General features: G+C 63.5%; 36 protein-coding genes and 6 tRNA genes (1 of these 42 cut by a window edge). 9 read left to right on the forward strand and 33 right to left on the reverse strand.

The window, feature by feature from the left end; translation table 11 throughout:
- Window positions 1–1,579: the 3' portion of a TonB-dependent siderophore receptor gene (locus ACIPZ8_RS12245; protein WP_400723148.1), read on the forward strand. It extends 890 nt beyond the left edge of the window; only the last 1,579 of its 2,469 coding nucleotides appear in the window; its start codon lies off the left edge, out of view; it ends in the stop codon at window positions 1,577–1,579.
- Between the two features lie 377 nt (window positions 1,580–1,956).
- Here the strand turns inward: ACIPZ8_RS12245 and ACIPZ8_RS12250 are convergent, their stop codons facing one another.
- The 6 genes from ACIPZ8_RS12250 to ACIPZ8_RS12275 all read right to left on the reverse strand — a co-directional run bounded on the left by ACIPZ8_RS12250 (window position 1,957) and on the right by ACIPZ8_RS12275 (window position 21,386).
- The gene (locus tag ACIPZ8_RS12250) at window positions 1,957–6,078 is read right to left on the reverse strand and encodes an amino acid adenylation domain-containing protein (RefSeq protein ID WP_400723151.1); all 4,122 of its coding nucleotides are present in this window, start codon (window positions 6,076–6,078) and stop codon (window positions 1,957–1,959) included.
- Window positions 6,071–13,837, reverse strand: coding sequence for an amino acid adenylation domain-containing protein (locus tag ACIPZ8_RS12255; RefSeq protein WP_400723154.1), 7,767 nt, complete (start codon window positions 13,835–13,837; stop codon window positions 6,071–6,073). The genes ACIPZ8_RS12250 and ACIPZ8_RS12255 overlap by 8 nt, the downstream gene beginning before the upstream one ends.
- Before the next feature lie 2 nt (window positions 13,838–13,839).
- A complete protein-coding gene (locus ACIPZ8_RS12260) occupies window positions 13,840–17,235 on the reverse strand; it encodes an amino acid adenylation domain-containing protein (RefSeq protein WP_400723157.1) in 3,396 nt (1,131 codons plus the stop codon).
- 166 nt (window positions 17,236–17,401) lie between these two features.
- Window positions 17,402–18,379, reverse strand: a complete 978-nt coding sequence (locus ACIPZ8_RS12265; protein ID WP_400723160.1) for a TauD/TfdA family dioxygenase — start codon at window positions 18,377–18,379, stop codon at window positions 17,402–17,404.
- 257 nt (window positions 18,380–18,636) lie between these two features.
- The gene (locus tag ACIPZ8_RS12270) at window positions 18,637–19,758 is read right to left on the reverse strand and encodes a mandelate racemase/muconate lactonizing enzyme family protein (RefSeq protein ID WP_400723163.1); all 1,122 of its coding nucleotides are present in this window, start codon (window positions 19,756–19,758) and stop codon (window positions 18,637–18,639) included.
- Window positions 19,755–21,386 carry a BCCT family transporter gene (locus ACIPZ8_RS12275; RefSeq protein ID WP_400723166.1) on the reverse strand — a complete coding sequence of 544 codons (1,632 nt, stop codon included), beginning with the start codon at window positions 21,384–21,386 and terminating at the stop codon, window positions 19,755–19,757. Before ACIPZ8_RS12275 ends, ACIPZ8_RS12270 begins: the two co-directional genes overlap by 4 nt.
- A 169-nt stretch (window positions 21,387–21,555) precedes the next feature.
- Between ACIPZ8_RS12275 and ACIPZ8_RS12280 the strand changes: the two genes are divergently transcribed.
- Window positions 21,556–22,503: a LysR substrate-binding domain-containing protein gene (locus ACIPZ8_RS12280; protein ID WP_400723169.1), complete on the forward strand. Its 948-nt coding sequence runs from the start codon at window positions 21,556–21,558 to the stop codon at window positions 22,501–22,503.
- A 101-nt stretch (window positions 22,504–22,604) separates the two neighbouring features.
- Here the strand turns inward: ACIPZ8_RS12280 and ACIPZ8_RS12285 are convergent.
- A tRNA-Arg gene (locus ACIPZ8_RS12285) sits at window positions 22,605–22,676 on the reverse strand.
- A gap of 168 nt (window positions 22,677–22,844) precedes the next feature.
- Window positions 22,845–23,432 (reverse strand): phosphonate metabolism protein/1,5-bisphosphokinase (PRPP-forming) PhnN, encoded by a 588-nt coding sequence (phnN, locus tag ACIPZ8_RS12290; RefSeq protein WP_400723172.1) that lies wholly within the window; start codon window positions 23,430–23,432, stop codon window positions 22,845–22,847.
- Window positions 23,433–23,779: 347 nt separating this feature from the next.
- On the opposite strand from phnN, the gene ACIPZ8_RS12295 reads away from it, so the two are divergent.
- Entirely contained in the window at window positions 23,780–24,106 is a 327-nt protein-coding gene (locus tag ACIPZ8_RS12295) for an Arc family DNA-binding protein (protein WP_003254499.1), read from the forward strand.
- Window positions 24,107–24,215: 109 nt separating this feature from the next.
- Here the strand turns inward: ACIPZ8_RS12295 and mgtE are convergent, their stop codons facing one another.
- The 22 genes from mgtE to acs form a co-directional block, all read right to left on the reverse strand.
- Window positions 24,216–25,658, reverse strand: a complete 1,443-nt coding sequence (gene mgtE / locus ACIPZ8_RS12300; protein WP_085675859.1) for a magnesium transporter — start codon at window positions 25,656–25,658, stop codon at window positions 24,216–24,218.
- Window positions 25,659–26,035: 377 nt separating this feature from the next.
- Window positions 26,036–26,112, reverse strand: a tRNA-Arg gene (locus ACIPZ8_RS12305).
- 70 nt (window positions 26,113–26,182) lie between these two features.
- Window positions 26,183–26,259 (reverse strand) — tRNA-Arg (locus tag ACIPZ8_RS12310).
- Between the two features lie 71 nt (window positions 26,260–26,330).
- Window positions 26,331–26,407 (reverse strand) — tRNA-Arg (locus tag ACIPZ8_RS12315).
- Window positions 26,408–26,479: 72 nt separating this feature from the next.
- A tRNA-Arg gene (locus ACIPZ8_RS12320) sits at window positions 26,480–26,556 on the reverse strand.
- A 106-nt stretch (window positions 26,557–26,662) separates the two neighbouring features.
- A tRNA-Ser gene (locus ACIPZ8_RS12325) sits at window positions 26,663–26,753 on the reverse strand.
- 72 nt (window positions 26,754–26,825) lie between these two features.
- Window positions 26,826–27,014: a carbon storage regulator CsrA gene (csrA, locus tag ACIPZ8_RS12330; protein ID WP_003254503.1), complete on the reverse strand. Its 189-nt coding sequence runs from the start codon at window positions 27,012–27,014 to the stop codon at window positions 26,826–26,828.
- Between the two features lie 166 nt (window positions 27,015–27,180).
- On the reverse strand, window positions 27,181–28,416 hold the full coding sequence (locus ACIPZ8_RS12335; protein ID WP_322364513.1) for an aspartate kinase: 1,236 nt from the start codon (window positions 28,414–28,416) through the stop codon (window positions 27,181–27,183).
- 85 nt (window positions 28,417–28,501) lie between these two features.
- Window positions 28,502–31,126 (reverse strand): alanine--tRNA ligase, encoded by a 2,625-nt coding sequence (gene alaS / locus ACIPZ8_RS12340; RefSeq protein ID WP_400723177.1) that lies wholly within the window; start codon window positions 31,124–31,126, stop codon window positions 28,502–28,504.
- Between the two features lie 305 nt (window positions 31,127–31,431).
- Window positions 31,432–32,439, reverse strand: a complete 1,008-nt coding sequence (gene astE / locus ACIPZ8_RS12345; RefSeq protein ID WP_110636320.1) for a succinylglutamate desuccinylase — start codon at window positions 32,437–32,439, stop codon at window positions 31,432–31,434.
- A 10-nt stretch (window positions 32,440–32,449) separates the two neighbouring features.
- The gene (locus ACIPZ8_RS12350; RefSeq protein ID WP_085675855.1) at window positions 32,450–32,740 is read right to left on the reverse strand and encodes a topoisomerase II; all 291 of its coding nucleotides are present in this window, start codon (window positions 32,738–32,740) and stop codon (window positions 32,450–32,452) included.
- A 14-nt stretch (window positions 32,741–32,754) separates the two neighbouring features.
- A complete protein-coding gene (astB, locus tag ACIPZ8_RS12355; RefSeq protein ID WP_400723181.1) occupies window positions 32,755–34,104 on the reverse strand; it encodes an N-succinylarginine dihydrolase in 1,350 nt (449 codons plus the stop codon).
- 23 nt (window positions 34,105–34,127) lie between these two features.
- Window positions 34,128–35,591: a succinylglutamate-semialdehyde dehydrogenase gene (gene astD, locus ACIPZ8_RS12360; protein WP_400723184.1), complete on the reverse strand. Its 1,464-nt coding sequence runs from the start codon at window positions 35,589–35,591 to the stop codon at window positions 34,128–34,130.
- Complete coding sequence (astA, locus tag ACIPZ8_RS12365) at window positions 35,592–36,620, reverse strand: arginine N-succinyltransferase (protein WP_176509048.1); 1,029 nt, start codon at window positions 36,618–36,620, stop codon at window positions 35,592–35,594.
- A gap of 66 nt (window positions 36,621–36,686) precedes the next feature.
- A complete protein-coding gene (gene aruF / locus ACIPZ8_RS12370; protein WP_400723187.1) occupies window positions 36,687–37,706 on the reverse strand; it encodes an arginine/ornithine succinyltransferase subunit alpha in 1,020 nt (339 codons plus the stop codon).
- Window positions 37,707–37,844: 138 nt separating this feature from the next.
- Window positions 37,845–39,065 carry an aspartate aminotransferase family protein gene (locus ACIPZ8_RS12375; protein ID WP_103446427.1) on the reverse strand — a complete coding sequence of 407 codons (1,221 nt, stop codon included), beginning with the start codon at window positions 39,063–39,065 and terminating at the stop codon, window positions 37,845–37,847.
- A 522-nt stretch (window positions 39,066–39,587) separates the two neighbouring features.
- Window positions 39,588–40,568, reverse strand: coding sequence for a transcriptional regulator ArgR (argR, locus tag ACIPZ8_RS12380; protein ID WP_159411573.1), 981 nt, complete (start codon window positions 40,566–40,568; stop codon window positions 39,588–39,590).
- A gap of 100 nt (window positions 40,569–40,668) precedes the next feature.
- On the reverse strand, window positions 40,669–41,433 hold the full coding sequence (gene aotP / locus ACIPZ8_RS12385; protein WP_085675848.1) for an arginine/ornithine transport ATP-binding protein AotP: 765 nt from the start codon (window positions 41,431–41,433) through the stop codon (window positions 40,669–40,671).
- 22 nt (window positions 41,434–41,455) lie between these two features.
- Window positions 41,456–42,154, reverse strand: coding sequence for an ABC transporter permease (locus tag ACIPZ8_RS12390; protein WP_400723192.1), 699 nt, complete (start codon window positions 42,152–42,154; stop codon window positions 41,456–41,458).
- A complete protein-coding gene (locus ACIPZ8_RS12395) occupies window positions 42,151–42,840 on the reverse strand; it encodes an ABC transporter permease (RefSeq protein WP_027921088.1) in 690 nt (229 codons plus the stop codon). The genes ACIPZ8_RS12390 and ACIPZ8_RS12395 overlap by 4 nt, the downstream gene beginning before the upstream one ends.
- Window positions 42,841–42,931: 91 nt before the next feature.
- A complete protein-coding gene (locus ACIPZ8_RS12400; protein WP_400723195.1) occupies window positions 42,932–43,717 on the reverse strand; it encodes an ABC transporter substrate-binding protein in 786 nt (261 codons plus the stop codon).
- Window positions 43,718–44,209: 492 nt separating this feature from the next.
- Window positions 44,210–46,171, reverse strand: coding sequence for an acetate--CoA ligase (gene acs, locus ACIPZ8_RS12405; protein ID WP_400723198.1), 1,962 nt, complete (start codon window positions 46,169–46,171; stop codon window positions 44,210–44,212).
- 420 nt (window positions 46,172–46,591) lie between these two features.
- On the opposite strand from acs, the gene ACIPZ8_RS12410 reads away from it, so the two are divergent.
- Entirely contained in the window at window positions 46,592–46,846 is a 255-nt protein-coding gene (locus ACIPZ8_RS12410) for a DUF2790 domain-containing protein (RefSeq protein WP_085675843.1), read from the forward strand.
- Window positions 46,847–46,943: 97 nt separating this feature from the next.
- On the opposite strand, the gene ACIPZ8_RS12415 is transcribed toward ACIPZ8_RS12410, so the two are convergent.
- Entirely contained in the window at window positions 46,944–48,503 is a 1,560-nt protein-coding gene (locus ACIPZ8_RS12415) for a sigma-54-dependent transcriptional regulator (protein ID WP_400723201.1), read from the reverse strand.
- A gap of 256 nt (window positions 48,504–48,759) precedes the next feature.
- Here ACIPZ8_RS12415 and phhA point away from each other — a divergent pair, with 256 nt between their 5' ends.
- From phhA to ACIPZ8_RS12435, 4 genes are all read left to right on the forward strand, one after another.
- Window positions 48,760–49,548: a phenylalanine 4-monooxygenase gene (gene phhA / locus ACIPZ8_RS12420; RefSeq protein WP_343596246.1), complete on the forward strand. Its 789-nt coding sequence runs from the start codon at window positions 48,760–48,762 to the stop codon at window positions 49,546–49,548.
- A gap of 39 nt (window positions 49,549–49,587) precedes the next feature.
- Complete coding sequence (locus tag ACIPZ8_RS12425) at window positions 49,588–49,944, forward strand: 4a-hydroxytetrahydrobiopterin dehydratase (protein WP_159411576.1); 357 nt, start codon at window positions 49,588–49,590, stop codon at window positions 49,942–49,944.
- Window positions 49,945–50,144: 200 nt separating this feature from the next.
- Window positions 50,145–50,273 (forward strand): hypothetical protein, encoded by a 129-nt coding sequence (locus tag ACIPZ8_RS12430; RefSeq protein ID WP_256587427.1) that lies wholly within the window; start codon window positions 50,145–50,147, stop codon window positions 50,271–50,273.
- Window positions 50,274–50,371: 98 nt separating this feature from the next.
- Window positions 50,372–51,559: an MFS transporter gene (locus ACIPZ8_RS12435; protein WP_400723206.1), complete on the forward strand. Its 1,188-nt coding sequence runs from the start codon at window positions 50,372–50,374 to the stop codon at window positions 51,557–51,559.
- Window positions 51,560–51,681: 122 nt separating this feature from the next.
- On the opposite strand, the gene ACIPZ8_RS12440 is transcribed toward ACIPZ8_RS12435, so the two are convergent.
- Window positions 51,682–54,702: an FAD-binding and (Fe-S)-binding domain-containing protein gene (locus tag ACIPZ8_RS12440; protein ID WP_400723209.1), complete on the reverse strand. Its 3,021-nt coding sequence runs from the start codon at window positions 54,700–54,702 to the stop codon at window positions 51,682–51,684.
- Between the two features lie 152 nt (window positions 54,703–54,854).
- On the opposite strand from ACIPZ8_RS12440, the gene ACIPZ8_RS12445 reads away from it, so the two are divergent.
- A complete protein-coding gene (locus tag ACIPZ8_RS12445) occupies window positions 54,855–55,739 on the forward strand; it encodes a LysR substrate-binding domain-containing protein (protein WP_400723212.1) in 885 nt (294 codons plus the stop codon).
- A 69-nt stretch (window positions 55,740–55,808) separates the two neighbouring features.
- On the opposite strand, the gene ACIPZ8_RS12450 is transcribed toward ACIPZ8_RS12445, so the two are convergent.
- Window positions 55,809–57,227 carry an amino acid permease gene (locus ACIPZ8_RS12450; protein WP_400723215.1) on the reverse strand — a complete coding sequence of 473 codons (1,419 nt, stop codon included), beginning with the start codon at window positions 57,225–57,227 and terminating at the stop codon, window positions 55,809–55,811.
- Window positions 57,228–57,671: the final 444 nt, after the last annotated feature.

Genomic DNA, 57,671 nt, shown 5'->3' on the forward strand with positions numbered 1-57,671 from the left:
CCGGCTGCGCGGGCGCCTGGTCGCCGGCCATGAAGACCGCGACTACTTCTATGACACGGCGGAAAGCCGCAAGAACGTGCTGTACGGGATTCTCGAATACGACCTCAGCGACGCCACCACGGTCGCCGCCGGCGCCAGCGTCGAAGACCTGCACTCGACGCCCTACTTCGGTGGCCTGCCGCGCAACAAGGATGGCAGCGCGGTAAACGTCAGCCGCTCCACCTTCACCGGTGCCGACTGGAACAAGTGGAACAACAAGCAGACCACCTACTTCGCCGACATCACCCACGACTTCAACGAAGACTGGCGCCTGAAGGCCTCCGGCAGCTACATCCGCGAGACCAACGACATTTTCTACAGCTTCGGCCGTGGCGCCGTCGACCCGGCAACCGGTAGCGGCATGCAGTCGCGCGCCTACCTGTACGACTTCGAGAACATCAACCAGGGCGCCGACATCAACCTCACCGGCAAATGGCGCGCCTTTGGCCTGGAGCACGAGGTGGTGGTGGGTGCCAACGCCAGCGACCTGCGCACCGACGACCTGCAAGGCGGCCTGCTCAACCTAGGCCCGATGAACATCTACGACCCGGTCTCGCCGCGCGAACCGAGCCTGGATGAAATGCTCAACACCACCTATGCCGGCGTCTCCAAGGCCAAGATCCGCCAGAACGGCGTGTACAGCGTGGTGCGCTACAAGCTGGCCGAGCCGCTGACCCTGGTACTGGGCGCGCGCGTCAGCAACTACCAGTACGACTATGAACTGACGCGTTTCACCACCACTTCGCCAGACCCTTCGCACGCGAAGGAAACCGGCGAAGTCACCCCGTACGGTGGCTTCATCTACGCGCTGAACGATCAGTGGTCGGCCTATGTCAGCTACGCCGACATCTTCAAGCCGCAGACCGAACTGACTTCGGACCTCGCCCCACTCAAGCCGATCGAAGGCTCCAACTATGAGATCGGCCTGAAGGGCGAGCTGATGGATGGCCGCGTCAACACCAGCTTCGCGGTGTTCCGCGTCGACCAGGAAAACCGCGCCCAGTACGACTATGCCTCGCAGTGCGGGCAAGACGGTGAAACCAACTGCTACGTGGCCGGCGGCAAGGTGCGCGCCGAGGGCTTCGATGCGGAAATCAGCGGCGAAGTGCTGGCCGGCCTGCAACTGTTTGCCGGCTACACCTACACCTCGACCAAGTTTCTCAACGACCCGGGGGATGGCAGCACGGCTTCCGGCGCCACCTTCAACAGCTACACCCCACGCCACCTGCTGCGCTTCTGGGGTGACTACAACCTGCCTGGCGAGCTGAACCAGTGGACCGTCGGTGCCGGCGCCAACATCCAGAGCAAGAACCACAACACCAACCAGGGCGGTACCAACGGCATCGACAAGATCGAACAGGCTGGCTATGCCATCTGGAACGCCCGCGTGGCGTACCAGATCAACCAGAACTTCAGCGTCGCCCTCAACGGCAACAACCTGTTCGACAAGAAGTATTACTCTTCCATCGGTTGGTTGAACGCGAGCAACGTGTATGGTGAACCACGCAACTACACGGTGACGCTCAAAGCCGACTTCTGAAGCTGACGGTATGAAAAAGCCCCCTGGCGTGATGCGCCAAGGGGCTTTTTTATTGGGATTAGTAATCAGCGATGTGTTCTCCGAAAGATAAGGTCAAGGCTAACAGTTGCCTGCCTTGAGTTTTTGGTGGATGCATAAATCGAGCGCCGCCCGCGCGGCGCATCGCGGATAAATCCGCTCCTACATTTGTTGCAACGTGCCGAACCTGTAACGCCATGGTCGCCTGCCTTGGCGCATGGCTTGAGTCTTGCCAACCGGCTGACAACCATGGCCTGACAGGCATGGCCACGTTGCAACAAATGTAGGAGCGGATTTATCCGCGATGCGCCGCGCGGGCGGCGCTCGATCTCACAGGCCCCATACAACCAACGCCAGGCTCAAAATGCAGCCACCTCGGCTTCAACTCCCATGCCCTGAAGCAATCCGGCCACATCCTCGATCAACTGCACATCCTGCAGCAGGTCGAAATGGCCACGGTCGATGTTGAAGTGCCGCAATGCGCTGCCGTAGTGCCCATCGATGCCCGACTGCGCCGCTGCTTCACGCCCCGCCGCCCACCAGCAGGTGGGCTTCACCCGAGTACCTGGCAGCCCTTTCATGGCCATCGCTACCCGATCCAGTTGCAGCGTGGTACGCACCAAGGCAACCCGCTCGGCGATGGCCAGACCGGCCAGCACTGGCGCCGACAGACTGCCAAGAACACTCACCATTGGCTCACCGAACAGCAGCCGCTCATCCTGTTCAGGCCCCAGCCAACCCGCACACAGCGCTCGGCTTGCGCCCTCATCGGCGCCCAGCGCCAGCAGCAGGTTCAGCAAGCGCTCATCCCACGGCTGCTGCTGATCAGCCTGGGGCAAATAGCTGTCCAGCAGCCCGACGAAAGCCACCACCTGCCCCTGCGCCTCCAGATCACGCGCCACTTGCAGCGCCAGGGCACCACCCAGCGACCAGCCGAGCAGGAAGTACGGCCCCTGCGGCTGCACGGCGCGGATGTAATCGCAGTAGTCGACGGCCATGGACTCGACGTTCGAATCGACCCAGGCGGCATTGAACAGCATCCGGCACTGGATACCGTGCACCGCCCACTGCGGCTGCAGCCGCCTGGCCAGTGGCAGGTAATCGAACACCGAGCCATGCACGCCGTGCAGGCAGAACAGCGGTGTGGCGCCTGGGGCCGGGGTGTTAAGCAAGAGCATCGGGGTCTGACTGGCAGTGCTTTGCAGGCGCCCGACCAACTCACCGATACGCGGCGTGGTCATCAGGTCACGCAGGCTCATGCTGAAGCCGTCCAGCGCAGCCACACGCACCCGGCGCACCAGTTCCATGGCCAGCAATGAATTGCCGCCCAGCTCGAAGAAGCTGTCATCGAGCCCGACTTCTTCCACATCCAGCAACTCGCCCCAAAGCTTCGCCAGGCTCACCTCCAGCGGCGTGACCGGTGCCCGGTAATGTTCGGAACGGTCCAGCACGGGGGCTGGCAAGGCATGCCGGTCGAGCTTGCCGTTGGGGTTCAAGGGCATCGTCGGCAACACCAGCAGGTGCGCGGGCACCATGTACTCCGGCAAGGCCTGACGCAGCCGGGCCAGTACCTGGCCACGCAATGCGGCATCCCACTGCAACCCCGGCGCCAGCACCAGGTAAGCCACCAGGCGCGAACCACGCCCTTCGCCCGCCACGGCGACTACCGCTTCTCGCACTTCCTCCATGCCCATCAGGCACGATTCCACCTCGCCCAGCTCGATGCGGAAACCGCGCACCTTGACCTGATGATCGACCCGGCCAAGGTACTCGACCACGCCGTCATGGCGCAGGCGTACCAGGTCGCCCGTCCGGTAGAGGCGGCCACCTGGCGGGCCGAACGGGTCGGCGACGAAGCGCTCGGCAGTCAGGCCCGGGCGCTGGTGGTAACCGCGCGCCAGCCCTTCACCGCCGATATACAGTTCGCCGGGCACGCCTGCAGGCAACAGCTGCAGGTCGCTGCCCAGCACATAGGCCGAACGCGCGCCGACAGGCGTGCCCACCGGCATGTACTGCGCCTCGAAACCGCTGCCCAAATGAACCGCCCACAGCAGCGGCGTGATCACGGTCTCGGTCGGGCCATAGCCATTGATGATGCGCGGCGTGCGCAGCACCTGCTGGATCTGCTCGAAGGTGGCCCGGCTGGTGCCTTCGCCGCCCACGGTGTAGGAACGGATGGGCAGGCCGGCCCCCGCCTCGCCCAGGTGCTCGGCCAGTTGCTGCAGGTAGCTCGGGGTGAAGCAGGTGATGGTGATGCCATGCTCGGCAATCTCGCGCGCGCTGCGCTCGACATCCCAGGCATCGTTGTCACGCAGCATCAGCATCGAACCGGAAACCAGCGGCACCAGCCAGCGCTCGTGGGCGCCGTCGAAGTTGATCGAGGCGAACTGCAGCTCGCGGTCTTCAGGGGTCATGCCGTAGCGTTCGGCAATGGCCAGGCAGTGCATGGCCAGCGGGCCATGGGTGACCGCCACGCCCTTCGGCCGGCCGGTGGAGCCGGAGGTGTAGATCAGGTAGGCCAGGTTGTCCGCCGCCACCGGGTAATGGGCATCGTACGCCGGATAGCCTTGCAGCTCGGCGCCGTCGGCGCTGACCGGCAACACCTCGACGCCGGCAGGCAGCGGCAGTTCGGCCAGCAGATGGGGCTGGGCCAGCACCAGGGCAACGCCGCTGTCTTCGATCATGTAGCTCAGCCGCTCACGCGGGTGGGTCGGGTCCAGTGGCACGTAGGCGCCGCCAGCCTTGAGCACGGCCAGCAAGGCAACCAGCATCTCGACCGAGCGCTCGAGTGCGATCCCCACGCGCACTTCCGGGCCGACACCCGCCTCGTGCAGGCGCGCCGCCAACCGATTGGCCCACTGGTTGAGCTGCTGGTAATCGAGCTGCCTGCCCGCCACGACCAGGGCCGGGGCAGTCGGGCGCAGCTGGGCCTGTTGCTGGATCAGGCCATGCACAGTACGCATTTCGGCCGGCTGGCCGAGGCCGGGGTTCAAGTCCTGAAGCTGCCAATTGCGCTCGTCCTCGCTGAGCATGCACAACTCGGCGATCGGCTTGCCAGGCTCGGCGCTCATGCGCCACAACAGGTTCTGCCAGTGGGCGAACATCTTCTCGGCAGTAGCGCCATCGAACAGGTCGGTGGCATAGCTCAAGCTGGCACTGAGCTGGCCGCCATGTTCCTGCGTGTCCAGCGCCAGGTCGAACTTGGCGCGCGAGGTCGGGGCCGGCAGCAAGGTCAACGACAGGCCGGCAAGCGCCGAGGCGCCCAGGCCATCACCCATCACCTGGTGGTTGAACATGACCTGGAACAGTGGGTTGTGGCTGAGGTCGCGATGCGCCACCAGGTTATCGACCAGCGCTTCGAACGGCAGGTCCTGGTTGGCCTGGGCGGCTAGCAGGGTTGTGCGTGTGTGGTGCAGCAGCTGCGCGGTGCTCAGGCCATCCTCGAGACGGCCGCGCAGCACCAGGGTGTTGACGAAGAAGCCGGTCAGTGGCTCCACCTCTGGCCGGTTGCGCCCCGCCGACGGCATGCCCACGCAAACATCGCTCTGGCCGCTGTAGCGGCGCAGCAGCAGCTGGAACGACGCCAGCAGCACCATCGACAAGGTGCAGCCGTGCGCCTGGGCCAGGGCGACCAGGCGCTGACGCAACGGCTCGTCCAGGGTGCCGCTCACGGCCTGGCCACGATGGCTGGGTACGGCAGGACGCGGCCGGTCGGTGGGCAGCTCCAGCACGGCTGGGGCATTGCTCAGCTGCTCGGTCCAATAAGCCAGCTGCCGCGGCCCCTCGCCCGCTTCGAGCAGCTGGCGCTGCCAGGCGGCGAAGTCGGCGTACTGGATGGCCAGTGCCGGGAGGTTGGCCTGGCGGCCTTCGCAGGTGGCCCGATAGAGCTGGATCAACTCGCCGATCATGACCTGCATCGACCAGCCATCGGAGACGATGTGGTGCTGGGTCATCACCAGCACCCGGTCTGCCGCGCCGATCTCCAGCAGCAGCACCCGCAGCAACGGCCCACGCTGCAGGTCGAAGGGGCGCACCACTTCACGGCTCACCGCCTCGGCAATGGCCTGGTCGTCGGCGCCCGGCAAGGCCTGGTGCTCGATCACCACCGGGCCTGCAGCGTGGATACGCTGCAGTGGCTCACCTTCGCTTGCCTCGAACGTGGTGCGCAGCGGCGGGTGCCGCGCCACCAGCGCATCGAAACTGCTCTGCAGGGCGGCAAGGTCCAGCGTGCCTTGAAGGCGCAGCGCTGCCGGCATGTTGTAGGCGGCACTCTGTGGGTCCAGCTGCCAGAGGAACCACTGGCGCTGCTGGGCATGGGAAAGGCGTGGCTCGTCGCCTTCAGCCAGCGCCACGATGGGCAGCCGGCCCGGGTCGATGCCTTTCTCCAGCAGGCGCTTGAACAGGGCCACGCGCTTGTCGTGAGCCAGCCCGCTGATCCGCTGGACCAGCTCATTGCCCTGTTGAGTCCCTTGCTTAAACATCCAGTGCCTCCAGTTCGTCGAGGGCGTCGAAAATCGCGTCGTAGTCATGTTGCGCCGGGCTGGCGTTGCCTGCGACCAGGGTGGCCAGGGCGCCGAGGTCGTCGGCCAGGTAGGCGTCCTGCATCGCCAGCTCGATGGCGAACTCGGTCTTGATCCGCGAGACCAGGCGCACCAGCAGCAGCGAATGCCCGCCCAGTTCGAAGAAGTTGTCGTTGAGGCCGACCCGCTCGACCTTGAGCACCTCCTGCCAGAGGGCGGCCAGGCGCTGCTCCAGTTCGCTTTGCGGCGCCAGGTACTCGCGCCGGGACTGGCCCAGTTCCGGCTTCGGCAGCGCCTTGCGGTCGAGCTTGCCGTTGGGCGACAGCGGCATGTGCTCAAGCAACACCCACTGGCTCGGCACCATGTAGTCCGGCAGCGCGGCCGCCAGGTGTGCCTTGATGGCCGCCAGGCTGTCGGCCTGTTCGGCAACCAGATACGCCACCAGTTGCCCCTCGGCAGCCACCACCACCGCCTCGCGCACGGCGTCCTGTTCCTGCAGGCGTGCTTCGATCTCGCCCAGTTCGATCCGCAGGCCGCGGATCTTCACCTGGTGGTCGATGCGCCCGGCATACTCGATCACCCCGTCCTCGCGCTGGCGCGCCAGGTCACCGGTGCGGTACAGCCGCTGGCCAGTGCCGAACGGGCTGGTGACGAAGCGCTCGGCGGTCAGCGACGGGCGACGGTGGTAACCACGGGCCAGGCCGATGCCGCCCAGGTACAGCTCGCCGGTCACACCGGGGCTGACCGGGTTCAGTTCGCCGTCCAGCACGTAGGTTTGCAGGTTGGCGATTGGCTGGCCGATCGGCACCGCGTCCTTGCCTTCCTCGACGCAGGTCCAGTGGGTGACGTCGATGGCCGCCTCGGTCGGGCCGTACAGGTTGTACAGGCCGCTTTGTGGCAGCAGCGCCAGGGTCTGGCGTTGCAGTTCCACCGGCAGTGCTTCGCCGGAGCAGATGATGCGTTGCAGCGAGGTACAGCGGGCGGCGTTTTCGTCAGCGACGAAGGCCTGCAGCATCGACGGCACGAAGTGCAGCGTGCTGATTCGTTCGCGGGTGATCAGCTCGGCCAGGCGCGCCGGGTCGCGGTGATCACCGGGCAGCGCCATGACCAGGCGTGCGCCTTCCATCAGCGGCCAGAAGAACTCCCACACCGACACGTCGAAGCTGAATGGCGTTTTCTGCAGCACGCTGTCGTTGGCAGTGAGCTGATACGCCTCCTGCATCCAGGCCAGGCGGTTGTGCAAGGCGACATGGCGGTTACCAGCGCCCTTCGGCTTGCCGGTGGAACCGGAGGTGTAGATGACGTAGGCGAGGTTTTCCGGGTGCAGTTCTACATCCGGGTTGTGCGCCTGCAGAGCGTTCCAGGCCGCGGCCCGGTCCAGATCGAGCACCACCAGCCCTGCAGGGATCGGCAGGCCATCGCGCAGGTGCGACTGGGTCAGCAACAGGCTGATGCCGCTGTCCTCGAACATGTAGGCCAGGCGGTCCTGCGGGTATTCCGGGTCGAGCGGCACATAGGCACCACCAGCCTTGAGGATCGCCAGCAGGCCGACGACCATTTCCACCGAGCGCTCGGCGGCGATGCCCACCAGCACGTCCGGGCCCACGCCCATACCACGCAGATACTGCGCCAGGCGGTTGGCCTCGGCATTCAGTTCGGCGTAGCTCAGGCTACGTTCGGCAAAGGCCAGTGCCGGCGCTTGCGGCTGAAGGATGACTTGCTGTTCGAACAGCTGATGCACATACGGCGTGCCTGGGTATTCGCGCTGCGTGGCATTCCAGCCCTTCACGATTCGCGAATGAGCTGCCGCGTCGGCCAGCCCGAAGCTGCCCAGCAACGCTTGCGGCGCACTGGCGAAGCCTTGCAGCAGATGGCGCAGCTCGGCCGCAATCTGTTGCACCTGCTCGTGACCGAAGACCTGGCACTGGTAGGCGAAAGTCAGCTGGATCTGTTCGCGCGCTTCGGCAATCAAGGTCAGCGGGTAGCCGCTGTACTCCTGATACTCCAGGCCGGACAGGCGCAACCCGGCACTGCTGTCCGACAGGCTCTGGGCCAGCGGATAGTTCTCGAACACCAGCAGGCTGTCGAACAACGCCTCGCCAGGGCGCCCGGCCGCTGCCTGGATGGCGTAAAGCGGCAGGTACTCGTATTCGCGCAGGCGCAGGTTGAGCGCCTGAACATCCCGCACCCAGTCGCCGACCGACATCTGCCCTTGCGGCGCGGCGGCCACCGGCAGGGTATTGATGAACAGGCCCAGCTGCTGCTCGATACCCGGCAACTCCGCCGGGCGCCCGGACACGGTGGCGCCGAAGCAGGGCCGACGCTGGCCGGTGCGGCGCTGCAACAGCAGCGCCCAGGCGGCCTGCAGCACGCTGTTGAGGGTGACTTGCTGGGCCTGCGCAAAGTGCTTCAGGGCCTGGCTCAATGCCTCGCCCAGCTCCAGTACCACCGCGCCCTGCCCGGTTTCGTTGACATCGCGTGTACCGCCAAGCAGTGTCGGGCCGTCCAGGTCGAGCAGTTGGGCTTTCCAGAACGCATCGGCACCCGCGCGATCCTGCTGCTGCAACCAGCCGAGGTAGTCGCTGCGAGTCGCCTGCGCCAGCGCGGCAGGCTGCCCCGAATAGGCCTGCATCACGGCGGCGAACAGCAACGAATTGCTCCAGCCATCCATGAGGATGTGGTGGCTGGTGTAGATCAGGTGATGGCGCTGCGGCCCGGTGCGCACCAGCACCAGGCGCAGCAGCGGCGCCTGGCCGAGGTCGAAGGCACGTGCCTGCTCGGCCTTCGCCAGTGCTTCGAGGCGGGCGTCTATATCGGCCTCGCCTGCCCAGTCGAAGCGTTCGACCGGCAGCTGGACGTGGCGCAACACCACCTGGCGTGGTGCGTCCAGGCCCTGCTCCCAGACAAACCCGGCGCGCAGCGATTCGTGCTGGTCAAGCGCCTGCTGCCAGGCCTGGATGAAGCGCTCGGGGTCAAGGTCGTCGAGGTCCAGGCGCAGGCGGTTGACGTAACTGCTGGCCTGGCCGTCGTACAGGCTGTGGAACAGCATGCCTTCCTGCATCGGTGCCAGCGGGTAGATGTTCTCGACCTGGCGCAGGTCGACCGGCAGCGCATCCAGCTGCGCCTGGGTCAGGCCGGCCAGCGGGAAGTCAGCCGGGGTGGCGCCGCCGGCCTGACGGTCGAGGCAGTGTTCGACCAGCGCGGCCAGCTCACTCGCGTAGTCTTCGGCCAGGCCAGCGATCACCGGCTCGTCGAACATCGCCTGGCTGAAGGTGAAGCCCAGCTCCAGTTCACCGCCCAGCACCTGGCCGTTGACGCTCAGCCAGTTGCCCAGTGGCGCATCGGCTGCCTGGGTGGCGCCAACGCTTTCCAGGGCGGGTGCGAACAGCCGGTCTTCGCCGAAGCCCTGGTCGAACTGGCCGAGGTAGTTGAAGGTCACCCGCGCTTGCGGCAACGCTTGCAGCGCCGCCTGCTGCGCCGGGCTGCCGAGGTAACGCAGCACGCCATGGCCGATGCCGCGCCCGGGCACGCCACGCAGCTGCTCCTTGATGGCCTTGAGCGAGCCGGCCAGGTCATCGGCAGGGGTCAGCGCTACCGGGAACAGGCTGGTGAACCAACCCACGGTGCGGCTCAGGTCCACGCCGTCGAACAGGTCTTCACGGCCGTGGCCTTCCAGCTGGACCAGCGCACTGCCCTGCCCGGTCCAGCGGCACAGTACCCGCGCCAGGGCCGTGAGCAGCAGGTCGTTGACCTGCGTGCGATAGGCCGCCGGCGCCTGCTGCAGCAGGTTTTGCGTGGTGTCGGCAGCCAGCCGGCAACGCACGGTGCGTGCGTGACGGACCTGCAGCCCGGCGTCGCGGCGTGCCGCCGGCAGGTCGCCGGCATGCTCCGCGAGAGTTGCTTGCCAGTAGGCCAGTTCTGCATCACGGGCAGGCGCCTGGGCCCAGCCCACCAGGCGCTCGGCCCAGGCCTTGAATGCCGTGCCCTTCTCCGCCAGCGCAGGTCCGCGCCCGGCCAGCAGGGCGACGCAGGCCTGCTCCAGGTCTTCCAGCAGCACCCGCCAGGACACACCGTCGACCACCAGGTGATGAATCACCAGCAGCAGGCGCTGACCACCGTCGGCAAAGTCGCACAGCACGGCGCGCAGCAGCGGCCCCTGCGCGAGATCGAGGCTGCCCTGTGCCTCTTCGGCGATGGCCTGCAATTGCGCGGCATCGGCCGCCTGGCGATGCCAGAGCATTCCGCCGGGCACGCCTGCACGGTGCTCGGCATGCCAGCTGCCGTCCACCTTGTTGAAGGCCAGGCGCAGTGCGTCGTGCTGGTTGACCAGCAGCGCCAGGGCCTGCTCGACGATGTTCGCGGTCAGCGCCTGGCGTGGCTGCAGCATGACCGCCTGGTTGTAGTGCCCAGGCTGGTTAAGGGCCAGCTCGAAGAAGCGCGCCTGCACCGGCAGCAGCGCCATGGCACCACTGACCTGCGTAACAGCAGCAGGTTTGGCCACGGCAGCGGTCACCTTGGCAACCTGGGCCAGTTGGGCGATGGTCTGCTTCTCGAACAGCTGGCGCGGGCTCAGCTTGATGCCCTGGCGCTTGGCGCGGGCGATGATCTGCAAGCTGAGGATGGAATCGCCACCCAGTTCGAAGAAGTTGTCTTCGACGCCGATGTCGTCGCGCTTGAGCACCGCTTGCCAGATGGCCAGCAGTTGCTCCTCCAGCGGTGTGCTGGCGGCAACATGACGCTTGAGTTGCACCTGCGGCTGCGGCAGTGCGCGCCGGTCCAGCTTGCCGTTGGCAGTCAGCGGCAAGCGCTCCAGCAACAGCAGATGAGCGGGTACCAGGTAGTCCGGCAGCAGCCCCTGCAGCTGCTCGCGCAGGGCCTCGACGCACAGTTCGGGATTGCCCGGTACGCACCAGCCGACCAGTTGCAGCTGCGCCGGATCATCCCCCTGCGGTACTGCCAGTACCACGGCGTCATGCACCCCTGCCAGGCCACGCAGCACGCGGCCGACTTCCCCTGGTTCGACACGATAGCCACGGATCTTCACCTGGTCGTCGGCACGCCCGAGGAAGTGCAGCAAGCCTGCGTTGTCACGCTGCACGCGGTCACCGCTGCGGTAAAGGCGCGTGCCTGGCGCGCCAAACGGGTCGGGCACGAAACGCTCGGCGGTCAGTGCCGCCTGGCCCAGGTAGCCTTGCGCCAGGCTGTCGCCGCCAATGTACAACTCACCCGCGACGCGCGCGGGCAACACGTTGAGCACATCGTCCAGCACCCGCACGCAGGCTCCCGGCAGCGCCGCACCCAATGGTATGGCGCGCGTCGCTTCGCCTTGCAGTTCGTGGGTCAGCACGCCGACCGTGGTTTCGCTGGGGCCGTAGTGATTGATGAAGCGGCAGCCGGGCTTGAGCTCGCGCACTTTCTGGTACAGCGCAGGTGAGCAGGCCTCGCCACCGACGATCAAGGCATGCTCGGGCAACACATCGGCGGCATTGGCCGCCTGCAGCAGGCCGTTGAGGTGGCTGGGGACGATCTTCAGCACGCCGATGCGCTGCTCGGCCATGTAGGTGGCAAAGGCATCCGGGTCGAAGCCCAGCGCCTCCGGCAGCACATGCAGGGTGCGCCCGGAGCACAGGGCGCCGAACAGCACCGTGTGGCCGAGGTCGGCGGCGATGGTGGAGACCAGCGCCATGCTCGCGTCCGCGGCCAGATCCAGACGTTGCAGCAGGCCATCGACATAACTGGCCAGTGCGCCATGGCTGACCACCACACCCTTCGGTTGGCCGGTGGAGCCGGAGGTGTGGATCACGTAGGCCGGTGAGCCTTCCAGTATCCCGGCCTGTGGCGCATGAGCCAGCAGCGACGCCCAGCGCTCCGGCGTGTAGGGCTGAACCTGACAACCTGACGAGGCCAGCAGCTGTTGGCGAGCATCAGCAACATCGCACAACAGCACTGTCGCACCGCTGCGCTGCAGCATGCCTTGCAGGCGTTCGGTCGGCGCCTTGACGTCCAGCGGCAGGTAGACGCCGCCCGCCTTGAGGATGCCCAACAGGCACACCAGCCAGTCCAGCGAACGCTCCATCAGCACCGCGACCGGTGCACCCGTGGCGACACCCAGGTCGCGCAGATGATGGGCCAGGCGATTGGCCTGGCTGTCCAGTTCGGCATGACTGAGCCGCTGCCCCGCACAGGCCGCCGCGATGCCGTCGGGCTGGCGGCGCACCTGCTCGTCCCAGCGCAGCAGGACCAGGGCCGGTTGCTCACGGTGGCCAACAACTTCTGCGGCAGGCGCCTTGACCAGGGTATGCAGTGGCGCATCTGGCGCGGTCAGCAAAGTGTCAAACAGCTCACGCAGCGCAACGATGAACCCTTCGATAGTGGAACGCTGGTAGAGATCGCTGGCGTAGGTCATCTCGCCGTGCACCAGGCTACCGTCGTCGGTGATGTCCAGGGCGAGGTCGAAGTGGGTGCCTTCCTTGCGCAGCGGATACTCGCTGACGGCCAGCCCCGGCAGTTGCAGCGCAGTCTGCTTCTGCACGCCGACGTTCTGGTTGAACTTGGCCTGGAACAACGGGTTGTGGCCAAGGCTGCGCTCGGGCGCGAGCACTTCCACCAGTTGCTCGAAAGGCAGCTCCTGGTTGGCCTGGGCGGCGAAGGTCGCCTCGCGCACCCGCACCAGCAGTTCATTCAGCGACAAGCGTTCGTCGACCACGCAGCGCAGCACCTGGGTGTTGACGAAGAAGCCGATCAGCCCTTCCACCTCTTCGCGCCCACGGTTGGCGTTGGGCACGCCGATGCGGATGTCGCGCTGGCCGGAATGGCGCGAGAGGAACAGCGCATAGCCAGTCAGCATCAGCATGAACAGCGTCACGCCCTGGGCCCGGGCGGCATCGCGCAGGCGCTGCGACAGCGGCCCGCCGAAGTCGAACTTGAGGGTCTCGCCCTGCAGGCTCTGCACGGGCGGGCGCGGGAAATCGGCCGCCACGTCGAGCAGGTGGTGTTCGTCGCCCAGCTGCTCGCGCCAGTGCTGCAACTGCCGCTCACCCTCGCCCGCTTCCAGCCAGCGGCGCTGCCACACGGCGTAGTCGGCATACTGCAACGGCAGCGCTGGCAGGCCCTGGGCGCCGGCCTGGTAGCACTGGACGAACTCGCGGACCATCACGTCCATCGACCAACCGTCGGAGACGATGTGGTGCATGCACACCACCAGCACGTGTTCATCCTGGCCCAGGCGGAACAGGCTGGCACGCAGCAGCGGGCCATTGAGCAGGTCGAACGGGCGAGCGACTTCGTCTTCCACCAGGCCGGCCAGCTCGGCCTCGCCGGCCGTGCCAAGGTCGACCTGGCGCAAGGCCAGGGGCTCGGCCGCGAGCACCCGTTGCAGCGGCTGTTCGCCGTCGACCTGGAACACGGTGCGCAGCGCTTCGTGGCGCTCGATCAGGGCGTCGAAGGCGCCTTGCAAACGGCTTTGGTCCAGCTCTCCCTCCAGACGCAGGCCGGCCGCCATGTTGTAGGCCGCGCTCTGCGGGTCGAGCTGCCAGAGGAACAGCAGGCGCTGCTGGGCATAGGACAACGGAATCGCCTCAAGGCCATGGCGGCTGACCGGGATCGGCAACAGGCCGAAGTCCTTGCCATCCTGGCGCAGCCTGGCGAGGAACTGGCGGCGTTGTTCGAGCGGCAACCCGATGAACTTCTCGGCGATACGCAGCGTAGTGTTGCGGGTCATGCTCAAACCTCCTCCAGTGAATTCATGAACGCTTCCATGTCGGCCCAGTCCTCGTCGGCGGTGCCGCCCAGGGCCTCCAGTTCCTCAGCCAGGGCGGCCAGGTGCGGGCGTTCGAACAAGCTGCGCATGGGCAGCGCGACGCCCAGTTCGGACTTGATCCGGGCAATCACCTGGGCCGCCAGCAGCGAGTGCCCACCCAGGTCGAAGAAGCTGTCGTCGAGGCCGACGCGGGGCACCTGCAGAACCTCCATCCAGATCGCCGCCAGCTGCTGCTCCTGCTCGCTGACCGGCGCCCGGAAGCTGGCCTGCAACTGGCTCGGGTCGGGCGCGAGCAAGGCCTTGCGGTCGAGCTTGCCGCTGGGGGTCAGCGGCAGTTTTTCCAGCAGCACAAGGTGCGAGGGGACCATGTAATCCGGCAGCGTCGCGCGCAGGCCCTCGCGAATCGCCTGGCGCTGCGCTTCGGCACTGGCGCCAGCTGCTTCGGTGACCACATAGGCCACCAGTTGCCGCCCGCCGGCCATGTCCTGGGCCAGCACCGCCGCCTCGCGCACGCCAGGGCATTGCTGCAGGCGCATCTCGATTTCGCCAAGCTCGATACGGAAGCCACGCACCTTCACCTGGTGGTCGACCCGGCCGATGTATTCGATGGCGCCACTGGCGTCGAAGCGGGCGCGGTCACCTGTGCGGTACAGGCGCTCGCCGGGGACTTCGGGGTCGGGCAGGAAACGTTCGGCGCTGAGTGCGGGCTGGCCGTGATAACCGCGCGCCAGGCCAGGCCCACCGATGTACAGCTCGCCGATGGCACCGGCCGGCATTGGCTGCATCTCGCCGTCGAGAATGCACAGGCGACGGCCGGCGAGGCCCTGGCCAATGGGGATGCCTCGCCAGGACACGTCCTGCGATGCCAACGCCGTGCAGTCGTGGACGCTGGACACCACCGTGGCCTCGGTCGGGCCATAGGTATTGAGCAGGCGCACGCCGCCCAGGCCGGCGCGACGCCACAGGTCGAGGCCGTCCACCGCCATGGCTTCGCCGCCGACATGTACCTGGCGCAGTGCGGCAAACGCCTGTGGCGTGTCGCGCGCGTAGTCCTGCACCAGCATGTGCCAGTAGGCGGCCGGCAGGTCGGCGACCGTGATGCCGTGCTGCTCCAGTGCCCGCAGGAAGCTGGCGCTGTCCCACAGGCGGCTGTCGCGCAGCACCACGCGGGCACCGACGCACAACGGTGGATAGAACTGCTCGACGAAGCCGTCGAAGCTGCAGGTGGCGAACTGCAGCACGCGATCGTCCGCAGTCAGGCGCGAATAGTCGGTTGCCAGGTCGCAGAACTCGGCCAGCGCACCATGGCTGATGGCCACGCCTTTGGGGCGGCCGGTGGAACCGGAGGTGTAGATCACATAGGCGAGGTTGCCGGGCTGCAGCGATACCTGCGGGGCATGCTCAGGTTGCTCGCCCTGGGGCTGGTCCAGGCACAGGACCTCGATACCCTCCGCCTCTGGCAGCTGGCTCAGCAGGTACGATTGGGTCAGCAGCAGGCGCAGGCCACTGTCGGCGAACACCTGGGCGACGCGTTCGCCGGGCGCTTGCGGGTCAAGCGGCACATAGGCACCGCCGGCCTTGAGCACCGCCAGCAGGGCAACCCCCATGTCCAGCGAGCGTTCCAGCGCCACACCGACCAGCACCTCGGGGCCGACACCCGACTGCAGCAGGCGCTGGGCCAGGCGGTTGCTGCGGCGCTCCAGCTCGGCGTAACTCAGGCTGGCGCCCTGCCCGTCGCCGGCCAGTACCAGTGCGACCGCCTCGGGCGTGCGGGCTGCCTGGGCCTGGAAGCGCTGATGGGCCAGTGCCGAGGCCTGCGGGGCGGCGGCACGCAGTGCCCAATGCTGCAACTGGCGGGCTTGTGCAACGTCGAGCAATGGCAGCTCGCCGATCCGGCGTTGCGGGTCGGCCAGCACGCTGTGCAGCAGGTTGCGCCAGTGGCCGGCCATGCGCTCGACGGTGGCGGCGTCGAACAGATCGGTGGCGTAGGTGAAGGCGGCCAGCAAGCGTTCGCCTTCCTCGCGGGTTTCCAGCATCAGGTCACTGGCCGCGGCATGGCTGCGGGCGCCGGCCACGCTCTGTTCAGCGTCCAGGTGCGCCAGCTGCAAGCCGCAGCCCAGGCGCATGCCCTGGATGTCGGTGACCAGCGGCTGGTGGTTGTACATCACCTGGAACAGCGCGTTGTGGCTCTGGCTGCGGCTGGGCTGCAGCGCCTCCAGCAGCGCATCGAACGGCAGTTCCTGGTGGGCCTGGGCGCCGAGGGCGGTCTGGCGCAGCGCTGCCAGCAACTGCTCGAAGGTCTGGCGCCCCTCCAGCTGGCTGCGCAGCACCTGGGTATTGACGAAGAAACCGATCAGCCCCTCGACCTCACTGCGGTTGCGGTTGGCAATCAGGCCGCCGACGCGGATGTCGCCCTGGCCGCTGTAGCGGTACAACAGGGTCTTGAAGGCCGCCAGCAGCACCACGAACAAGGTCGTGCCCTGACGCTGGGCCAGCGCCTTCAGGCCGCTGCGCAGCTCGGCGTCGATGGCGAACTCCAGGCGCGCACCGGCATGGCTCGCCTGGGCCGGGCGTGGGCGGTCGGTGGGCAACTCTAGTGGCTCATGCTCTTCGCCCAGTTGGGCGCGCCAGTAATCGAGCTGGCGCGCCTGCTCGCCGGCTTCCATCCAGCTGCGTTGCCACAGGGCGTAGTCGCGGTAGTGCACGGCCAGCGCCGGTAACTGGGCCTGGTAGCCAGCGCTGCGGGCATCCAGGCAGCGCATGAACTCCTCGATCAGAATGTTCATCGACCAGCCATCGGCAATGATGTGGTGCATGGTCAGCAGCAGCACATGCTCATCCGCCGCCAGTTGCAGCAGCGCCACCCGCAGCAGCGGCCCCTGCTGCAGGTCGAACGGCTGGCCGGCTTCGCGTGCGACTTCTTCTCGGGTCCGCTGCAGACGCTGGCCCGCCTCCAGGCCGGACAGGTCGACATGGCGCACCTGCACCTGCGCACCGTCACCGACACGCTGCAACGCCTGGCCGTCGATCTCCTCGAAGGTGGTGCGCAGGCACTCGTGGCGCTGCACCAGATCGGCAAAGGCCAGGTCCAGCGCCTGGCGATTCAGGCTGCCGAGCAGTCGCACCGCCCCTGGCAGGTTGTAGGCAGCGCTGCCCGGCTCCAGCTGCCAGAGGAACCACATGCGCTGCTGGGCATAGGAGAGCTGGTCGCGGCCGGCGATGCCGCTGCAGTCGGGGATGGGGTAGCCGGTGAAGTCGACCTGTTCGTCGCGCAGGGCGGCGAAGAAGACACGGCGTTTTTCCAGCGGCAGTTCAATGAAGCGGCGCGCCAGCTTCAGGGATTGATCGAGGGTGCTCATAGGTCGTCCGAACCGGTGATGGGAGCCGCCCTGGGCTCCGCGATACCTGTTGAACGAATGGTTCCGGCTTGCATTTAGGCGCTGTTTGCAAAACTCGCCACGCCGGTTTTACGCAAGCGCCGGCGCGCCCGAAGACGTGCCGGCAGTCGCTGCAGTGCTGCACGGCTCAGCCAGCGCCGTGCCCCTCGGCCATGGCCACGATGACCTTGCGCTTGCCGGTGAAGGTGCTGCGGGCGTGGGCGGCGAGCATGTTGTCGAGCATCAGCACATCGCCTTCCTGCCACGGGAAGGCGATGGTGCATTCATCCAGCACACCGCGCACCTCGTCGAGGATCGAGCCTTCGATGGGCGAACCGTCGCCGTAATAGACATTGCGTGGCAGGTCTTCCTCGTCGACGATTTCCAGCAGGCTCTCGCGCACCTCGGGCGGCAGGTTGGACACATGGAACAGGTGCGCCTGGTTGAACCACACATCCTCGCCAGTACGCGGGTGGCGCGCCACTGCCTGGCAGATCTGGCGGGTGCGCAGCTCGCCGTCGTCCTTCCAGTCGCAGGTGATCGCATGGCGCTGGCAGTAGGCTTCCACCACTGCCGGGTCGTCACTGTTGAACACCTGCTCCCAAGGCACATCCAGGCCATTGCCGAAGTTGCGCACGTACATCAGCCCGTGGCGGTTGAAACGCTCATGAATCCGCGGGTCGATCCGGCGAAACACCTCGCGGCTGTCGGCGATTGGCGTTTCTCCTCCACTCTCGGCGGCAATCATGCTGTAGAACCAGATTTTCATCGGCCATTCCCGGGTGTAGGCCTGTTCGTTGTGCAGCGGGATCTTCTGGTGCGGCGGGTACTCGGTGGAGGTGTATACGCCCTGGGTGACATTGCTGCGCGGGGTGGAACCGAACTCGTAATTCAGCAGCGGGTGGCCGAAGCCACCGGCGAAGCTGCGGAAGGCCTCGGCGCCGCCCACCTCGAAACCTCGGAACAGGATGCCGCCGGCATCGAGCAAGTGGCGCTCTACCAACTCGCGGATCGGCGCCAGCGCCTCGTTGAGGTCCAGGCCGGCGTGGGGCGCCTCGACCAGCAACGGCAAGCTGCGCTGGCCGGGCAGCAGTGGCCGGGCATGCAGTTCCAGTAGGGCGCTCATGACTCCCCCCTTGCGGCAGCTGGCCGCAGCAGGTTGAGCAGCAATTGATTGGCAACAGGCAGCGCCTGGCTGGCCTTGAAGCAGGTGGCGGCAAGCATCCTTCGACCCTCGATGAAATGACAGCAAGCACCGGTTCGGGCGCGCGCAGCGCACGTCGGCCTTGTGCAAGGGAAACGAGGGGCAGAGGGAGGGATTTAGCGTGGATGGCGTGCATGGAAAAAACCCACGTTGCGTGGACGTGGGCGTTTTCAGTTGCTCTATACGTTGACTCTGTACCGGGCAATCACCTCCTCATCGAGCACGATGCCCAAACCCGGGGTGTTCGGCACCGCTACGTGACCGTCCTCAAGCGGAATCAGGTTCTTCACCAGCTTGCGGAACAGAGGGCTCTCACTCTGCGAATACTCGATCAGCTCGCCAAATTCGCAGGCCGCCAGGAAATGTGTGGTCGCTGCCAGCAAGATGCCTGTGCTAAACCCATGAGGCACCAATTGCGCCCCATAGTAATTTGCCAGTTCATAGATATGGCGCATCTCGCTGATACCGCCACACCTTGTGATGTCAGGCTGCACTATCGCAGGCCGGGTATTCTCCAGGAAATTGCGGAACTCATGCTTGGTGGCAAGCCCTTCCCCACCCGATACCTTGACCTTGCAAAGGCCTGCGAGATAAGCCAAGCCTCGTTCATCATCTGATGGCAGTGGCTCCTCGACCCAGTTGAGGTTGAACTCGCGCAAGGCCTCGCATTGCGAAAGCGCATGGGCTGCATTTCGCCACCGCCCTACCAGATCGACCTGCAGGTGCACGTCCTCACCGATCTCTTCTCGCACCAGCTTGAGCAGCTGCTTGTCGCGCGCCGGATCTTCTCCAAATCCGGCGCCACCGAGCTTGATGCTTCGCAGCCCCTGGCTGAGCAGGTGCCGCACAATATCCCGGTTGCCGGCATCAGTGGCTCTGGGGATGAAAGTGCCGTAGGCGGGAATGCGGTCGCGATACTTGCCACCGAGCAAGGTGTGCACGGGGACACCGTAATGCTGACCGGCAATATCCCAAAGCGCGATGTCCAAGGCACTGATGGCGTGCACGCCGGCGCCTCGCCGCCCTACATACTCGCTATGCCGGTACATCTTTTTCCAGAGCCGGTCGATCTCCAGCGGGTTTTCTCCGAGAAGGACATCGCGTAGCCCCTGGCACGTTTCATGAGAGGCCGGGGTTTCGATAAGCGCCTTCACCACTGCAGGCGAGCTATCCGTCTCACCCACTCCGACGATGCCCGTGTCGGTGTGGATGCGAACAATCAATGCATCCTCACCCCACTCGCAGACCTGATCGAACTTCGGGACACGCAGCCAGATGGCTTCTACTTCTACGATCTTCATGCTTTTGCTTCCAGACGCTCTGCATCAACAACCTGAACCTGATCCGGGTGACCCTCTTCCTGCTCGGCCAGTTGCTTGGCCTGCAGAATGATTCGTTCAGTACTCAAATTTCTGTAATCCTCGCCGAGCCATTTGAAGAGGCCCCAGATTTTCACGACAAGGATCAATATGAAGGGGATTGCAGTGAGAATTACCGCCGTCTTGAGCGTGCTCAAGGGAGCATTGATGTAGAGCATGGCGAGGGGCAGAGCCGCCAGAAGCGCACACCAGAACAAGCGCAGGCCTGGGGTCGGATCATCACCTTCCCGCAGGTTGCGAGTGCTCGTCGCTGCAACGGTGTAGGCCACAGCATCCAGGTGAGAGGCCAGGAACAGCAGCATCAGCACGAAGTAGACCACGGACAGCAGCTTTCCGAATGGCAAGCTGTGGAGCAGCATGGAAACCGCGGCTTCCCCACCCGCTCCACTCAACATGGCCGGCGCGTCCACCACCTTCTCCATGAACTGGTGAATGGCGAAGCTCTCCAGGCTCCCGAAGAAGAACCAGCAACCACCACATCCGCCGAGGATCATGGCCATGACCAGTTCACGGAGGGTGCGACCGCGAGAAACACGCGTGACGAAGATCGCGACACCCGGCGTGTAGGTGATCCAGTACAGCCAATAGAATACCGTCCAGCCACGAGAGAACTCGCCACTGCCTGCCGGATCGGTGTACAGGCTCATGTGGATGAAGTTTTGCAGCGTCAGCCCCACGGCATTGGTGATGTTGCTGATCGAGAACAAGGTTGGGCCTAGCAGCAGAACCACCAACGCAAAGGCAAGGGTCAGACCACAGGCAAGCTTGGCGAGGCGCTGCATGCCAGAGGCGATGCCGATGTATGAACTCAGCGAGAAGATCAGCGTCACCGAAACGACCAGTCCTGCTTTCAAAGCGAAGCCGTCCTCGATGCCGATGAGATCCGACAAGCCTTTTGCAACCGTAGAGGTCGTCAGGGTTGTCGTCAGCACCAGCCCACCGAACGTGGCGAAGAGGAAGACCAGATCGATGACGCGGCCAACCGGGCCTTGTGCCTTGAAGCCCGTGATAGCTTCAATCACTGCAGCCAGGCTCAGGCCCTTGTTGCGCCGTACATGGAAGTGGTACGCCATTGCAAGCGAAGCCATTCCATAGATCGCCCAAGGCGTGACCCCCCAATGGAAGAACGAGTAAGCAATGCTGTACTCAAGCGCTTGCTGGCTGGCGGCCGCGATGCCCAGCCCGGGTGTGAGGTAGTAGTAGGCCCACTCCATGAAAGCCCAATACATGGTGGCTGAGCCGAGGCCAGCGCAGATGAACATGAATACCCAGCTGGTGTTGGAATATTCCGGGCGACCGCTGCCGAGTCTGATATTTCCGTACTTGCTCAGCGCAAGGCCGACGATCAGGACAACACAGGCGAAACCCAGCAACTGCACAACAGAGCCAAACGTCATTGTGGCCGCGTTGAACAGTTGGTCAGCCAGTTGCTTCGCCTGTTCAGGGAAGGACATCAGGCCAAACACGGTTGTGGAAATTACAATGAGGCTTGCAAGGATCAGGGTACGATCTTTGGTAGGCGCTGTGACGGTGTGGCGTTCAGGCTTCATGGAAACCTCCTGCACAGAGGTCACGGGCCTTTTCGGCGTTAGGAGTGGTTTGCATCGTGATTGGCCTGCTTTTGTCATTATTAGGAGGCCCGGTTACAGTGGGCCTGCAGCCAATCTATGCCGCAAGGCCGTCGCCCTGAAGCGCGATTTCATAATGGGTTAATTACAGGTGCTTATTAATCGCTCTAGCTCAGGCCAAGCCCCGAGCCGACTCCCCCACCTTTCCCTGCTGCTGGCCTTCAAGACGGTTGCAGAGCTTGCGAGCTTCACGCGTGCAGCCGAAGCACTCCACCTGTCCCAGTCCGCCGTCAGCCAGCAAGTCGTCAAGCTGGAGGAAGCGCTGGGTGTCCAGCTGTTCATCAGATCGACCCGGTCGGTGAAGATGACCCAGGAAGGCGCAGACCTGCTGGAGGACATCCGTGGGGCGTTCGAGCACTTGATCGGTGCTTTTGATCGCTGCGCCCGCAAGGCAGAAACGCCGATTCTGCACATAGAATCCGAGCCCGTATTGAGCGCCTTCTGGCTTACACCTCGGCTGCGTCAGTTCACCGAACGCTTTCCGACACTCCACATCCAGCAGACGCTAACCACTCAACGCGTCGAGTTTGCTGACCAGACTGAACTGGCGATCAAATGGGGAGATGGCCGATGGCCAGGTTTCGACTCGGAGTTTTTGATGGGGGCAAACTATGTCCCGGTCTGTTCGCCACAGTTGCTTGACGGTGACAAGCCTCTGGGCCATCCATCCGATCTCGCCAGGCATCCGTTGCTGCACGACCGCGACTATGAGGATTGGAAGCGCTGGCATGAACTGTATCCAGGCGTGGCCCTCGATCCTGAGCGCGGGCATATCGTTTCCGACTCCAATGTCCTTGCACAACTCGCCATTGAGGGTTACGGAGTGGCACTGTGCGTGCTGGCACTAATCGAACGGCCACTTCGGACGGGTGAACTTGTTGTTCCGTTCCCGGACATGGTCATGCGACACTCTTTGGCGTACTACCTGCTCACGCGCAAACAACGCCCGCCCAGCAATACAGCTCAAGCGTTCATTACGTGGCTGAAGCGTGAAGCTGCCATCACCGAGGAAAAACTCAATCTACAAGAACACGGCTGATCGCCAGAGAGGCCGAGCGCTGAAGCGCGTCATCGGTGTTACAGACGGGAAGAATCAGTGGGCCTTGCACTGAAAAGGGGGGTGTCGAGCGATGAAGAATGCGTCCCCTGCTGGAATCGAACCAGCATCTAGCCCTTAGGAGGGGCTTGTTCTATCCGTTAAACTAAGGAGACATCAAGCGGCGTATGTTACGCAAAACCAGGGATTTAGAAAAGGTTACCCTTCCCCCTCTAGCTGACCTGAATACCGCAACAGCAGGACGGCGAGCATGTTAACCACCGCGCCTCCGTTTGTCATGCCGGAATCGGGCTTTTTGCACGTAAGGGTTTTCCGGGCGCCACTCAGGTAATCAACTTTTCCCGACGCAGTAGCTCGAGCAAGGCCTTGACCGCCATTGCCAGATCACCCGAATTGTCCAGGTAGTGGACCGATGACGCGCCCTCCGCCTGAAGCCGGGCATTGCGCGCCAAGCGCTGGTCGACTTGCTCCGGGGTTTCGCGCCCGCGAGCAAGCAAGCGTTCACGCAGCACCTCCGGTTGCACTTCCAGGCACACGGCCAGAAGATCAGGGTAGCGCGCCTGCGCTTCAGGCAAGTAGGCCCGCGAACCATTGACCAGCACCGCGCGCCCTTGCGCCAGCCACTGATCCACCTGAGCCGGAATCCCGTACTCAAGGCCATTGGCCCGCCAATGCATGGCGAACGCGCCCTCCTCGCGCATTTGCGCGAAGCGCTCCGCGCTTACGCCATGGGCTGCTTCACCCTTGGCCTCAGCGGAGCGCGTGATGACGCGACGGGCAATTTCGACCCCTGCAGCAGACAATTGCGCGCGAGATGCATCGATCAGGGAATCTTTTCCTGAACCAGAGGGTCCTACCAGGAATATCAGGCGGCCTGAGGCTCCATCTCGGGCGCTTGCGTCATGTTGCATAGCCACTATGCTCTATGGAAGGAAACCCGCGCATTCTAGGTGTTTTCTGTGTCCTTTGCTGCGTTTTACAGGTTTTTGACGGCATAAGGCTGACGGTGCGACGGGCTGGATAATGCAAAACTTTTCAAACCAGTGCTCATTTCTGATAATTGGTACTGGCAAAAAGCCTTTATCCGGCTCACTATTTGTCACAGAATTGACGCCAAGGAATCGGCGACCATGAGGCAAGATGACCTTCCAAATTTTCATGACGGTTGAACATTTTGTCGTCGCCACGGTCGTACTTCCACCCCGTGCGGCCAATTTGAGAACCGCTTCCCCTGAACCAGTAAATCCGGTCAATTTATATGCGCCCAATGAAACAGGCTATTTATTCGAGCCGCACCGCTGACAAGTTCGTCGTCCGCCTGCCAGACGGGATGCGTGAGCGCATTGCCGAGGTAGCGCGCAACCATCACCGCAGCATGAACTCCGAGATCATCGCGCGCCTGGAGCAGAGCCTTATCCAGGAAGGTGCGCTGGGCGACGAGCTGAGCATGCGCCTGGACAGCCCGGAGCTGTCGCTGCACGAGCGTGAGCTCCTGCAACGCTTCCGCCAGCTGTCGCACCGCCAGCAGAATGCGCTGGTGGCCCTCATCGCTCACGATGTGGAAATGGCTGCCGACGCCTCCTGAGGCCGGCAGCAAGCAGACACGAAAAAGCCAGCGTAAGCTGGCTTTTTTCGTTGTGCCTGTCCCTGGGCTTTGCGCTGCATTTGCAGGAGCCGGTCGCGCCTGTTACGTGTCAGAGCAGGAACAGCGTGGCCAGGCCCAGGAAGATGAAGAAGCCGCCACTGTCGGTCACGGCGGTGATCATCACGCTGGAGCCCATGGCCGGGTCGCGCCCCAGGCGCGTCAGGGTCATCGGAATCAGCACGCCCATGAATGCCGCCAGCAACAGGTTCAGCGTCATCGCTGCGGTCATCACTACACCCAGTGACCAGCTGCCATAGAGCCAGAACGCCACCGCACCGATCACCCCGCCCCATACCAGGCCATTGAGCAGCCCCACCGCCAGCTCCTTGCGCATCAGCCGGCTGGTATTGCCCGGCGACACCTGGTCCAGCGCCATGGCGCGAACGATCATGGTAATGGTCTGGTTACCCGAGTTGCCGCCAATACCGGCAACGATGGGCATCAGCGCAGCCAGCGCCACCAGCTTCTCGATCGAGCCTTCGAACAGGCCGATCACCCGCGAGGCGACGAAAGCGGTAATCAGGTTGATTGCCAGCCATGCCCAGCGGTTGCGCAGCGAGCGCCAGACCGAGGCGAAGATGTCTTCCTCTTCGCGCAGACCCGCCATGTTGAGGACTTCGCTTTCGCTCTCCTCACGGATCAGGTCGACCATCTCGTCGATGGTCAGACGGCCGATCAGACGGTCGCTCTTGTCCACCACCGGCGCCGAAACCAGGTCATAACGCTCGAAGGCTTGAGCTGCGTCGTAGGCATCTTCTTCAGGATGGAAAGACACGGGGTCGGTCGCCATGACCTCCGCCACTTTCTTCTCTGGGTCGTTGACCAGCAGGCGCTTGATCGGCAGCACGCCCTTGAGAATGCCTTCATAGTCGACCACGAACAGCTTGTCGGTATGGTTGGGCAGCTCTTTCAGGCGGCGCAGGTAACGCAGTACCACTTCCAGGCTGACGTCTTCACGGATGGTGACCATCTCGAAGTCCATCAGCGCACCGACCTGCTCCTCGTCGTAGCTCAGTGCCGAGCGCACACGCTCGCGCTGCTGGGCATCGAGGCTTTCCATCAGCTCGTGAACCACGTCACGCGGCAGCTCTGGCGCCAGGTCGGCCAGTTCGTCGGCGTCCATTTCCTTGGCGGCAGCCAGGATCTCGTGATCGTCCATGTCGGCGATCAGCGATTGACGAACAGAGTCGGAAACTTCGAGGAGGATGTCGCCGTCGCGATCCGAGCGCACCAGCTGCCAGACCGTCAGGCGGTCCTGCAGGGGCAAGGCTTCGAGGATGTAGGCGACGTCGGCAGGGTGCAGGTCGTCCAGCTTGCGCTGCAGGTCGACCAGGTTCTGGCGGTGGACAAGATTTTCCACCAGGTCATTGTGCTGACCTTCCTGACGGTGGGTCAGGTCTTCTACCACACGTTGGCGCTGCAGCAGTTCGACCACCTGGGCCAGGCGATCCTGCAGGCTCTCTTGAGCTTTCTTTACTTCTACTTCAGTCATAGGCGAACTCCACTCCCAGCAGCGGAGCACGCCGGGAGAATCAATCAGTCAGATCTAGCTGTATGAATCTTGTTAAGGAGTAACTACTGGGTAAGTCCATGGTGGTTTTCCACAAGCCCCGGCGGGGCTGACGGGCGCAATCATACACTGCCTAAGCCGTCAGATCGCTTAAAATTTTGGCCAGAACAATCGTTTGCGAGATAAAGCTGGGACAACGCTCGAAGCCATCAGTGCGACGGCAGGCGCGCAATAAAAAACACATTCACCGCGCAAAAGTCTGTCGGGCTGGTTATTGTGCAGTCTAGTCAGGCATCACTGACAAAGCAGTGAAACAGAAAACAAAAAGCCCGCTCAATTGAGCGGGCTTCTTGATTGTGTGGCGGACTCAGCAGGATTCGAACCTGCGACCGCTCGGTTCGTAGCCGAGTACTCTATCCAGCTGAGCTATGAGTCCGTGGTGGTAGTTTTAGACCAGATTACCACTGGTGGGTGAAGCGACTTTGCAAGCAGAGCCACTTCAAAAGTGGCGGACTCAGCAGGATTCGAACCTGCGACCGCTCGGTTCGTAGCCGAGTACTCTATCCAGCTGAGCTATGAGTCCGTGGTTGGCAGTTTTAAACCAGTTACCGCTGGCGGGTGAAGCGACCTTGCAAGCAGAGCCACTTCAAAAAGTGGCGGACTCAGCAGGATTCGAACCTGCGACCGCTCGGTTCGTAGCCGAGTACTCTATCCAGCTGAGCTATGAGTCCGCGATTGGTAGTTTTAGACCAGATTACCACTGGTGGTTTGAAGCAGCCTTGTAAGCAAAGCCACTTCAAAAGTGGCGGACTCAGCAGGATTCGAACCTGCGACCGCTCGGTTCGTAGCCGAGTACTCTATCCAGCTGAGCTATGAGTCCGTGTCTTGCCGCGCATAATAGTTCGCTGAAACATTTTTGCAAGAACTTTTTCGTTTAACTTCAACGACTTAGCGTTCTTACCGCTTACAGCGCCCTACGCAAATAATGGCGGTGAAGGGGGGATTCGAACCCCCGATACCCTTATGAGGTATACTCCCTTAGCAGGGGAGCGCCTTCGGCCACTCGGCCACCTCACCGCAACACGAGGCGAATATTAAACAGGCTCTTCCTCGTTTGCAACCCTTTTTTTGAAAAAAACTTCAAAAAAATTAAAGGCTTGGCTCCTCGTCCTTCTCTTTCTTGATCCGCAGGTAGATTTCTTCGCGGTGAACGGCCACTTCTTTAGGGGCGCTGACACCAATACGCACCTGGTTGCCTTTGACGCCGAGCACCGTCACGGTGATCTCGCCGTCTCCAATGATCAGGCTCTCGGCGCACCGACGAGTCAGAATCAACATAGCTTTCTCCTTACGCAAAACATTCAGGGATTTCAGTCTTGGGATGTCAGGCCGGATCGTGGACGACGACACAGAGCCTGGGTGGTCGCCCCGCCGACAGGACAGGGCCTGCGTGGCGACCAGAAACGCGAAGGGCGCGGCCTAGCCGCGCCCTCCGGGCAACGCGTTACTCGCCCTGTCGGGCCGGAGCGTCGAGTTCGAACGCGGTGTGCAGCGCGCGTACGGCCAGCTCCAGGTACTTCTCTTCAATGACCACCGAGACCTTGATTTCGGAGGTGGAGATCATCTGGATATTGATGCTCTCCTTGGCCAGGGCTTCGAACATGCGGCTGGCAACGCCCGCGTGGGAGCGCATGCCGACGCCGACGATCGACACCTTGGCGATCTTGGTGTCGCCGATCACTTCACGGGCACCGATTTCACGTGCGGTGTTTTCCAGCACGCTGTGAGCCTTCTCGTACTCGTTGCGGTGCACGGTGAAGGTGAAGTCGGTGGTGTTATCGTGGGAAACGTTCTGCACGATCATGTCCACTTCGATGTTCGAAGCGCTGATCGGGCCGAGGATCTTGAAAGCAACGCCCGGGGTGTCCGGTACGCCACGAATGGTCAGCTTGGCCTCATCACGGTTGAAGGCGATACCGGAAATGATCGGCTGTTCCATGGATTCCTCTTCATCAATGGTAATGAGGGTACCTGGACCCTCCTTGAAGCTGTGCAGCACGCGCAGCGGAACGTTGTACTTGCCGGCGAACTCCACCGAACGGATCTGCAGCACCTTGGAACCGAGGCTGGCCATTTCCAGCATCTCTTCGAAGGTGATCTTCTCCAGGCGCTGCGCCTGCGGCACGACGCGCGGGTCGGTGGTGTAGACGCCATCGACGTCGGTGTAGATCTGGCACTCGTCAGCCTTCAACGCAGCCGCCAGGGCCACGCCGGTGGTGTCGGAGCCACCACGGCCGAGGGTGGTGATGCTGCCATGCTCGTCGACACCCTGGAAACCGGCCACCACGACCACGCGGCCTTCCTTGAGGTCGGCACGGATCTTCTGGTCATCGATCTGCAGGATGCGCGCCTTGTTGTGCGCGCTGTCGGTGAGGATGCGCACCTGGTTGCCGGTGTAGGACACCGCTGGCACACCACGCTTGATCAAGGCCATGGTCAGCAGGGCGATGGTGACCTGCTCACCGGTCGACACGATCACATCCAGTTCACGCGGAACCGGCTGATCGGTGATCTGCTTGGCCAGATCGATCAGGCGATTGGTTTCACCGCTCATGGCCGACAGCACAACCACCAGGTCGTCGCCCGCTTCACGGTGTTTCTTGACCTTTTCGGCTACCTGCTCGATCCGCTCGATGGAACCGACAGAGGTGCCGCCAAATTTCTGTACGATCAACGCCATTTCAATGGTGCCTCAGCCCGTACCGGGCCTCAAAAAAACCATCCAACATGAAGGAGCCGGCGACTAGACCGCCGGCCCCTTCATCTCAAAGTCCCTGCTCTGCGAACGGCACGGCCAGCGCCAGGGCCTGGTCCAGTGCAGCGACGTCGACGCCACCACCCTGAGCCATGTCCGGACGGCCACCGCCCTTGCCACCCACTGCCGCAGCGGCTTGTTTCATCAGGTCACCAGCCTTGAGTTGGCTGGAGAGGTCCTTGGTCACGCCGGCCACCAGCACGACCTTGCCCTCATGCTCGCTGCCCAGCAGGATCACCGCGTGGCCGAGCTTGTTCTTCAGTTGATCGACCAGCGCCAGCAGTGCCTTGCCATCCTGCCCATCCAGGCGGGCCGCAAGCACCTTGGCACCCTTGACCTCAACGGCCGCATTGGAGAGATCATCCCCGGCGGCGCTGGCGGCCTTGGCCTGCAGCTGCTCGAGCTGCTTTTCCAGCTGGCGGTTGCGCTCAAGCACAGCCGACAGCTTGTCGATCAGGTTGTCACGGTTGCCTTTGACCAGCTGCGCGGCTTCCTTGACCTGCTCTTCGGCAGCGTTCAGGTAGGCCAGTGCAGCGGCACCGGTAACCGCTTCGATACGGCGTACGCCCGAGGCCACGCCGCCTTCGCTGATGATCTTGAACAGGCTGATATCGCCGGTGCGCTTGGCGTGGATACCGCCGCACAGCTCGACAGAGAAGTCGCCGCCCATGCTCAGCACGCGCACGGTATCACCGTACTTCTCGCCGAACAGGGCCATGGCACCCTTGGCCTTGGCGGTTTCGATATCGGTCAGTTCGGTTTCAACCGGGGTGTTCTTGCGCACTTCACGGTTGACGATGTCTTCCAGGGCCTTGATCTGCGCAGGCGATACCGCCTCGAAGTGGCTGAAGTCGAAACGCAGGCGCTGGCTGTCGACCAGCGAGCCCTTCTGCTGCACGTGCTCGCCCAGCACCTGGCGCAGCGCTTCGTGCAGCAGGTGAGTGGCCGAGTGGTTCAGCGAGGTGGCGTGCTGCACGTCGGCATCGACCTTGGCCTCGACGGGCGACCCGATGACCAGCGCACCGCGGGCAACCACGCCGTGGTGCAGGAAGGCACCGCCGGTCTTGGTGGTGTCGCGCACGTCGAAGCGTGCGGCGCCGGCCTGGAGGAAGCCGGTGTCACCGATCTGGCCACCGGATTCGGCGTAGAACGGGGTGCGGTCGAGGACCACGACGCCCTGCTCGCCTTCGCCCAGCTGGTCGACGGCCTGGCCGTCCTTGTACAGGGCGATGATCTTGCCCTGGCCTTCGGTGGCGTCATAACCGAGGAACTCGGTGGCGCTGTCGACCTTGACCAGGCTGTTGTAGTCCATGCCGAAGCTGCTGGCAGAACGGGCACGCTCGCGCTGGGCTTCCATCTCGCGCTCGAAGCCGGCTTCGTCGATGGTCAGCTCGCGCTCGCGGGCGATGTCGGCGGTCAGGTCCATCGGGAACCCGTAGGTGTCGTACAGCTTGAACACCACGTCACCCGGGACCACGTCGCCCTTGAGCTGGGCCAGGTCCTGCTCGAGGATGCGCAGGCCCTGCTCCAGGGTCTTGGCGAACTGCTCTTCTTCAGCCTTGAGTACGCGCTCGATGTGCGCCTGCTGGCTCTGCAGCTCTGGGAAGGCCTCGCCCATCTCGGCGGCCAGGGCGGCGACGATCTGGTAGAAGAAGCTGCCCTTGGCGCCCAGCTTGTTGCCGTGACGGCAAGCGCGGCGAATGATGCGACGCAGCACATAGCCACGGCCTTCGTTGGACGGCAGTACGCCGTCGGCAATCAGGAAGCCGCAGGAACGGATGTGGTCGGCCACCACTTTCAGCGAAGCCTGGCCGTCGTTGCTGCAACCGATGGCCTTGGCCGCGGCGCACAGCAGGTTCTGGAACAGGTCGATCTCGTAGTTCGAGTGCACATGCTGCATGACCGCACTGATGCGCTCCAGGCCCATGCCGGTGTCCACCGACGGCGCTGGCAGCGGGTGCAGCACGCCGTCGGCGGTGCGGTTGAACTGCATGAAGACGTTGTTCCAGATCTCGATGTAGCGGTCGCCGTCTTCTTCCGGCGAGCCGGGTGGGCCGCCCCAGATGTCGGCGCCGTGGTCGTAGAAGATCTCGGTGCATGGGCCGCACGGGCCGGTGTCGCCCATGGTCCAGAAGTTGTCGGAGGCGTACGGGGCGCCTTTGTTGTCGCCGATGCGCACCATGCGCTCGGCCGGCACGCCGACTTCCTTGGTCCAGATGTCGTAGGCTTCGTCGTCAGAGGCGTAGACGGTGACCCAGAGTTTTTCCTTGGGCAGGTTCAGCCACTTGTCCGAGGTCAGGAAGGTCCAGGCGAAGGTGATCGCGTCGCGCTTGAAATAGTCACCGAAGCTGAAGTTGCCCAGCATTTCGAAGAAGGTGTGGTGACGCGCGGTGTAGCCGACGTTTTCCAGGTCGTTGTGCTTGCCACCGGCACGCACGCACTTCTGGCTGCTGACGGCGCGGGTGTAGGCACGCTTCTCGGCACCGAGGAAGCAGTCCTTGAACTGGTTCATGCCAGCGTTGGTGAACAGCAGGGTCGGGTCGTTGTTCGGGATCAGCGAACTGGAGGCGACTCGGGTATGGCCCTGCTCTTCGAAGAAGCGAAGGAAGGCTTCACGGATTTCTGCGCTTTTCATAGGTTCTTCCACGGAAACGGCGGCCCTTGGGGGCAAACACGTCGACGAAACGACGGCAAAGGGCCGCATTATATCGGTCCTGCAATCTCGGTGCAGTGTGTTTATGCGATAGAAAGCGTCGATTGGACGGCTTTTAAGGCGCTTGCAAACGAAAATGACATGAGTGGATGCTAAATGCAGCCTTTCGCCACTGGCAAGCCAATTACCGCCCAAGGGAAGGGAAAATGGAACAGGCGGTGAATTAAAAGGTTTTCATCCGGGATCGGATCCGAAACCAGCCGCCGTTTTCAGCGGCGGCTACGGTCTCAGCCCAGGCGCTGCCCCGAATCAGGCACGATCAGGATGCCGGCGCGCAGGCCATTCTTGACCCTGGGATTGGGGAAGATGATCCGCGCCCCCTCCTCCTCGACCACCCAGCGCATCTCTGCCAGGTCCTCGGCCAGCAGGTAACCCTTGCTCAGCTCGGAGAAGTTCTCGATGTCGGCCGGCAGGTGCAGGTGGAAGCTGTCGCTGTGCTTGATGATCTCGCGGGCGACACTGAACAGCTTCAGGCCGTCCAGCGAGCCGTCGATCTCGGGCTCGGTGTCCTCGATGATGCGGATCAGGCGCTCTTCGAGCTTGTCGAGGTTGACCTGCTCGTTCTGCCCGAACGGCCGTGCCTTGCCCAGCTCCAGAGTGAATGCCTCGGCATCCAGCTGTTCGTAGGTGAAGGCACTGAAAGTGATTGACGACTTGCTCTGCAACAGCACCGCCTCCATGCCGGCAGCAGCCAGGCGGGCCAGCTCGCGGCGGGAATGCTTGCGCCCCTCTTTATAGGGGTACAGGGCAAACTGCTCGATCTTCGAACCGCGGATCGCGGTGTGCAGGTCGTAATGCAGACGGGTGCGCTCAGGCTTGCTGAAGAACACCCGGGCGAACTGCTCCAGTTCGGCCGCACGCAATGCCTCGAAACCACTGGATAGCTCATGACGGCCGTTGAACAGCCGGTTGATATCCTGCTCGACGAAGCGCTCGCCCTTGCGGATGGCGACCGGGTTGCCGAACAGGAACAGAATCCGTGCACGTGGCTTGATCTTGCCGTTGGCCACGCCATGCAGCAGCCTTTCGAGCAGTTCGATCGGTGCCGTCTCATTGCCGTGGATACCTGCCGACAGCAGCAGGTCCAGGCCACAATCCTCGCTTTCGGGCGGACGCACTTCCAGTGCGCCCTCCCCCAGCCAGCGCAACCGCACGCCCTTGGGTGTCACTTGAGTCTTCTCGGCCGGCTCGTGATCGGTCAGGGTCAGCTCGAGCAATTTGCCAAGGGCGAGCATAGGCGCTTCCTTAGTGGTGGTGGCCGCAGTCGGGGCCATGGACGTGATCGTCATCTTCACCGACTTCCGCCGGCTCCATTTCCAGCTGCAGGCTGACCAGGTTGGTGGCCATCGGGCGCAGCAGCAGGTTGGCGTACTCGACATCGCCTTCCTCGACATCCACGCCGATCAGCAGCTGGCCACGGCCGTCCTGCTGAACCCACACTTCCTTGCCTTGCCAGACGATGGCAAAACGGGTGCAGGAGGTTTCCAGCTGGGTGCCGTCTACATCTTCGAGGATCAGGCGCAGGGCGTCGGTCATTGCAAATTCTCTCTTCAAGGTTGGCGTTGGAACGGGTACACCGAGCCCAACTTCAGGATCTGGGTCAATTCATCCAGCGCGGTACGGCACTCCAGCAGCAGCTGCGGGTCGGCAAGGTCGGCTTCGCCAAGGCGATCGCGGTAGTGCTTGTCGACCCACTGCACCAGGGTGTCGTACAACGGGGCGGTCATGATAACGCCTGGATTGACCGCCGCCAGTTCCGATTCCTTCAATGCCACGCGCAAACGCAGGCAAGCCGGGCCACCGCCGTTCTGCATGCTCTGCTTGAGGTCGAACACTTTGACCTCCTTCACCGCACCGCCCTGGGCAGTCAGCTGGCCCAGGTAGGCCCAGACCCGCTCGTTGTTGCGGCACTCTTCCGGCACCACCAGCAACATCGAGCCATCGTCACGACTGAGCAGCTGGCTGTTGAACAGGTAGGAGCGCACTGCATCCTCTACCGTCACCGCCGCACGTGGCACACGGATGGCCTGGAAGTTGCCACCCTTGCTGGCCAGTTTAGCCTGCAGTTGGCCAAGTACCGCGCCGGTCTCGAGGAACGCGTCCTCGTGGTAGAACAGCACTTCACCGTTACCGACCGAAATCACATCGTTGTGGAACACCCCCTGGTCGATCACCGCCGGGTTCTGTTGAGCGTAGACCACACCGTCATCGCTCAGGCCGTGCAGCCTGGCCACGGCCTGGGACGCCTCCAGGGTCTGCCGCGCCGGGTACTTCTGCGGTGCGGGGTAGCGGCTGTCGAAGGCACTGCGGCCATAGACGAAGAACTCCACCCCGGCCTCACCGTACTCGCGGCAGAAGCGCGTGTGGTTGGCCGCGCCCTCGTCGCCGAACTGTGCCACGGCGGGCAGGGCTTCGTGGTGGGCAAAGTGTTTCTCGTTGTTGAACATCGCCGCCAGCACACGGCTGGTGGTCGGGTGCTCGATGCTGCGGTGGTACTTGCAGTTAAGGTTGGCGGCCGTGAAGTGCACGCGGCCATCGGCGGTGTCGGCGCTCGGGCTGACGGTGGCGGCGTTGGCCACCCACATGCTCGAGGCCGAGCAGCTGGCGACCAGCAGTGGCATGGCCTCCTTGGCGGCACGCTGAATCACCTCGGCATCGCTGCCGACGAAGCCCAGGCGACGCAGGGCAGCCACGTCCGGGCGCTCCTGCGGCGCCAGTACGCCCTGCTTGAAGCCCATGTCGGCCAGCGCTTTCATCTTGGCCAGGCCCTGGCGCGCCGCTTCCCGCGGGTTGGACCCTTGCTGGCTGTTGCTCTGCGAAGCCACGTTACCGTAGGACAGGCCGCCGTAGTTGTGGGTAGGCCCCACCAGGCCATCAAAATTCACTTCATAGGATTTCATCGGCTAGGCTCCGTGACCTGTTGTTATAGGGTGACGCCCGGCGTCAGGGTCGCCGGCAGGGCAAGGCTGGCGGTTTCCAGCGAAGCCACGGGGTAAGCGCAGTAATCGGCTGCGTAATAGGCACTGGCGCGGTGGTTGCCACTGGCGCCCATGCCACCGAACGGCGCACTGCTGGCGGCGCCGGTCAGCTGTTTGTTCCAGTTGACGATCCCGGCGCGGCTGCGCAGCCAGAAGTACTGGTAGCGCGCACGGGAATCGGACAGCAAGCCGGCGGCCAGGCCGTACTGGGTGTTGTTGGCCTCGTCGATGGCGGCATCGAAATCGGCGTAGCGGATCACCTGCAGCAGTGGGCCGAAGAACTCTTCGTCCGGGCGTTCGGCCACGGCGGTGACATCGAGAATCCCGGGCGTCAGCAGCGCCGCGTCGGCCTGGGGCTGGGTCATTGCCAGCAACTGCACGGCGCCCTTGGCCAGCAGTTCGGCCTGGGCCGCGATCAGTGCCTGCGCTGCCTGCAGCGAGATCACCGAACCCATGAACGGCGCTGGCTGCTGGTCGAAGGCCCCGACTGTAATGCTCCGGCACACCTCGACCAGCCGCGCGACCAGCGCATCGCCCCAGGCGCCCTGCGGCACCAGCAGACGGCGCGCACAGGTGCAGCGCTGGCCGGCAGAGATGAACGCCGACTGGATGATGGTGTACACCGCGGCGTCGAGGTCCTTGACCTCATCCACCACCAGCGGGTTGTTGCCGCCCATTTCCAGGGCGAGGATCTTGTCCGGACGGCCGGCGAACTGTTGGTGCAGCAGGTTGCCGGTGCGGCTCGAACCGGTAAAGAACAGGCCGTCGATACCTGGATTGGCAGCCAGCGCCACGCCGGTTTCACGCGCCCCCTGAACCAGGTTGAGCACACCAGCGGGCAAACCAGCGGCAATCCAGCAGTTGACCGTCAGCTCGGCGACCTTGGGGGTCAGCTCGCTGGGCTTGAACACCACGCAGTTGCCGGCCAGCAGTGCCGGCACGATATGGCCATTGGGCAAATGGCCGGGGAAGTTGTAAGGGCCGAACACCGCCACCACGCCATGGGGCTTGTGCCGCAGCACAGCCGTGGCATCGGCCAGCGGACCGCTTTTCTCGCCGGTACGCTCGCGGTAGCTCTGCACCGAGATTGCCACCTTGTTGACCATGCTGGTCACTTCAGTGGCCGATTCCCACAGTGGTTTGCCGGTTTCCTCACCGATGCAGTGGGCCAGCGCCTCGGCATGCTGCTTGAGCTGCTCGGCAAATTTCTCCAGGACGTCGATACGCGCTTCCAGGCTCAGCTGTGCCCAGGCCGGGAATGCCTGGCGGGCCGCCTTGACGGCAGCGTCAACCTGGCCGGCATCGGCGCCCTGCCCTTGCCAGACGACGGCCTGCGTCACCGGATTGAGCGACTGCAGGGCTTCGCCCTGGCCAGCCAGCCAGTTGCCTGCGATGTAATGGGTGGTCATTTACTGGGCCTCCCGGCTTGCCGACAGCGGCACGGCACGTACGTTGTCGCCGGCGCCCATGCGCAGGCGCTTGGCGGTCAGTGGATCAACCACCAGGGTGCCTGCGGCGAGGCGCGCGGGCGCTGCGGTGATGCGGCAGTCGTCGCGCTTGCGGTTGTGGATGATGTAGGGGGTAGCGTCATCGCCCGGTGTGCCCACGGCCAGCACCAGGGTCTCGCTCTCGCGCACGGCGCGAATCTTCGAGGTCTCGCATTCGATGGCCGGGCCGGCGTCGAAGATGTCGACGTAGCCCTGATAGCTGAAGCCTTCCTGCTTGAGCATCGCCAGCGCAGGTTCGGTGTCGGTGTGCACACGGCCGATGACATTGCGCGCAGCTTCGGACAGGAAGCAGGTGTATAACGGGAACTTGGGCATCAGCTCGGCAATGAACGACTTGTTGCCGACGCCGGTGAGGTAGTCGGCCTGGCTGAACTCCATCTTGAAGAAGTGCCGGCCCAGGCTTTCCCAGAACGGCGAACGGCCTTGCTCATCGGACATGCCGCGCATTTCAGCAATGATCTTGTTGCCGAACAGTTCAGGGAACTCGGCAATGAACAGCATGCGCGCACGCGACAGCAGGCGGCCGTTGAGCCCGGAGCGGTAGTCGCTGCGCAGGAACAGCGAGCACAGCTCGGAATTGCCGGTCAGGTCGTTGGCCAGGAACAGCGTGGGTATTTCGCGGTAGATCTTCAGCTCCTGGGAGGCGCTGACGGTCAGGCCGACCCGGTAGTTGTACCAGGGCTCACGCAGGCCCACGGCCCCGGCGATGGCGCTGATGCCAACCACCAGGCCTTCATCGTTCTCCAGCACGAACAGGTAATCGGTGTCGCCACGCTCGGCTTCGCCACGGAAGCTCTTTTCGGCCCAGCCGACGCGGTGGCCGAGGCGCTCCTCGTTGGCCGGCAGGGTGGTCAGCCCGGTGGTACCGGTGCTGCGTGCCAATTCGATCAGCGCGGGTAAATCGCTGCTGCGTACAGGACGAACGATCATGCTATCTCCTTGTGCGGTGGCCAGTGCCTGCCGCGAAACTCATTGTTCCGGCTTGCGCGCCGTGGCTCAGGCGGCGACCAGGCGCACGCTGGCACCTTCACCGACACCCAGGGCCTCGGCCGCCTGGCTGCTCAGGCTGACCGGCTTGCCCGGCACCCAGTCCAGATCCAGCAACACCGCGCGATAGTCCTGCAACTGGCCGTTGCACACCAGGTAAGGGCGCCCGCCCTTGACCGGGGTGTCGTCGACCTTGACCGGCACCACACGGCTCTGGGCGATCGAGCGAATGCCCGAGGCACGCGCATGCAGGGTTGGGCCACCGTCGAAGATGTCGATGTAGTGCTCGGTCTCGAAGCCTTCGCGCATGAGGATGTCGAAGGTGATCTGCGCCCGTGGGTGCACCTGGCCCATGGCCTCCTGCGCTTCGTCGGGCAGCAGCGGCACGTAGATCGGGTAATGCGGCATCAGCTCGGCGAGGAAGGTACGGCTCTTCAGGCCGCACAGGCGCTCGGCGTGGGCGTAGTTGAGGTCGAAGAAGTTACGCCCGATGGCATCCCAGAACGGCGATTCGCCCTGCTCGTCGCTGTAGCCGACGATCTCGGTGACCACCGAATCGGCGAAGCGCTCCGGGTGCGAGGCCATGAACAGCAGACGGCCACGGGAGTTGAGCTCGGCCCAGCCACTGTTCACCAGTTCCGGCAGCACATAGAAGCTGGTCAGCAGGCTGTTGCCGGTGAGGTCGTGGCACAGCGACAGGACGTGGATCTTGTTGTGGATCTTCAGCTCGCGCGAGGCGTGCACGAAGGTCTCGTTGCGGAAGCTGTAGAACGGCTCGGAGTAGCCGGCCGAGGCGACGATGGCCGAGCAGCCGGCGAGCTTGCCGGTCTCGCTGTCTTCGAGCACGAAGAAGTAGCTCTCTTCACCGTTGAAGCTGACTTCAGCGGCGAAGGAGGTTTCCGAGGCGGCAATCTTGTCGCCCAGGCGGGCGGCATCGTCCGGCAGCGAGGTGACACCAACGGGGCTGTCGGCAGCCATGCGCTGCACTTCGTTCAGATCAGCCATTTGCGCGGGGCGCATCACCAGCATGGTGTCACTCCTTTGGAAATACGGGCCATTCACGACGGCACGGAAAAACGGCGGGCGCATCGGCACCCGCGCTGGAATTCGGGGTTCACCGACCCGGCGTCTCGAAGCGCCCAGGCCGGTGAACGGACCGCAGGCCGATCAGCCCTTGGTCAGTTGCGCCACGGCGCGCTCGAAGCGGTCCAGGCCTTCGTCGATGTCAGCATCTTCGACCACCAGGCTTGGGGCGAAGCGGACCACATCGGGACCGGCCTGCAGCACCATCACGCCTTGTTTTTCAGCGGCGTTGAGCACGTCCTTGGCCTTGCCCTGCCAGGCTTCGGTCAGCACGCAGCCGATCAGCAGGCCGACGCCACGCACCTGGCTGAACAGGCCGTACTGCTGGCCGATCTTTTCCAGACGGGACTTGAAGCGCTCGTGCTTGGCCTTGATGCCAGCCAGGGTTTCCGGGGTGTTGACCACGTCCAGCACGGCGCAGGCGACGGCACAGCCCAGCGGGTTGCCGCCGTAGGTGGTGCCGTGGGTGCCGACGGCCAGGTGCTTGGCGATGTCGGTGGTGGTCAGCATGGCGCCGATCGGGAAACCACCGCCCAGGCTCTTGGCGCTGGTCAGGATGTCCGGGGTCACACCGTAGTGCTGGTAGGCATACAGCGAGCCGGTGCGGCCGACGCCGGTCTGCACTTCGTCGAAGATCAGCAGGGCGTTGTGCTCGTCGCAGAGCTTGCGCGCACCTTCCAGGTAGGCCTTGTCGGCCGGCACCACACCGCTCTCGCCCTGGATCGGTTCGATCACCACGGCGCAGGTCTTGTCGGAAATCTGTGCCTTCAGCGCTTCCAGGTCGTTGTAGGGCACATGGCTGATGCCGGTGATCTTCGGGCCGAAGCCATCGGAGTACTTCGGCTGGCCACCGACACTGACGGTGAACAGGGTACGACCGTGGAAGCTGTTCACGGTGGCGATGATCTCGTGCTTCTCAGGGCCGAAGCGGTCGTGGGCGACGCGGCGGGCCAGCTTGAAGGCGGCCTCGTTCGACTCGGCGCCGGAGTTGCAGAAGAACGCACGGTCGGCAAAGGTGGCGTCGACCAGCTTGTGCGCCAGGCGCAGGGCCGGCTCATTGGTGAAGACGTTGGAGACGTGCCAGAGGGTATTGGCCTGTTCGGTCAGGGCCTTGACCAGTGCCGGGTGGCAGTGGCCCAGGGCGTTCACCGCGATGCCTCCGGCAAAGTCGATGAGCTCGCGACCCGACTGGTCCCAGACGCGGGAACCCTCGCCTCGCACAGGAATGAAGGCCGCCGGAGAATAGTTGGGAACCATGACCTGGTCGAAATCGGCACGTTGCACCGGGGCTTGCTCAACGGACATCTGAGTCTCCTGAAGAGGAACGCTGGCCTGGAAGTGGCGAGCGATGGGGGGATTGTAAGGACTGATCCGCGCCTGTCCTTGCGGCCAAGCGACAACTTGTTACAGCGCAAAACCCAGTTTTACCCAGGCTTTCGGCAATGCGACAAACACTGTCGCAATCGCGCAGTGTACGGGAGAGAGGGAGCTGGGTGAACGGGTGTTCACAAGGGATTGGGGGCTGCAGGTGTATGCCGATAGTTTGCCGGCGCCTGGGAGATCGAGCGCCGCCCGCGCGGCGCATCGCAGGCAAGCCTGCTCCTACATCTGTTTCGGGCCAGTTAATCCTGAGACATTGGCGCGCGCGCCTTGTTTGTACCATTCGATATTGCGTCATGCACCCAGGGGTCGCACGCATGCGGCACAGGAGATATTGGCCCGAAACAGATGTAGGAGCAGGCTTGCCTGCGATGCGCCGCGCGGGCGGCGCTCGATTTCGGCACCACCCTCAAACCCAAGGCATGCACCCCGAACCCAACCGAAACCTCAGCCCTTTTCGGCCGGTGCCGAGCTCAATTCGAACGGGCTGCTGCTACGCCGCTGGTTGCGGTCTTCCCGCGGCGTGGCGCCGAAGAAGTTGCGGTAGGCACTGGAGAAATGCGGCCCCGAGGAGAAGCCACAGGACAAGCCGATCTGGATGATCGACTTGCTGGTCTGCATCAGCATCTGCCGCGCCTTGTTCAGCCGCAGCTCCAGGTAATACTGGCTCGGCACGCGGTTCAGGTACTGCTTGAAGATCCGCTCCAGTTGCCGGCGCGATACGCACACATGCTGGGCGATTTCGTCGGTGGTCAGCGGCTCTTCGATATTGGCTTCCATCAACAGCACAGCCTGGGTCAGCTTCGGATGGCTCGAGCCAAGGCGGTTCTGCAGTGGGATACGCTGGCGCTCGCCACCTTCGCGAATGCGCTCGACCACCAGTTCCTCGGACACCGCCCCCGCCAGCTCGGCCCCATGATCGCGGGCCAGCACCGCCAGCAGCAGGTCGGTCACGGCCATGCCACCGCACGCGGTCAGGCGATCGCGATCCCAGTCGAACAAGTGGCTGGTGGCAATCACCTTGGGGAAACGCTCGGCAAAGTCATCCTGCCAGCGCCAGTGCACGGCAGCACGATAACCGTCGAGCAGACCGAGCATGGCCAGCGGATACACGCCAGCGGACAGGCCACCGATCATGCAACCACTGCGCGCCAGTTGCTTGAGCGCTGTCGACAGCGCCGAGCCCACCGCCTGGGGCAGATCGTCGGCCAGCAGGAAGAGCTTGTGGCAACCTTCCAGGCGCCCGTTCCACGGCTCGCCCGGCAGACGCCAGGCGCCCTCCTCGGCAGGTTCCGCCTGAAGGAATGCGATCTCATAGACCACCTCCGGATGCACCCGCTGGGCCACCTGCAACACTTCCTCCGCCAGCGCCAGGGTCAAAGGCTTGGTGCTAGGCCAGATGAGAAAACCGATTCGCTGGGTGGTCATAGGGTACGGTCCGAAACCTGAGTTCGTTCGAGTCTGTGGCGCCGGGTCAGGCTGCGCTCGCTGCGCAGCATGCCCTATTCTGGTGCAAAGGTGCAGCGTTTTACTTCAAACTGCCGGAGAGGAACTGCTTGAGCCGCTCCGATTGCGGGTTGGCCAGCACTTCACGCGGGCAACCGGTTTCTTCGACCAGGCCCTTGTGCAGGAACACCAGCTGGTTCGACACTTCCCGGGCAAAGCCCATTTCGTGCGTCACCACCACCATGGTACGGCCTTCCTGGGCCAGGGCCTGCATGACCTTGAGCACATCACCCACCAGCTCGGGGTCGAGCGCCGAGGTTGGCTCGTCGAACAGCATGACCTCTGGCTCCATGGCCAGGGCCCGGGCAATTGCCACACGCTGTTGCTCACCACCGGACATGTGGCCGGGGAAAGCATCCTTGCGGTGCGCCACACCAACCTTGGCCAGGTAGTGCTCGGCCTTCTCCAGGGCTTCCTTCTTGCTCACCCCGAGCACATGCACCGGGGCTTCGATGATGTTCTCCAACGCAGTCATGTGCGACCACAGGTTGAAATGCTGGAACACCATCGACAGGCGCGAGCGCATGCGCTGCAGTTGGCGCGGGTCGGAGGCCTTGAGCGCGCCATCCTTGCCAGGCACGAGCTTGAGCTCTTCATTGTTGAGCAGGATCTTGCCTGCGTGGGGCTGCTCGAGCAGGTTGATGCAGCGCAGGAAGGTCGACTTGCCCGAACCGCTGGAGCCGATGATGCTGATCACGTCGCCTGCCTTGGCCGCCAGGGACACGCCCTTGAGCACTTCATGGCTGCCGTAGCGCTTGTGCAGGTCTTGGACTTCGAGTTTGTACATGCTGTCGGTTCTCACAGAGCGTTCAGTGCTTGCGCGGCGCCAGATAGCCAAGCCAGCGGCGTTCGGCCATCTTGAACAGGCGCACGAGGATGAAGGTCAGGCACAGGTAGAACACGCCCGCCGTGATGTAGGCCTCGAAAGGCAGATAGTACTGGGCATTGACCGTGCGCGCGGCACCGGTGATGTCGATCAGGGTGACGATCGACGCCAGGCTGGTGGTCTGCAGCATCATGATCACTTCGTTGCTGTACTGCGGCAGTGCCCGGCGCAGGGCCGACGGCAGCAGGATGCGGCGGTACATCTTCATGCGCGACATGCCCATGGCCTTGGCCGCCTCGATCTCGCCATGGGGCGTGGCCTTGAGGCTGCCGGCGATGATTTCTGCGGTGTAGGCGCTGGTGTTGATGGCAAAGGCCAGGCAGGCGCAGAAGGTTGCGCTGGACAGCCACGGCCAGAAGAGGCTCTCGCGCACCGCCTCGAACTGAGCCAGGCCGTAGTAGATCAGGAACAGCTGCACCAGCATCGGCGTGCCGCGGATCACGTAGGTGTACAGCCAGGCGCCCATGTTCACCAGCGGCTGCTTGGACACGCGCATCAGGCCCAGCGGAATGGCCGCCAGCAGGCCGAACAGCAGCGACAGCGCCAGCAGCTTGAGGGTGGTCAGCAGGCCGCCGAGGTACAGCGGCATGGCTTCCCAGACGACGTTGTAGTCGAAAATCATAGTTCAGCCACCTTGACGCCTACCGAGTAGCGGCGCTCCAGATACTTCAACGCCAGCAGCGAAATACTGGTAATCACCAGGTACAGCGCGGCCACGGCCAGGAAGAAGGTGAAAGGCTCGCGGGTGGCGTCGGCCGCCTGTTTGGCCTTGAACATCATGTCCTGCAGGCCGACCACCGAGATCAGCGCAGTGGCCTTGGTCAACACCAGCCAGTTGTTGGTGAAGCCCGGGATGGCCAGGCGGATCATCTGCGGCACCTGGATGCGGAAGAACACCTGACGCGCGCTCATGCCATAGGCCACGCCGGCTTCGGCCTGGCCCTTGGGGATACCAAGGAACGCACCACGGAAGGTTTCCGACAGGTACGCACCGAAAATGAAGCCCAGCGTGCCGATACCGGCTACCAGCGGATTCAGGTCGATGTAATCGTCATAGCCGAGCAGCGGTGCCACCCGGTTGATGATGTCCTGGCCGCCGTAGAAGATCAGCAGGATCAGGACCAGGTCGGGGATGCCACGGATCACCGTGGAATACAGATCCCCCAGCCAGGCCAGCCAGCGCACCGGCGACAAACGCAGCGCCACGCCGATCAGGCCGAGGACGATGGCCAGGGCCATCGACGACAGGGCGAGCTGTAGCGTCAGCCACGCCCCATCGAGGATGACTGCCCCATAGCCTTTCAACATGATTGGGATTCCTCAGGGCTTGGGAATGAAAAATGGTGCAAACCTCAGAGCCTCTGCTGTTTGCACCATTGCACAGGTGAAACCCGACGTCTTAGTTCGAGTCTGGACCGTAGATGTCGAAGTTGAAGTACTTCTTCTCGATTTCTTTGTACTTGCCGTTGGCGCGGATGGCGTCGATGGCCTTGTTGATGCGCTCGCGGTTGGCGTCGTCGCCCTTGCGCACGGCGATGCCGACGCCGTCACCGAAGTACTTCACGTCGGTGAACGATGGGCCGACGAAGGCAAAGCCCTTGCCGGCGTCGGTTTTCAGGAAACCGTCTTCGAGCAGGGTGGCGTCGGCCACGGTACCGTCCAGGCGGCCGGCGGCAACGTCCAGGTAGATTTCGTTCTGGGTGCCGTAAGGCACGACGGTGGCGCCTTTCGGAGCCAGCACTTCCTTGGCGAAGCGGTCGTGGATCGAGCCGCGCTGTACGCCGATCTTCTTGCCCTTGAGCTCGTCGAGGCTTTCGCTGACGGTGGTACCTTCCTTCATGACCAGGCGCGCCGGGGTCAGGTAGTAGCGCTTGGTGAAGTCGACCGACTTCTTGCGATCATCGGTGATCGACATGGACGACAGGATGGCATCGATCTTGCGCACTTTCAGCGCCGGGATCAGGCCGTCGAACTCTTGCTCGACCCAGGTGCACTTGGCCTTCATCTCTTCACACAGGGCGTTGCCGATGTCGTAGTCGAAACCGGCGATGCTGCCGTCCGGCTGCTTGAAGGCGAACGGAGGGTAGGCGGCTTCGATGCCGATCTTCAACGGTTTTTCATCGGCCTGCGATACCAGGGAAAACACGGAAAGCGCCAGGGCGCCAAGCAGTGCGAGCTTCTTCATCAGGTAACTCCATCGGTACGGGGCAATACGAGGCAGGGGGTAACAGCTGCCCGATATGCGAATGGGTACAACGCGAGCCGCGCAGGTTTCGACCAAGGTCGCAGACCACGAGCGAGTGAGTGGCATTTTAACGACAGCCCGGTAGTCGATATTTCTTCAAAGCGACAACTACTTACAGAAGCGCTTGAAATCGCGGCGGGCGATGTTGACAGCTTTTGCAAATCATGCAAGAGCTCGAGAGAAATAACCTGTAAGCCAAGCAATTACCGGGCCTATTATTGGCAAACCCTTGCAATACGGCAAGTGCAGCGTTTCACCTTGTTGAATATGCCCACGCAAGCGCACCGAAACGGCTCATATCTGTTTCCGAGCGCCCCGATCCTGTGCGAAATCGGTGACAGATGAGTTACCGATGATTGTCGGGTAACAGTAAAGCAAAAAACCCCGCCGGTTGCCCGTGCGGGGTTTCTTTGTGAGCGCCTAGCCCGGATATCAGGCCGAAGCCAGGCTCATCGCCTTGTGGGTATCGATCAGGTGCTGAACCACGCCCGGGTCGGCCAGGGTCGAGATGTCACCCAGGGCATCGTATTCGGCCGTGGCGATCTTGCGCAGGATACGCCGCATGATCTTGCCCGAGCGGGTCTTCGGCAGCCCCGGCGCCCACTGGATCACATCCGGCGAGGCAATCGGGCCGATTTCCTTGCGCACCCAGTTCTTCAGCTCCAGGCGCAGCTGCTCGCTCGGCTCGATACCGGCATTGAGGGTGACGTAGACATAGATGCCTTGCCCCTTGATATCGTGCGGTACGCCGACCACCGCCGCCTCCGCCACCTTGGCGTGGGCAACCATGGCGCTCTCGATCTCGGCGGTGCCCATGCGGTGGCCGGACACGTTGAGCACGTCGTCCACGCGGCCGGTGATCCAGTAGTAGCCATCTTCGTCACGACGGGCGCCGTCGCCGGTGAAGTACATGCCGCGGAAGGTCTTGAAGTAGGTGTCGACGAAGCGGTCGTGGTCGCCGTACAGCGAGCGCGACTGGCCCGGCCAGGAATCGAGGATCACCAGGTTGCCTTCGGCAGCGCCTTCGATCAGGTTGCCCAGGTTATCCACCAGCGCCGGCACCACACCGAAGAACGGACGGGTCGCCGAGCCCGGCTTGAGCGCCGTGGCCCCCGGCAGCGGGCTGATCAGCACTCCACCGGTCTCGGTCTGCCACCAGGTGTCGACGATCGGGCAACGTTCCTTGCCCACTGTCTTGTAGTACCAGTTCCAGGCCTCGGGGTTGATCGGCTCGCCCACCGAGCCCAGCAGGCGCAGGCTGGAGCCGTCGGCACCGGCAACGGCCGCCTGCCCTTCGGCCATCATGGCGCGGATGGCGGTCGGGGCGGTGTAGAGGATGTTGACCTTGTGCTTGTCGACGATCTTCGACACGCGGGTGATGTCCGGGTAGTTCGGCACGCCTTCGAACAGCAGCGTGGTCGCGCCGTTGGCCAGCGGGCCGTAGACGATATAGCTGTGGCCAGTGACCCAGCCGACGTCGGCGGTGCACCAGTAGACTTCGCCCGGGCGGTAGTCGAACACGCGCTCATGGGTCAGCGCGGCATACACCAGGTAACCGCCGGTGGTGTGCAGCACGCCCTTCGGCTTGCCGGTGGAGCCGGAGGTATAAAGGATGAACAGCGGCTCCTCGGCGCCCATTTCCTTCGGCGCGCAGTGGCTGGAGGCCACTTTCATCAGGTCTTCGAACCAGATGTCGCGGTGCTGGTGCCAGGCGATGTCGCCACCGGTGCGTTTGCACACGATGATCTTCTGCACGCTGCTGGTTTCCGGGTTGGTCAGCGCCAGGTCGACGTTGGCCTTGAGCGGAGTACGACGGCCGCCGCGCACGCCCTCGTCGGCGGTGATCACCACCTTGGACTTGCAGTCGATGATGCGGCCAGCCAGGGCTTCCGGCGAGAAACCACCGAACACCACCGAGTGGATCGCGCCGATGCGGGCGCACGCCAGCATGGCCACCACGGCCTCGGGGATCATCGGCATGTAGATAGTCACCACGTCGCCACGGTGCACGTCCTGGCCGCGCAGGGCGTTGGCGAACTTGCACACCTGCTCGTGCAGCTCGCGGTAGGTGATGTTGCGGTGTTCGGAAGGGTCGTCGCCTTCCCAGATGATTGCCAGCTGGTCGCCGCGTTCTTCGAGGTGGCGGTCCAGGCAGTTGGAGGAAACGTTCAGAGTGCCGTCGGCAAACCACTTGATGTCGACATGGTGGTCGTCGAACGAGGTCTGCTTGACCTTGGTGAACGGCTTGATCCAGTCCAGGCGCTGGGCCTGCTCACGCCAGAAGCCGTCCGGGTTGATCACCGATTGCTGGTACATGGCCTTGTAGGTGGCCTCGTCGGTCAGGGTAGTGGCCGCAACCTCGGGACGAACGGGATACAGTGGAGCCGCACTCATCTGTGTTACCTCGGTGTAATAGTTGTTTTTGTATGGAATCGTTTGTAACTGTACCAGAGCGGGAAAAACCATACGACGATGGTAGTAGCGCGACCGGAAAATCTTCATGTGAACGGCGCGGAAGGCTCTAGCCCGCAGCCGCCGGCCCGGCCAGGGGAAAATGCGATAGCGCCTGCCGGGGGATTGTTACAGATTCTGGAAAAAGGCAAAAAAACTTTATCAAAACGCCATCTGTTTCCCTTAGTTGCCCAGGCATAAGATTCACCTCGCCAGCAACGGCAAGGCGATTAACTACTGGAAACAGCCCCCACGAAGGCAATCGGTTAATCCCTCTCTAATCCTGATAGTTGAACTTTGGCAGTACTCGCGGCGCCACAAGCGCCGCGCGCCCCCTCACGACCTTAGACAGGTAAAATGAAAATGAAAGCTTTACTGGTATTGGTACTCGGCGGTCTTTGCGGCGCGGCGATGGCCGGCGAAGCAAACAATGTCGAGCAGATTCCGGTTGAACAGTACAGTTACTCGCAGCACCTGGACATTGCCCGCGTCATCTCGATGAGCGAAGTGCCCAACGTGTGTGAAGTCGTGCCCGCCCGCATGACCTACGAGGACTCCAAGGGCCAGAAGCACATTCTCGAATACCGCGTGATGGGGAACGGCTGCTCCAACGGCTGATACCTTGAATCGGGGCCCTTGTGGGCCCCGTTCGCGTTTTGCCCTCATACAACTTCCACGCCGCCGTGAAAGTTAACGGGCCATTAATAACTGCTATTTAATCTGCCGACTTGCCCAGGGAATAATCCCGCAACTTGTTGGCAATCGTCGTATGGGAAACCCCCAGGCGTTTACCCAATGCCCGGCTACTTGGAAACTCGCCCATCAGGCTTTCCAGTACGGCCTTCTCGAACCGCCCGACAATCTGTGCAAGATCCCCGTCCAGCGAAAACTCACCCAACGGTTGCCGCACGCCGTAATCCGGCAAGCGAATATGCTCGCCCTTTACCACCCCGCCCTCGCATAACGAAACCGCCTGGAACAACACGTTTTCCAGCTGCCGCACATTGCCTGGCCAGTGATACTGGCTGAGCTTGTCCATGGCCGCCGGCGCCAGGCGCGGCATGGCGCAGCCGATCTGGCGGCTGGCCTGGTCGAGGAAGTGCTGTACCAGGCCTTCCAGTCCGTCCATGCACTCGCGCAGCGGCGGAATATGCAGCGACAGCACGTTGAGCCGGTGATACAGGTCCTGGCGAAATTCACCACGGGCGCACAATTCGGACAGATCGACCTGGGTGGCGCAGATCACCCGCACATCCAGGTACACCTCTTCGTCGCTGCCGACACGCCGGAAGCAACCATCCTGCAGGAAGCGCAGCAGCTTGACCTGCAAGCGCGGGCTCATCTCTCCCACGCCGTCGAGGAACAAGGTACCGCCAGCGGTCAACTCCAGCAGCCCCAGCTTGCCCTCGGCACGCGCCCCCTCGAAAGCACCGGGGCCATAACCGAACAACTCGGTTTCGGCCATCGACTCTGGCAGGCCGGCACAGTTGAGCGCCATCAACGGCGCCTGACCACGCGGGCTGGCCAGGTGGCAGGCGCGGGCCAGCAATTCCTTGCCGGTGCCGGTCTCGCCTTCGATCAGCAGCGGCGCATCCAGTGGCGCCATGCGCCGCGCCTCACGCACCACCGCCGCCATCACCCGCGAACTCTGGAAGATGCTGTCAAAACCGCGCAGCTCCTGCTTGCGCACGTTATAGATGCGCTCACCGATGCGGTCGGCGCGATGCAGGGTCAACACGGCACCGGCCAGCGCCTCGCTGTCATCGTGCTCGGACTGCAGCGGCGCGATATCGGCCAGGAACACATCACCCTTGACCTTGATCCGCAGCCCATTGATGCGCGACTTGTTGGCACGCACCAGCTCAGGCAGGTCGAAGTCCTCGACATAGCGCGCCAGCGGCATGCCCGGCACTTCGTCGACGCGCACCCCGAGCAGCTGAGCCGCGGTGCGGTTGGCGGCAACGATGCTGCCGCCCATGTCGATCGACAGCACCGGGAAGTCCAGCGCACCGAGCAACGCATTGAGCTCCATGTGCCGGCGCTCGCTGGGCATCAGGCCGACGCGCTTGACCCCGAACACCCCGGTAATCGACTCGAACTTGGGCCGCAGTGCCTGAAACTGCAGGTTGATCAGGTTCGGGCAGTGCAGGTAGATGGCGTTGCCATGGTCTCCCCCCACTTCGCCGCGCAGCACGTTGATGCCGTACTCCACCAGCAGGTTGAGGATGTCGCGAAGGATGCCGATGCGGTTCTGGCAATGCACTTTGATACGCATGAATGCTCTCGAAGTGGCGAAGTTTTTCAACCTCGCACGGAAAAGTCGTAAAGATAAGCTGACAAAAACCACACAAAAGGCAGCTTGATGACCCGGATTTTCCGGCATGCTGGGCATTTTGTAAAATTATCGTTACGCAAGAAGCATCGAAGAGCACCTGCCAACCGCCCCCACCCCAGTGCAAATCGTCTGGTGAAGGGATATTCCTGAGTCATGTCGTGGACATAACAAGAAAAGCCCTCACCAGGAGAGCCACATGAAACAGACGCAATACGTGGCACGCGAGCCCGATGCGCACGGTTTTATCGATTACCCGCAGCAAGAGCATGCGGTATGGAACACCCTGATCACCCGCCAGCTGAAAGTCATCGAAGGCCGCGCGTGCCAGGAGTACCTGGACGGCATCGACCAGCTCAAGCTGCCCCATGACCGCATTCCGCAGCTGGGCGAGATCAACAAGGTGCTGGGGGCCACCACCGGCTGGCAGGTTGCCCGGGTACCGGCACTGATCCCTTTCCAGACCTTCTTCGAACTGCTGGCCAGCAAGCGCTTCCCGGTCGCCACCTTCATCCGCACCCCGGAAGAACTGGACTACCTGCAGGAACCGGACATCTTCCACGAGATCTTCGGCCACTGCCCGCTGCTGACCAACCCGTTCTTCGCCGAATTCACCCACACCTACGGCAAGCTCGGCCTGGCCGCGACCAAGGAACAACGCGTGTACCTGGCGCGCCTGTACTGGATGACCATCGAGTTCGGCCTGATGGAGACCGCACAAGGTCGCAAGATCTATGGCGGCGGCATCCTCTCCTCGCCGAAAGAGACCGTCTACAGTCTTTCAGGCGAGCCTGAGCACCAGGCCTTCGACCCGATCGAGTGCATGCGCACGCCGTACCGTATCGACATCCTGCAGCCGCTGTACTTCGTGCTGCCGAACATGAAGCGCCTGTTCGACCTGGCCCATGAAGACATCATGGCCATGGTCCAGCAAGCCATGCAGCTGGGGCTGCACGCACCGAAATTTCCACCCAAGGTCGCTGCCTGAGCGCCTTGCCGATAACAACTCGAAGCGGAAAACACACCCATGAATGCCTTGAACCAAGCCCACTGCGAAGCCTGCCGCGCTGACGCGCCCAAGGTCACCGACGAGGAACTGGCGGTCCTGATCCGCGAGATCCCGGACTGGAACATCGAAGTCCGCGACGGCCACATGGAACTGGAGCGCGTGTTCCTGTTCAAGAACTTCAAGCAGGCCCTGGCCTTCACCAATGCCGTGGGCGAGATCGCCGAAGCCGAAGGCCACCACCCTGGCCTGATGACCGAATGGGGCAAGGTCACCGTGACCTGGTGGAGCCACTCGATCAAGGGCCTGCACCGCAATGACTTCATCATGTGCGCGCGCACCGACAAGGTCGCCGAGACGGCTGAAGGCCGCAAGTAAGCACCACGAACAGGGCCTCAAGGCCCTGTTTTTTTGCCCGCCAACTATCCGAAATCTGTCCGGTATCCGCCCGCAAAACCGACAAGCGACCGGGAAAAATTACAAACTGTCATCCAGACTTGTGTATCCTGCCCCAGCTTTACGAAGCTCCGAACGCGCCTGGCGCAGACTTTTCACTCACACTTGCGAGGAACGACGAGATGCATGAAATCCCGAATCTTCCCTTCCCAAGCCTGAACCCCGAAGAGCCATCCGTTACCGTCCACGCCGAACCGACGCCTGCCGTCGATCAGGATGGTGACGATCAATCCAGCGCTGACCAGGAATAAACCGCGCATCCCTCCGACTGTGTGAAAACGGCTGACCTGCGGGCTACCCCCGTCATCACGTTTTCACACCGTCACGAACCTCTGCCACGAAGACCCCCATGCCTGACTCACCGCGCCCTCTTGCGGTCACCCTGCAAGTCGTTTCCATCGTCCTCTTCACCTTCATCGGCTACCTGAACATCGGCATCCCCCTCGCCGTGTTGCCCGGCTACGTGCACAACGACCTCGGCTTCAGCGCCGTGATCGCGGGCCTGGTGATCAGCGTGCAGTACCTCGCCACCCTGCTCAGCCGCCCTACTGCCAGCCGCATCATCGACAACCTCGGCAGCAAGAAGGCGGTCATGTATGGCCTGGCCGGCTGCGGCCTGAGCGGCGTGTTCATGCTGGCCTGCGCCTTCCTCACCGAACTGCCCTGGGTCAGCCTGGACTGCCTGCTGGTCGGCCGCCTGGTGCTGGGTAGCGCCGAAAGCCTGGTCGGTTCCGGCTCGATCGGCTGGGGCATCGGCCGGGTCGGGGCCGAACACACCGCCAAGGTCATTTCCTGGAACGGTATCGCCAGCTATGGCGCGCTGGCCGTCGGTGCGCCATTGGGCGTGTTGATGGTCAAGAGCCTGGGACTGTGGAGCATGGGGGTGAGCATCCTCCTGCTGTGCGCCCTGGGCCTGCTGCTGGCCTGGCCGAAACGCGCAGCGCCTGTGGTCAGCGGCAAGCGCCTGCCGTTCATGCAGGTGCTGGGCAAGGTGTTCCCACATGGCTCCGGGCTGGCGCTGGGCTCGATCGGCTTTGGCACCATCGCTACCTTCATCACCCTGTATTACGCCAGCCGCGGCTGGGCCAATGCGGCACTGACCCTGAGCCTGTTCGGCGCCAGCTTCATCTGCGCGCGGTTGCTGTTCGGCAACCTGATCAACCGGATTGGCGGGTTCAGGGTGGCAATCGTTTGCCTGACGGTGGAAACATTGGGGCTGCTGATGCTGTGGATGGCGCCCAATGCCGAGATGGCGTTGGCGGGAGCTGCGCTGAGCGGGTTCGGTTTCTCGCTGGTGTTCCCGGCGCTGGGCGTGGAAGCGGTGAACCAGGTGTCGGCAGCCAACCGCGGAGCGGCGGTGGGGGCGTACTCGCTGTTCATCGATCTGTCACTGGGGATTACCGGGCCGCTGGTGGGTGCGGTGGCATCGGGGTTCGGGTTTGCTTCGATGTTTCTGTTTGCGGCTGCAGCGGCTTGCTGCGGGCTGATGTTGAGCCTGTATCTGTACCGGCGGGCTCGGCTGGAGCGCGGCAAGTAAAGCTGGGAGCGCTTTGCGCTCCTTTCGCGACACAAGGCCGCTCCTACAGGGGATCGCGTTCTCCTGTAGGAGCGGCCTTGTGTCGCGAAAGGGCTGCGCAGCAGCCCCCAGGGCCCTGAAAATCAGCGCTTGGCGTACTGCAACACGACTTCCAGCGGATGGCGCAGCTGCCGCTCGGTCATCCGCTTGACCTGGCTGCGGCACGAGTAGCCGGTGGCCAGCGCCTCGCCGTCCTTGTCCAGCTTGGTCGCCCACGACTGCTCGAAGATGGTTCGCGAAGTCTCCTGGTTGCGCGCCTCGTGGCCGTAGGTACCGGACATGCCACAGCAGCCGGTGGCCTCGGTCACCAGCTTCAGCCCCAGACGGGCAAACACTTGCTCCCACTGCTTGGTGCTGGCCGGCACGTTGGTTTTCTCGGTGCAGTGCGCCATCAGGCGGAAGTTGCCCGGCGCGGTCGGCGCCTGCTCCGGCAGCACATCCATCAGCCACTCCTGCGGCAGCTGCACCTGCGGGCACGCTTCGAGGCCTGGCACCTTCTGATACTCCTGGCGATAGACCAGGGTCATCGCCGGGTCCAGGCCCACCAGCGGCACGCCGCAATCGGCCAGGGCCTTGAGCTGGGTCGCATTGCGGATCGCCGCCTTGGCGAAGGCACCGAGGAAGCCCTGCACGTGCAGTGGTTTGCCGTTGGCGCTGTAGGGCGCCAGGAACACTCGGTGACCCAGGCGATGGGCCAGCTCGATGAACGCAGCCAGCAGCGGCGTCTCGAAGTAGCGGGTGAAGGCATCCTGCACCAGCACGATGCTGCGCTCGCGCTGGGCCGGGGTCAGCTCACGCAGGGCTGGCACGCTGGCCACGCCGACACGGCAGCGGGTCAGGGTCGACTGGAAGTTGAAGCGGCTGATCAGCGGGCTGTCGACCATGCCGACCTTGTCCGCCAACAGCTTGCTGACCCACTTCGAGCCCATCACCGCGTTGTACAGGCCAGGTGCATGGGCCAGGTACGGGATGGTGAATTCCAGCGAGCCGATCAGGTAGTCACGCAGCGGGCGCTGGTAGCGGCCGTGGTACAGCTCGAGGAAGCGCGAGCGGAAGTCCGGCACGTTGACCTTGATCGGGCACTGCCCGGCGCACGACTTGCACGCCAGGCAACCGGCCATGGCGTCGTACACCTCATGGGAAAAGTCTTCCTGGCCCTGGTTGCGCGCGCGGTTGTTGCGCAGCCGCGCCGGCAGGCCCTTGAGCCACGACACCTTGTTGCGCGCCGCCGCCAGCACGTCGATGTTGGCCTCCCCTTGCAGGCGCAGCCATTCGCGCATCAGCGAGGCACGCCCCTTGGGCGAATGCTGGCGTTCGCGGGTGGCTTTCCACGACGGGCACATGGCGTCGTTGGGGTCGTAGTTGTAGCAGGCGCCGTTGCCGTTGCAGTGCACGGCGCTGGGGAAGTCCTGCCACACGCGCTCGTCGATGGTACGGTCAAGGTCACCGCGCAAGGTCACGCCATCCACCGGGGTCAGGCCTTCGACGCTGTCCGGCGGTGTGCAGATCTTGCCCGGATTGAGCTGGTTGTGCGGGTCGAAGGCACCCTTCAGCCGCTGCAGCGCCGGGTACAGCTCACCGAAGTACTCCGGCACGTATTCCGAACGCAGGCCCTTGCCGTGCTCACCCCACAGCAGGCCGCCGTAGCTTTTGGTCAGCGCCGCCACCGCGTCGGAAATCGGCTTGACCAGCGCGGCCTGGGCCGGGTCTTTCATGTCCAGCGCCGGGCGCACGTGCAGCACGCCGGCATCGACGTGGCCGAACATGCCGTAGGCCAGGCCGTAGCCATCGAGCAGCGCGCGGAAGTCAGCGATGTAGTCGGCCAGCTGCTCCGGCGGCACGGCCGTGTCTTCCACGAACGGCTGCGGGCGTACTTCGCCCTCGACGTTGCCGAGCAGGCCCACCGAGCGCTTGCGCATGGTGTAGACGCGGGTCACCGCTTCGGCGCCCTCGGCCAGGGTGTGGCCCAGGCGCTCGACGCTGGTGTCGCTTTGCAGATGGTCGATGAACGCCTGAACCCGGGCGTTGACCTCGGCCGGCTGGTCGCCACAGAACTCCACCAGGTTGATGCCCAGGGTCGGGCGCTCGGGGTCGGCCGGGAAATATTCGGCAACGCTGTGCCAGACGATGTCCTTCATCGCCAGCATCAGCACCTTGGAGTCGACCGTTTCGATCGACAGCGGCTTGAGCGCCATCAGGGCATTGGCGTCGCGCAGGGCATCCATGAAGCTGGTGTAGCGCACGTTGACCAGCACGGCGTACTTCGGGATCGGCAGCACATTGAGCTTGGCTTCGACCACATAGCCGAGCGAACCCTCGGCACCGCACAGCACGCTGTTGAGGTTGAAGCGGCCCTGCTCGTCGCGCAGGTGCGCGAGGTCATAGCCGGTCAGGCAACGATTGAGCTTGGGGAAGGTGGTCTCGATCAGTTCACCCTGGGTTTCCTGGATCTCCCGGGCCATGCGGTACACCTCGCCGACCCGGCCTGGCGCGGCGCAGGCCTGTGCCAGCGCGGCGTCGTCGATCGGCAGGCTGTGCAGGCGCTCGCCGCCGAGCAGCACGCTGTGCAGTTCCAGCACGTGGTCGCGGGTCTTGCCGTAGGTGCAACTGCCTTGGCCGCTGGCATCGGTGTTGATCATGCCGCCGACGGTGGCGCGGTTGGAGGTGGACAGCTCAGGGGCGAAGAACAGGCCATGTGGCTTGAGCGCGGCGTTGAGCTGGTCCTTGACGGTCCCGGCCTGGACCCGCACCCAGCGCTCCTCGACGTTGATTTCGAGGATCTGGTTCATGTGCCGCGACAGGTCGACGACGATGCCGTCAGTCAGCGACTGGCCGTTGGTGCCGGTACCGCCACCACGCGGGGTCAGCTTGACCTGCTGGAAACGCGGCTCGCCCATCAGCGTGGCAACGCGCGCCACGTCATCGGCGTCCAGCGGGAACACCGCCGCCTGGGGCAGGCGCTGGTAGATCGAGTTGTCGGTGGCCAGCACCGTACGGGTGCCGTAGTCGGCGCTGATCTGGCCACGGAAGCCGCTGTTGCGCAGGGCTTCGAGGAATTCGGGGTAGTTGGCGCTCGGCGCAAGGGTCGACAGCTGGGCGATCATCGAAGGATGGCCTCTTGATATGGGCTAATTCACGGGAATCCTGTCGCTCCGGCATGCATGGTTTCATGCAGGGATGACGTATAGGCCAATGTTCCTGTAGTTTCGCTTCAGGGGCAAACGGATAATCCTGCCGCTATCAATGACTTTTATGAATGAATTACCGCCACCTGACACCGTCCATGTCGCTGCTGCTGGCTTTCGAGGCCGCCGCCCGGCATGAAAGCTACACCCGCGCCGCCGCCGAACTGTCGCTGACCCAGAGCGCGGTCAGCCGCCAGGTACAGGCGCTGGAACAGCAACTGGGCCTGACCCTGTTCCGCCGCGAGGGCCGCCAGGTGCAGCTGACCGACGTCGGCCGGCTGTACCAGCGCGAGTTGAGCGAAGCCCTGGGGCGCATCCGCAGTGCCACCTTGCAGGCGCTGGCCTACCAGTCCGGGGTCGGCACCCTGCGCCTGGCTACCCTGCCCACCTTCGGCTCGAAGTGGCTGCTGCCGCGCCTGCATGCGTTCTATAGCGCCCACCCGGGCATGCTGGTGCATATTCATTCACGCATCGAAGCGATCAACTTCGACACCAGCGAGATCGACGCCGCCATCGGCGTGGCCAGTCACGACTTGCCAGGCTTGATCTGCCACCGGCTGCACGCCGAGGAACTGGTGGTCATCCTGCCACCTGAAGCGGGTGGCGATGACCAAGGCTGGGGCCCGGCACGGATCAGTGAAGAGGTGCTGTTGAACGTGGCCAACAACCCGCATGCCTGGGGCGAGTGGTTTTCGCACCACGGCCTGCCGCACCGGGCGATGCGCCTGGGGCCGAGCTTCGAACTGACCTCGCACCTGATTCAGGCGGTGCGGGCCGGGATCGGCATCGGCCTGGTGCCGAGGATTCTGGTGGAGGAAGAGTTGGCCAAGGGTGAGTTGTTCAGCCCGGGGGCGGCGTTTGCCAGCCAGCGCAGTTATTACCTGATTTACCCGCCCAGGAACGAGGCACTGCCTTCATTGAGGGCATTTCGCAGCTGGTTGCTGGAACAGATCTGAGGCCGGCCACAGGCAACAAAAAACCCGATGCCAGTCTCCTGACATCGGGTTTCTTCAAACCATCACCGCTTACTTGGCCACGGTACCGGCAGTGCCATTGGCCTGCGGCCGGCGCTTGCCCTTGGCCAGGTAGGCCACCAGCATCGCTGCCAGCCACACCGGGATCGCGTACACCGACACCTGGATGCCCGGAATCATCAGCATGATGCCCAGGATCAGCACCACGAAGGCCAGTACCACGTAGTTGCCGTAGGGGTACCACAGCGCCTTGAACAGCGGCTTCTGGCCAACACGGTCAAGGTGCTGACGGAATTTCAGGTGCGAGTAGCTGATCATCGCCCAGTTGATCACCAGGGTCGCGACCACCAGCGACATCAGCAGCTCCAGCGCATTCTGCGGCATCAGGTAGTTGAGCAGCACGGCGATCAGGGTCACGGCCGCCGACACCAGGATCGAACGCACCGGCACGCCACGCTTGTCGACCTTGGCCAGCGAGGCCGGAGCATCACCCTGCTCGGCCATGCCCAGCAGCATGCGGGCGTTGCAGTAGGTGCCACTGTTGTACACCGACAGCGCTGCGGTCAGGACCACGAAGTTCAGCAGGTTGGCCGCCACGTCGCTGCCCAGCAGCGAGAACACCTGGACGAACGGGCTGCTGCCGTAGCTGCCGCCGGAGGCATCGATGCTGGCCACCAGGTTGTCCCATGGAGTCAGCGACAGCAGCACGACCAGGGCACCGACATAGAAGATCAGGATGCGGTAGATGACCTGATTGATCGCCTTCGGGATCACGGTCTTCGGCTTGTCGGCCTCGGCGGCGGTGAAGCCGAGCATTTCCAGGCCACCGAACGAGAACATGATGAACGCCAGGGCCATCACCAGGCCGCTGACACCATGCGGGAAGAAGCCACCGTGGCTCCACAGGTTGCTCACCGAGGCGTCCGGGCCACCGTTGCCGCTGGTCAGCAGGTAGGCGCCCAGGCCGATCATGCTGACGATGGCCACGACCTTGATGATGGCGAACCAGAACTCGGCCTCACCGAAGAACTTCACGTTCATCAGGTTGATGGCATTGATCAGCACGAAGAACGCTGCCGCCGTGACCCAGGTCGGGATCTCCGGCCACCAGTAGTGAACATACTTGCCCACCGCCGACAGCTCCGACATGCCGACCAGGATGTACAGCACCCAGCAGTTCCAGCCCGACAGGAAGCCGGCGAAACCACCCCAGTAGGTGTGCGCAAAGTGGCTGAACGAGCCGGCCACCGGCTCTTCGACGATCATCTCGCCGAGCTGGCGCATGATCATGAAGGCGATGAAGCCGCAGATGGCGTAACCCAGGATCATCGACGGGCCGGCGGATTTCATCACGCCTGCCGAGCCGAGGAACAGGCCGGTACCAATCGCGCCGCCGAGGGCGATCAACTGGATGTGGCGGTTCTTCAGGCCCCGCTTGAGCTCGCCTGAATGCATGTTTTGTCCACTCATGAACGAAGTCACCTGCATTGTTTTTATCTGTGACGGAATCGGACCCACCGCGCTCGTGGCGCAGCGGAATGGGCAAGGTGGTTACCTTGGGTTTCCTGCCAATGGGTGCCGCCGGGGCGGATCAGCCTGGTATGGGCAAGAGTGCGCGGTACGCAAGAGGGTCACAGGTAAAACGCGGCGCACTGTATACCCCTGCAAACGCGCAGACGTCAACGCGTTGCATCGTTTCCTCGGGAAAAAACGCAGCGATCCTGTGGTAGGCGCCTGAAAAGGCGAAGTGATCGGCGTACATGGCGCCTCCATTTGTTGTTCTGTTGGCCCGGCTCTGTGGACGGGCTTTTGCACACGGCAATGAGCGCTATATCACCGTGGTACGGGGGTTTGAGCAAGACCGGGCGGGATGGAGGCCAGGGCTTTGCGGCGGGCGGCGTGGCAAGTTCTGTT

It is taken from the genome of Pseudomonas sp. NPDC089422 (assembly GCF_044749405.1).
Classification (GTDB): Bacteria; Pseudomonadota; Gammaproteobacteria; order Pseudomonadales; family Pseudomonadaceae; genus Aquipseudomonas.

Bases quoted from the DNA above. Each gene is read 5' to 3' on its own strand.
- ACIPZ8_RS12250 (WP_400723151.1), bottom strand. From the start codon at position 6,078: ATGTTTAAGCAAGGGACTCAACAGGGCAATGAGCTGGTCCAGCGGATC.
- ACIPZ8_RS12255 (WP_400723154.1), bottom strand. From the start codon at position 13,837: ATGACCCGCAACACTACGCTGCGTATCGCCGAGAAGTTCATCGGGTTG.
- ACIPZ8_RS12260 (WP_400723157.1), bottom strand. From the start codon at position 17,235: ATGAGCACCCTCGATCAATCCCTGAAGCTGGCGCGCCGCTTCATTGAA.
- ACIPZ8_RS12265 (WP_400723160.1), bottom strand. From the start codon at position 18,379: ATGAGCGCCCTACTGGAACTGCATGCCCGGCCACTGCTGCCCGGCCAG.
- ACIPZ8_RS12270 (WP_400723163.1), bottom strand. From the start codon at position 19,758: ATGAAGATCGTAGAAGTAGAAGCCATCTGGCTGCGTGTCCCGAAGTTC.
- ACIPZ8_RS12275 (WP_400723166.1), bottom strand. From the start codon at position 21,386: ATGAAGCCTGAACGCCACACCGTCACAGCGCCTACCAAAGATCGTACC.
- phnN (WP_400723172.1), bottom strand. From the start codon at position 23,432: ATGCAACATGACGCAAGCGCCCGAGATGGAGCCTCAGGCCGCCTGATA.
- ACIPZ8_RS12295 (WP_003254499.1), top strand. From the start codon at position 23,780: ATGCGCCCAATGAAACAGGCTATTTATTCGAGCCGCACCGCTGACAAG.
- mgtE (WP_085675859.1), bottom strand. From the start codon at position 25,658: ATGACTGAAGTAGAAGTAAAGAAAGCTCAAGAGAGCCTGCAGGATCGC.
- csrA (WP_003254503.1), bottom strand. From the start codon at position 27,014: ATGTTGATTCTGACTCGTCGGTGCGCCGAGAGCCTGATCATTGGAGAC.
- ACIPZ8_RS12335 (WP_322364513.1), bottom strand. From the start codon at position 28,416: ATGGCGTTGATCGTACAGAAATTTGGCGGCACCTCTGTCGGTTCCATC.
- alaS (WP_400723177.1), bottom strand. From the start codon at position 31,126: ATGAAAAGCGCAGAAATCCGTGAAGCCTTCCTTCGCTTCTTCGAAGAG.
- astE (WP_110636320.1), bottom strand. From the start codon at position 32,439: ATGCTCGCCCTTGGCAAATTGCTCGAGCTGACCCTGACCGATCACGAG.
- ACIPZ8_RS12350 (WP_085675855.1), bottom strand. From the start codon at position 32,740: ATGACCGACGCCCTGCGCCTGATCCTCGAAGATGTAGACGGCACCCAG.
- astB (WP_400723181.1), bottom strand. From the start codon at position 34,104: ATGAAATCCTATGAAGTGAATTTTGATGGCCTGGTGGGGCCTACCCAC.
- astD (WP_400723184.1), bottom strand. From the start codon at position 35,591: ATGACCACCCATTACATCGCAGGCAACTGGCTGGCTGGCCAGGGCGAA.
- astA (WP_176509048.1), bottom strand. From the start codon at position 36,620: ATGATCGTTCGTCCTGTACGCAGCAGCGATTTACCCGCGCTGATCGAA.
- aruF (WP_400723187.1), bottom strand. From the start codon at position 37,706: ATGCTGGTGATGCGCCCCGCGCAAATGGCTGATCTGAACGAAGTGCAG.
- ACIPZ8_RS12375 (WP_103446427.1), bottom strand. From the start codon at position 39,065: ATGTCCGTTGAGCAAGCCCCGGTGCAACGTGCCGATTTCGACCAGGTC.
- argR (WP_159411573.1), bottom strand. From the start codon at position 40,568: ATGACCACCCAGCGAATCGGTTTTCTCATCTGGCCTAGCACCAAGCCT.
- aotP (WP_085675848.1), bottom strand. From the start codon at position 41,433: ATGTACAAACTCGAAGTCCAAGACCTGCACAAGCGCTACGGCAGCCAT.
- ACIPZ8_RS12390 (WP_400723192.1), bottom strand. From the start codon at position 42,154: ATGATTTTCGACTACAACGTCGTCTGGGAAGCCATGCCGCTGTACCTC.
- ACIPZ8_RS12395 (WP_027921088.1), bottom strand. From the start codon at position 42,840: ATGTTGAAAGGCTATGGGGCAGTCATCCTCGATGGGGCGTGGCTGACG.
- ACIPZ8_RS12400 (WP_400723195.1), bottom strand. From the start codon at position 43,717: ATGAAGAAGCTCGCACTGCTTGGCGCCCTGGCGCTTTCCGTGTTTTCC.
- acs (WP_400723198.1), bottom strand. From the start codon at position 46,171: ATGAGTGCGGCTCCACTGTATCCCGTTCGTCCCGAGGTTGCGGCCACT.
- ACIPZ8_RS12410 (WP_085675843.1), top strand. From the start codon at position 46,592: ATGAAAGCTTTACTGGTATTGGTACTCGGCGGTCTTTGCGGCGCGGCG.
- ACIPZ8_RS12415 (WP_400723201.1), bottom strand. From the start codon at position 48,503: ATGCGTATCAAAGTGCATTGCCAGAACCGCATCGGCATCCTTCGCGAC.
- phhA (WP_343596246.1), top strand. From the start codon at position 48,760: ATGAAACAGACGCAATACGTGGCACGCGAGCCCGATGCGCACGGTTTT.
- ACIPZ8_RS12425 (WP_159411576.1), top strand. From the start codon at position 49,588: ATGAATGCCTTGAACCAAGCCCACTGCGAAGCCTGCCGCGCTGACGCG.
- ACIPZ8_RS12430 (WP_256587427.1), top strand. From the start codon at position 50,145: ATGCATGAAATCCCGAATCTTCCCTTCCCAAGCCTGAACCCCGAAGAG.
- ACIPZ8_RS12435 (WP_400723206.1), top strand. From the start codon at position 50,372: ATGCCTGACTCACCGCGCCCTCTTGCGGTCACCCTGCAAGTCGTTTCC.
- ACIPZ8_RS12440 (WP_400723209.1), bottom strand. From the start codon at position 54,702: ATGATCGCCCAGCTGTCGACCCTTGCGCCGAGCGCCAACTACCCCGAA.
- ACIPZ8_RS12445 (WP_400723212.1), top strand. From the start codon at position 54,855: ATGAATTACCGCCACCTGACACCGTCCATGTCGCTGCTGCTGGCTTTC.
- ACIPZ8_RS12450 (WP_400723215.1), bottom strand. From the start codon at position 57,227: ATGAGTGGACAAAACATGCATTCAGGCGAGCTCAAGCGGGGCCTGAAG.